We start from the raw sequence: 57475 nt of genomic DNA, 5'->3' as shown, positions 1-57475 counted from the left end.
CGAAGTCCGACTCGACGGACCCGGCGATCCCCGCGTCGGTGTCGCCGGCGGCTCCTACGGTGGCGCACTGGCGTTGAGCCTTGCCGGAACCGACGAGCGGATCGACGCAGTCGCGTCGGCCATCACCTGGAACGACCTGGGGCAAGCACTGTTCCCCAATTACGGCGTCACGAACGACGACGACCGCGCTCGCTTGGATGCATCGAAAACTCCTGCGGCTACGGTCTACGGCGGACAGGGAGTACTCAAACGCGGATGGGCAGGAGTCTTCTTCGGAGCTGGAGCAGCCTCGCGCCCTGGAGGCAGTGAGCCCGGCGCAGCAGCGGGATGCGGGCGGTTCGCATCCGAGTTCTGTTCCGCATACGCGCAATCGGCGGTCACCGGTGAGCCATCGCCGGAATTGTCAGCGCTACTGACGGCGCACTCCCCCGCGGCCGTCGCGTCGAACATCAAGGCACCGACGCTCCTGGTGCAGGGTATGCAGGACACCCTGTTCGGGCTGGATCAGTCCGACACCACGGCGAGGCAGATCTCCGACGCCGGTGGTGATGTCCAAGTTCGCTGGTTCAACGGCGGTCACGACGACGGTGGAACAACCGGCGGCGCCGAGAACACAATGAAGGATTTCCTTCGTACACAACTGATGTCGGATACAACCGAGGATGTTGCAGATCAGCCGCGTCCGTTCGTCTATTCGCTCCAGACCCCTGCGATCGAACAGAATCGAACTCGCGGGCGCAGAATGACAGCGCCGGAATACCCCGGGCTCTCCGGTTCCGACGCCGCAGGCACGCCGAGCGCAACCACAGAAGTGCCCGTCGAGCTGCAACCCTCGGGTCCCACCTCGTCCATCTCGGAGCAGTCGGGAGCCCCGGACGAGCAAACCATCATCAGACCGCCAGGGGCGTCCCCATCCGCGATCTCTTCCGTTCCGGGCCTTGGTTCGGTGCTGGCCACCTTGAGCGCCACCTCAGCTGGTTCGCAGTTGTCCGCGGACCTCCCCGGCCAAGCTGCAACCTTCACAGGCGATCCACTGACCGAACCGCTCACCATCACGGGCGCATCCCGCATCGACCTACGGATCGGAGCATTCGCGCAACCACAGCAGGCGGTCCTGTTCGTCAAGCTGTACGACGTCGGCCCCGACGGCAAGCGCACCCTTCCCGGCGGCGCGGTCGCCCCGGTGCGACTACCGAACACCGTCGATTCGGGTCCCGTTCCGGTGTCGGTCGTTCTGCCCGGCATCAGTTATGTAGTCCCCGAGGGACATCACGTCGAAGTGTCGGTGTCCACTACCGATCAGGCATACGCAGTTCCCCTCGAGCCCGCGCAGTTCGTTGTTGCACTGGACGATTCGGCGCTACGAGTGCCGACCGTGGCGGGGGTGGCGAGCGGCACGAGTACCGTTCCACTCGGCCCGATCGTCGGTATCGGCGTCATCGTCGCCGCACTGGGTGCATTGATCGCGGTCAACATCATTCGATCACGCAGACGCTTGATCGCCGAAGTGGACGAAGATCTCATCGACACCCCACTGGTGATCACCGATTTGGCCAAAACGTACTCCAACGGATTCAAGGCCGTCGACAACGTCAGTTTCGAAGTCCGTCAGGGGCAGGTGCTCGGCCTGCTCGGCCCGAACGGAGCAGGCAAGACAACCACCCTGCGGATGCTCATGGGTCTGATCACCCCGACGAGCGGCGACATCCGGGTCTTCGGGCACAAGGTCTCGCCCGGCGCCCCAGTCTTGTCGAGGCTGGGGTCGTTCGTCGAGGGTTCTGGGTTTCTCCCCCACCTGAGTGGCACCGAAAACCTGCGCCTGTACTGGCAGGCCACCGGCCGTCCACTCGAAGACGCACACCTCGAAGAAGCATTGGAGATCGCCGATCTCGGCACCGCGGTCGAACGGAAGGTCAAGTCGTACAGCCAAGGGATGCGCCAACGCCTGGCGATTGCGCAGGCAATGCTGGGGCTACCGGATCTGATGGTCCTCGACGAACCCACCAACGGTCTCGATCCACCACAGATCCGCACCATGCGTGAGGTTCTGATCAACTACGCCAAGACCGGTCGGACCGTCTTGGTCTCGAGTCACCTGCTGGCCGAGGTGGAGCAGACCTGTACGCACGTCGTAGTGATGAACCGTGGGTCGGTGATCAGCTCGGGCACTGTCCGGGAGCTGACTGCTGCAGGCGGAATGACCGAAGTACGAGTCGACGACGCGGAGAAGGCATCGGCAGTGCTTAGGGTGCTGGGGTGTTCGCCGACTGTCGTCGACGAGTCGGTCGTTCGTGTGGACATCGGAAGCGTCGATCCGGCGATCGTGATCAGGGCTCTCTTCGACGCCGGCCTCGAAGTGCGCGGGCTCTCCCAGTCCACGAGGCTAGAAGATGTCTTCCTCGATCTGGTACATCGCGACACCGAGCACCTGACACAGCTAGCCGAAATCGACGCTGAAGCCAGTGGAACCGCATCGACGAAAGAACACGAATGACTACGACGCACACAGACGGGCGGGCCCCCGGATATCACGCGGGCAAGACACTTCCGTTCCGCACCGAGTTGCGTCGACAGTTCGGTCGGCGCCGCACACAATTCGCAATCGGATTTCTTGCGCTGTTGCCGGTGATCCTGGCAATCGCATTCGCCGTCGGAAGTTCCTCGGGCGATTCCGACACGGGTGGCCTGATAGAACTCGGGACCCGGGGCGGTGTCAACTTCACAGTGTTCGCACTGTTCATGTCGGTCGGGTTTCTGCTCATCGTCGTCGTCTCGTTGTTCTTCGGAGACTCCGTCGCGAGCGAAGCGTCCTGGTCCTCGCTGCGATATCTGCTCGCCATTCCGGTGCCGCGCACCCGGCTTCTCGTGCAGAAAGCTCTGGTGTCGGCGACGTTGTCCATCGCCGCCGTAGTCGTTCTGGTTCTCGTATCGCTGATTCTGGGCACCGCGCTCTACGGCGCAGAACCACTCGTCACCCCATTCGGTGACGGACTGCCCTACGTCGACGCACTCGGTCGACTTGCCATTGCTGTGGCGTATATCGGAGTCAACCTGTTGTGGGTGGCAGGCCTGGCGATGCTTCTTTCGGTTCTGACCGATGCGCCACTCGGCGCGGTCGGCGGAGCAGTGATGACATCGATTCTGTTGCAGATTTTGGACCAGATCACTGCGCTCGGTTCGCTTCGCAACTACCTGCCCGGGCACTACGCAAATTCGTGGACCGATGCGCTGCAACCGACGATCAGCTGGAACGACATGTTCGTCGGATCGTTCTCCGCGCTTGCCTACGCGGCCGTCTTCGGCGTGATCGCCTGGCGGGTGTTCGCCTCCAAGGACATCACCAGCTGACCAGAACGACGCGCTAATTTTTGACGGCCGTCCCGAAGATGCCGTCCGGGAACACGTTCTGAGCGAGAAGTGCGTCTCGCCATGGCGACGCGAGCTCGACCAGACGTGCGGCGCCGTCTTCACCCAACGAAGCCCACGGGGCGAGCGCCAGATCGTCCGTGATGTCCTCGACAAGTGTGCGGATGTCCTGCCCGTGCTCGGTCAACGCACCGTCCGTGTCGAGAATTTCACGGTCGGCAAGTGCCCCCACGGCCTCGTCCCACTGCTCGACGGACCAGCCACGACGCTTACGCGCGAACTCCTTTTCGAAGCCGTACCCCGTTGCGGTGTGGGTGATCAAGGCTTCGATGCCATTCAATTCAGCGGTCTGCAGGGCGGCGATATGGCCATCCCCGCGGTGCTCGCGAAGCAGCGTCAGCGCATGCCATAGAACGAGGTGCGGTGACGTGGGCCATTCGAGTTCGGCGTACGCGGAATACAGCGGTCGTCCATCGTCCCCGGGAATTCCGCGAGCAGCTATCGAAGCAAGTTCGGCAACTTCGCTCATCTCGTGTGAAGAAATAACGTCAGCACCCAGAAGCCGCGTGAAGGCGGCGTCCAACGCGCGATAGCGGATCTCCATGATCTTCTCCGGGCCACATATCGACCACGCAGCGGGAATCAACGGTGCAATCAGCTCACGGTTGAAGTTGTAGAAAGTGGCTGTCACAACCCCAGCCCCCACCGCACCCAACGGCGCAGCACGTCCAGCGAAATAGCAGGCACGGCCAGCCAGGCCCGCCTCCACCAGGCCGTCCTGAGTCTCTGGGACGAAGTACGCCACCGAATGAAGAAGTTCGAGTGCGCGCGCACTCCGGCCGGCAGTGGATGCGTCCATGTCGTAAACCGTAGCGAACGCCCGGACACCGCGGCGCGGCGCGTTACTACGGCGTGGTCGTGGCGCGTTGACTATGGAGTGGCAGGATCCGCGTTACTTCAGACCCGCCGCGTCCATCCCGCGGAGTTCCTTCTTCAGGTCCTGGATTTCATCCCGTAGCCTGCCTGCAAGCTCGAACTGCAACTCGCGAGCTGCATTCATCATCTGGTCGGTGAGGTGCTTCACCAGGGCTGCCAGCTCGGCCCGCGGCATCGACTTGACGTCCTGCCCCTCGTATACGCCGGAACTGACGGCGCGCCCCTTCTCACCTTGGGCACGACGACCCCGACTCGAATTGCGCCCGGACCCACCGACTTCCACCGACTCGTCCGTGTCGTCGGCCTCCTCGTACACCTGATCGAGGATGTCCGCGATCTTCTTTCGAAGTGGTTGCGGATCGACGCCCTTTTCCTTGTTGTATGCCACCTGCTTCTCGCGGCGACGATCGGTTTCCTCGATGGCGTACTTCATCGAATCCGTCATCTTGTCCGCGTACATGTGAACCTCGCCGGACACATTACGAGCCGCGCGGCCAATTGTCTGAATCAAACTGGTTCCGCTACGAAGGAAGCCTTCCTTGTCTGCGTCGAGAATCGAAACGAGTGACACCTCCGGCAGATCGAGCCCCTCACGTAGGAGGTTGATACCGACCAGAACGTCGTACTCCCCGAGCCGCAGTTGGCGTAGCAACTCCACTCTTCGCAGAGTGTCGATGTCGGAGTGAAGATATCTGACTCTGATGCCGAGCTCGAGCAAATAGTCGGTGAGGTCCTCGGACATCTTCTTCGTCAGTGTGGTGACCAAGATGCGCTCGTTCTTGTCTGCACGAATGCGAATCTCGTGAACGAGATCGTCGATCTGACCCTTGGTCGGCTTGACGACCACTGCGGGATCGATGAGTCCGGTGGGACGAATGACCTGTTCGACAAATTCTCCACCGGTCTGCCCCAGTTCGTACTTGCCCGGCGTCGCCGACAGGTACACGGTTTGCCCGATCCGCTGAGTGAATTCTTCCCACGTCAATGGCCGGTTGTCCGTCGCCGACGGTAACCGGAAACCGAATTCGACCAGGTTGCGTTTGCGGGACATATCGCCCTCGTACATCGCACCGATCTGAGGGACGGTCACATGGGATTCGTCGATCACCATGAGGAAATCCTCGGGAAAATAGTCGATGAGCGTCGCGGGCGCTGTGCCTGGGCCTCTGCCGTCGATGTGACGCGAATAGTTCTCGATACCGGAGCAGAAACCAACCTGTTTGATCATCTCGAGGTCGTACTGAGTGCGCATGCGCAGTCGCTGAGCTTCGAGCAGCTTGCCCTTGCCCTCCAACTCGGCAAGCCGATCCTCGAGTTCCGCCTCGATGTTCTTGACTGCCTTCTCCATACGCTCCGGGCCTGCAACGTAGTGCGTGGCGGGGAAGATCCGGACGGAGTCCACCTGACGGACGACGTCACCGGTCAGAGGGTGCAGGTAGTACAGCGCCTCGATCTCGTCTCCGAAGAACTCGATGCGAATCGCCAATTCCTCGTACGAGGGAATGATCTCGACGGTGTCACCTCGAACCCGGAACGAACCACGAGTGAAGGCCATGTCGTTGCGGGTGTACTGCACATCCACCAGAAGCCTCAACAGAGCATCGCGCGGAACCTCGACACCTACCTGCAGCTCGATGGACCGATCTACGTAGGACTGCGGAGTGCCCAGACCGTAAATACAGGAAACCGACGCGACAACCACGACGTCGCGCCGCGAGAGCAAACTGGCCGTGGCAGAGTGCCGTAGCCGCTCGACGTCGTCGTTCACCGAGGAATCCTTCTCGATGTAGGTATCCGTCTGAGCGATGTACGCCTCGGGTTGGTAGTAGTCGTAGTACGACACGAAATACTCGACCGAGTTGTTGGGAAGCATGTCTCGTAGCTCGTTGGCGAGCTGTGCGGCCAAGGTTTTGTTCGGGGCCATCACCAACGTGGGGCGTTGCAGCTTCTCGATGAGCCACGCCGTCGTTGCAGACTTACCGGTACCGGTGGCACCAAGCAACACGATGTCCTTCTCGTCGGCCCTGATCCGGCGCTCGAGCTCGGCAATGGCGGCCGGCTGGTCCCCGGCCGGCTCGTACTCACTGACGACCTCGAATGCGGGCCCCGTGCGTTCGATGTCTCCGACGGGGCGGAAGTCCGAGTGAGCCACCACGGGATGTTCGGATGCAAAGGCCATGCTTTACAGGTTAGACGCGACCACTGACACGTTCGATGCGATGCTGCGTTCGACCGTGCAGATTCGAACCGACCGGGTAACTTGGTCAGTCATGGACGGACACGCCGCAGAGGCTACTCGAGTGCACGTGCACGCTCCCAAAGTCGAATACTTCGACCTCGACGCGTCGACGAACACCGACCCCAAAGGCTTCGTTCGCCCCGTTGACGAGTACCGGGCCGAGCCCTGGGGTCTGTACATGGCCAGGCCGTCCGACCATCCCCAGTTCGACTATCTGCAATCCTGGTTGCTCCCGAGCCTCGGATTACGTGCGTCGATATTTCACTATCTACCGGGTCACCGACGTGATCAAAATTACTATGTCGACATCGGTGAATTCGTAGCTGCGCCGCACGTCTGGACGTCGACCGACCATTACCTCGACATTACGGTGAGAACTGGGCGCGGATTCGACCTCCTCGACGCGGACGAACTCTTGCAGGCACGCGTGGAGCATCACCTCGACGCGGAAACGGCTGAGCTTGCGATGCACCGTGCCGTGACGGCCATCGATGGACTTGCTCGGTTCGACTACGACCTGGACGCGTGGTTGGCATCGATCGGGATGCCGACCACGTGGCGCCCGCAGGCTGCCCGTTAGGCCTGCCAACCGGTTTTTTCGGCCCATTCCCACGCACGAACGTAGGCGCGATCGAACCACGGCGCCTTCGAATCCGTGTACGCGGTGACAGCTTCCTGATCGTCGGCAATCCCCTCGGCGACTGCGGCTGCTCTTCTCTTGATATCGATGTATTCGGCAGCGGCCGCAGAATCAGCGCGGAGCCAATCGCGAAATACGAGCGCGAACTGCTGAGCCGGCCAGCCGACGACCCTGATGTAGATGTTGGCGGTTCGGCCCGGATCGGCAGCTCCATGAAATCGCATGCCCCACAGCGCAGGATCTGCTTCTCCCCCGATGCCGTACGCGGGCTTTGGATCGTCCGATTCGATGTGCTGGATGCGAGGAAAGCCGATCCGGTTCAACGGTTCTGTCAGCGAGTCGGCGACGCCCAGGCTGGTGACCGTGATCTGGATGTCGATGGTGTCGACTGCTTCCATATCGGCAACAGCACTCGATCCGATGTGGTCGATCCGAACGGCTGCACTTCCGCAGGCGACGGCAATACGGGCCGACAACCTTCCTGCCTGGTCCGCCCATGTTGGATCCGGTGCCACGAGGCTCGGATGGGTAGTAACGACGGTGCCCTCACGGATGTTGCGTTCGAACGGTACGAGACGATCGAACCACAGGCTGCGCGCCACATCTTCGACGTCACCGGGCGCACCACTGTTGTCTATCCAGACGTCGGCCGCGGCACGTCGTGCGTCATCGGTCGCCTGGGCCGCGATCCGTGCACGGACGTCCTGCTCGAGCATCTTCCGTTGCCCGACCAAACGATTCACGCGCTCTTCCGAGTCGACGTAGACCACGGTGACGAGATGGAACAGTGCACCCATCTTGCCCTCGACCAACAGCGGAATATCCTGAACGATCACTGCGTCCTCGGGTGCGCCCTCGACGAGTTCCGAGGTTCGCTGCCCGACCAGAGGGTGGACGATCGCATTCAGTTTCCCTCGCGATTCGTCGTCGTGAAATGCTTTGGCCGCGAGTGCAGCACGGTCGAGAGACCCGTCCGGCCCGAGAATGTCCTCGCCGAAGGCGTCGACGAGTTGCGCCAATCCGTCCGTCCCTGGCTCGACTACTTCTCTCGCGATCACGTCGGCGTCTACCAAAACACCACCGAGCTCAGCGAGAATCTTCGACACTGTGGATTTACCTGCTCCGATGCCTCCGGTGAGGCCGAGTCTCAACATGGTGTCCAGTCTGTCATCGAACACGCCGAAGCACACCAGCCCCAAATGCACCAACTTTACCGTCAGGTCCGTTATCTTCGACGTGCGAGATAAATATCTGCCGACCCACTGCTAGCGAAAAGGACCCTTCGATGCGAAGCAATCAGATCCACCAGGGTCGGCACCGTCTCGGCATGGACTTGGGTGTTCACTGCGTGCTTATCCCCGAGATTGCCCTGGCGTTGGCCGACCATCGGCGAAACTGGTTCACCGCGTTGCTGAGCCCGGCTCGGCACAGCTTCGCCACCATGCGCAAGCGGACGTCCACCGTCGGTCAGTGGAGTCCCGCTGTCGCAGGCTGAGCCAGACCCCATCGAATTTGAAATGGGCCCGAATCCACCCGGATCGGGTCTATTTTTGCGTGCGCATACCGGGTCCTGATGTAACTCGACCCGTGCCATCAACAGAAGAAATGCCCCGGCTCTGAAGTACAGAACCGGGGCATCACTCTCACACCCTCACGGGTGGACTACTTCTATCAGGCGTTGCCCGACAGCTTCTCGCGCAGCGCAGCAAGCTGTGCGTCGCTGGCAAGCGATCCACCGGTCGAAGCCGGAGCCGATGCTGCGGGAGCATCGCCTTCTGCTTCGGCAGGGGCCTGGCCCGACTCCGAGGAGTAGTTGGTGTTGGCAGCCTCGGCAGCTTCGTCCTTGGCTGTCTTCTCCATCTGAGCGGTGTGCATCTTGTGACGACGCTCAGCCTCGGCGTAGCGGCCTTCCCACTCTTCACGCTGCTTCTCGTAACCTTCGAGCCATTCGTTGGTCTCGGAGTCGAAGCCTTCGGGGAAGATGTAGTTGCCACCCTCGTCGTACGAGTCGGCCATGCCGTACTTGGACGGATCGAACTCTTCTGCGTAGTCCTCGTTGGCCTGCTTGAGGCTCAACGAAATACGACGACGTTCGAGATCGATGTCGATGACCTTGACGAGTGCGTCGTCGCCGACACCCACGACCTGGTCCGGAACCTCCACGTGGCGCTCGGCCAACTCGGAGATGTGCACGAGGCCCTCGATGCCCTCTTCGACGCGAACGAACGCACCGAACGGAACGAGCTTGGTGACCTTACCGGGAACGATCTGACCGATCGCGTGTGTGCGAGCGAACTGGCGCCACGGATCTTCCTGAGTCGCCTTGAGCGAGAGAGAAACGCGCTCGCGGTCCAGGTCGACGTCGAGAACCTCGACGGTGACCTCGGTGCCGACCTCGACAACCTCGGACGGGTGATCGATGTGCTTCCAGGAAAGTTCGGACACGTGCACGAGTCCGTCGACGCCGCCCAGGTCCACGAATGCACCGAAGTTGACGATCGAGGAGACGACGCCCTTGCGGACCTGCCCCTTCTGGAGCTGGTGCAGGAACTCGCTGCGAACCTCGGACTGAGTCTGCTCGAGCCATGCGCGGCGCGACAGGACCACGTTGTTGCGGTTCTTGTCGAGCTCGATGATCTTGGCCTCGATCTCCTTGCCGACGTACGGCTGGAGGTCGCGGACACGACGCATCTCGACGAGCGAGGCGGGAAGGAAGCCACGGAGACCGATGTCGAGGATGAGTCCACCCTTGACGACCTCGATGACGGTGCCCTTGACGGCCTCGTCCTTCTCCTTGAGCTCTTCGATCGTGCCCCAAGCGCGCTCGTACTGAGCTCGCTTCTTGGACAGGATCAAACGGCCTTCCTTGTCCTCCTTGGTGAGAACGAGTGCTTCGATCGCATCTCCCACGGAGACGACCTCGTTGGGGTCGACGTCGTGCTTGATGGAGAGCTCACGGGAAGGAATGACACCTTCGGTTTTGTAACCGATGTCGAGCAGAACCTCGTCACGATCGACCTTGACGATGGTGCCTTCGACAATGTCACCATCGTTGAAGTACTTGATCGTGGCGTCGATCGCCGCGAGGAAATCCTCTGCGGAGCCGATATCGTTTACGGCCACCTGCGGTGAGGTTGTAGTTGAGGGCATGTGTTGAGTTGCTCCGGACGGGTTGGGTATCGGTTGATGGATGTTCGGTCGGACTGTGAAGCGAGTGTTGGAACAAGTGCTGAACTGTGGATCCAGTCAGTGGAACAAACGGCAGACAAGAATGTTCCCGAAAAGGTTCTGCAGAACCGCTGCACCCGGCATTGTTTTCGAGTCCGAGAATCGGACGCTCGAACAGCGCTGGCCCGCAGCATGTACACACTCGCGTTCAACAGGGTACGCGAGATGATCACACTGCGGCAAACCCGACTAACGTGTCGTCGATGAACGATAGTTCGCTCCCTCCAAACACCCCACCGGCGGAACCACAGTTACCGATTCACCCTGGTCGCGGAAGGCTCAGCTCCCAGGCCAGCGATCGAGCAAGCCGCTCGTGGTGGGATTCGGATGCGGACGAGTATCACCGCACGCACGGCGAGTTTCTCGGTGTCGGATCCGAGCAGGGCGAATTCGTCTGGTGCCCGGAAGGACTACACGAGGGCGACGCCCACCTCCTCGGTGAGATATCCGGCAAGCGCATCCTCGAGGTGGGCTGCGGATCAGCGCCGTGCGCCCGCTGGCTTGCCGCGCACGGCGCACATGCCGTCGGTCTCGACATCTCCGCGGGAATGCTTGCTCGGGGACTCGACGCGATGGCCGCCGGGGGCACAACTGTGCCGCTGATCCAGGCGAGCGCAGAGTCTTTACCCTTCGCGGACGAAAGTTTCGACATCGCCTGCTCTGCATTCGGGGCGGTACCCTTCGTCGCCGACTCGGCGAACGTGATGGCCGAGGTCGCGCGAATCCTCGCACCGGGTGGAATCTGGGTATTCGCCGTCAACCACCCGATGCGATGGATCTTTCCGGATGACCCGGGAGAAGCCGGGTTGACCGCATCCATTCCGTACTTCGACCGAACGCCGTATGTCGAGTTCGACAGCGAGGGCACTCCAACGTACGTCGAGCACCACCGCACGATCGGCGATCGGGTCCGCGAAATCGTTGCGGCAGGCCTAGAGGTGCGCGACATCATCGAACCCGACTGGCCCGAATGGCTCGATCAGGAGTGGGGACAGTGGAGTCCGCTCCGTGGACAACTTTTTCCGGGCACCGCTATCTTCAGCTGCAGGAAGCCCGACTAGAGCAGCTTGGACAGAAAGAGCTTCGTGCGATCGTGTTGCGGGTTCGCGAGCAGAGACCGCGGCTCCCCGGTTTCCACGACTACTCCGGCGTCCATGAACACGAGCTGGTCTGCGACTTCGCGTGCGAAACCCATCTCGTGGGTGACGACGATCATCGTCATACCGTCTTTGGCGAGCTGCTTCATCACACCGAGGACCTCGCCGACCAATTCGGGATCGAGGGCTGAGGTCGGCTCGTCGAACAGCATCAGCTTCGGATCCATAGCGAGGGCCCGCGCAATGGCAACTCGCTGCTGTTGGCCACCGGAGAGCTGAGCCGGATACGCGCCCGACTTCTCACTGAGCCCGACCCGGTCCAAGAGCTCCATTGCCCGTGCGGTCGCGTCCTTCTTCTTGATCTTCTTGACCTGAGTCGGAGCTTCGATGATGTTTTCGAGCGCCGTTCGATGCGGAAACAAATTGAAATGCTGGAAGACCATACCGATGTCGCTGCGCTGTTTGGCAGCCTTCTTCGGATGGAGTTCGTATAGCTTGCCGTTCTTCTCCTCGTACCCGACCAGTTCGTCGTCCACGTAGAGACGCCCTGCATTGACCTGCTCGAGGTGATTGATGCAGCGCAGAAATGTCGACTTTCCTGAACCCGAAGGCCCCACCATGCACAGGACCTGGCCCTTGTCGATTTCGAGCGAGATCCCGTTTAGAACCCGTAGCGCACCGAAGCTCTTGCACACCTGGTCGGCCTTGACCATGGGACTCACATCGCACCCCCCTCGGAGGAACGCGGCGCCATCAGTGGCTTACCGCCCTGTGCATCAGCGAGAGCCTGCAGTTGACGATTCGTCAAGGTTCGCGACACGCCCTTCGAATAGTGACGCTCGAGAAAATACTGACCGACCATCAGCACACTTGTGATGACGAGATACCAGGTCGACGCGACCAGAAGTAACGGAACCGGCTCGAAGTTCGCGCCAGAGATATCCCGTGCGCGGCCGTAGAGGTCACCGCTGAACGGGACGGCTACGACGAGCGAGGTGGTCTTGAGCAGACTGATCAATTCGTTGCCGGTCGGCGGAATGATCACACGCATAGCCTGCGGGAGCACAGTTCGGCGCATCGTCTGCGACCAGGACATCCCGAGCGCCGTCGATGCCTCAACCTGTCCTTCACCAACCGAATTGACACCCGCGCGGACGATCTCGGCCATGTAAGCGGCCTCGTTCAGCGCCAAGCCGATGACTGCGAACACGAATGCGTTACTCAGCGTCTGTAGATCGAACGTGGCGAACTGCACGCTGAACGGTATTCCGAGCGCCACCTCCTTGTAGATCGACGGAAGGAGGCCCCAGAACACGAGCTGGACGTAAATCGGAGTTCCGCGGAAGACCCACAGGTAGACCCATACCGCGCTTCGAAGAACCGGGTTCGGCGACAGCCGCATCACTGCCACCACGACGCCAAGCACAACAGCGATGATCATCGAGTACACGGTGAGTTGCACCGTCAAACCGACACCTGTGCCGATCCTCGAGTCGAACAGGTAGCGGCGGTACGTGTCCCAACCGAAGGCTGGATTTGTCGCTGCTCCGTAGGCGAACAGCGCAAACAAGACAATCACGACCAGTGCCGCTACCCACCTACCCGGATGCCGCAACGGAATAGCCTTGATGGGTACCTGATCGGCTCCCTCACTGTGTTCTGAGGGATTCACCGCAGAGGTGGACACTCGGCGCCCCCTCCCCTACGAACCTGGATCGATATCGATATCGACATCAGCTGACTGCGCCGTTGATCTTTGCTTCCTTGATCACGCCTGCTTCGACGCCCCAATTCTCGGCAATGGTCTGGTACTGGCCGTTGTCGATCAGGTATTGCACAGCTTGCTGCAACGACGCGGCAAGTGGCGATCCCTTGGCAACCGGGTAGCCGTACGGCGCGGAGTCGAAGACCTCACCTGCAGCCTCGAGCTTGTCACCGGTCTGCTTGATTGCATAGGCAGTCACCGGCGAGTCCGCGGACATGGCGTCGACCCGTCCGAGAACGAGAGCGTTGGCCGCGTCGTCCTGGCTGTCGAACTTCAGAATGTCGATGGCGGGCTTCCCCGCAGCTACGCAGGCGGCGCTCTTGGCGGGAACTTCTTCTTGGTCTTGGATCGTGGTCGTCTGAACTGCGACCTTGAGTCCGCACGCGTCGGTGGGGTCGACCTTGCCGCCCGCTTGCTGCGCCCACTGCGTGCCGGCGTTGAAGTAGGTGGTGAAGTCGACCGAGTTTTCACGTTCCTTCGTGTCGGTGAACGACGACATACCCAAGTCGTAGGTTCCGGCCTGCACCGACGGAATGATCCGATCGAAGTCGGCCTCCTCGTACTGGGCGGTGACTCCGAGAACAGCTGCGACGGCATCCATCATGTCGACATCGAATCCGATGATCTTGCCGGAGGCGTCCTTGAACTCGTTGGGCGAGTACGGAACGTTGACGCCGACGACCAATGTGCCGGAGTCCTGGTTCTTCTGTGGGAGCGTCGCGGCAACTTCGGCCACCTCGCTGATCTCCACCGCTGTCTTCTCGTCGGCGGCCGGAGCGCCTCCGTCCTCGGTGTTCTGAGCGCATGCCGTCAGCAGAAGAGCCCCGGCGCCACTGAGCGCCAGAATGATTCGCGCGGGCCTCGAATACGAGCGTGCAAACAAGAGAATGCCTCCAGGAATCGAAACAGCACATCGCGGCGTGCGATGTTGCCAGAGATACGAACTTAGACGACTGCTGTCACCTATGTAGTGCAGGTAATCGAACAGTAACGCGAGGGTCGAGCGTACGGCGTCGTTTCCCTTCGGCCATATCCTCTTGTGCGTCGCTCAGACACGCAACGTTCTGGCGACGACGGTCTCGGCGAACTCGCTCGTCGATGCCCTACCGCCGAGATCTGCCGTAGCTACGCCGGAGCCGAGGGTGCCCTCTACCGCGTGTCGGATGCGATTGGCGGCATGACGAAGCCGATTATCACCGCTGTGATCGCCGAGCCAGTCGAGCAGCATCGCGGACGAGAGAAACAGAGCGGTCGGATTTGCTCGGTTCTTGCCTGCGATGTCCGGAGCCGAGCCGTGGGCCGCTTGCGCCATCGCTTTCGACTCCGAAGAATTGAGTGACGGCGCCATTCCCAGCGACCCGGACAGTTCTCCTGCAAGATCGGACAGAATGTCACCGAACATGTTCTCGGCTACTATCACGTCGAAATCGGCACCCCGCCTGACGAGATGAGCGGCCAGGGCGTCGATGTGCTCCTCGTCTACTACGACATCCGGGAAGTCATCGGCGACGGTTCGGCAGGCATCGCGAAACAGACCCGTCGTCATCGACAAGACATTCGACTTATGAACGATGGTGACGTGCTTGCGGCGCCCGCGCGCCAACGTGAAGGCCTCACGCGCGATCCGTTCGCAGGCGGCACGGGTGAATACCCCGACCGCAAGTGCGACGTCGGGTGTCGGCATGAACTCCCCACTGCCGAGAAACATGTTTCGGTCGGCGTAGAAGCCTTCCGTGTTTTCGCGGACAATGACGAGGTCCATCTCTGGTGACATTGCCCGGACATCCGGGTACGCACGCGCAGGACGGATATTGGCGAACAGATCGAACTTTTTGCGCACCACACCACCGGGCGTGAGCTGCGAACGAAAGGGCTCCGGGTAGGACGCACTGTCGTGAGGCCCGAGAATCCACGAGTCCAGTGTCGCCAACTCTTCGAGTGTCGAGTCCGGGATCGGTGTGCCGTGCGAGTCGATCGCGTCACGGCCGAGAGGTAGTTCGACCCACTCGACCCGCAGCGAAGTCTCCGCGCCTACTGCGGCGTCGAAGACGCGCATCGCGGCAGGCACGATCTCGTGGCCGATCCCGTCGCCGAGCATCGACCCGATTCGCAGTGTCCGAGCCTCTTCGTGCGCCATGTGGGACATCATGACTCACTATGGTCCAGTCATTGGAATTGCTCCTCGACGACACGCTCGACGCCGCCGTCAGACGGGAATGGCAACTACTACTCGAGGCAGACCTCCCCAGCCAAGGTAGGCACAAGGGCATCTCGAATCGTCCGCACATCACGTTGTCTGTCGCCGACGAGATGAACGAGTTCGACACCCGGGTGCACGACGAATACCTTCTGGTCGACATGCCCGTCAGACTTGGTGCATTCGTGGTCTTCCGTGGCAGACACGCGACGTTGGCTCGGTTGGTCGTGCCGTCGAGGAGACTCATCGATCTTCACGCGCGCGCATCAGAGGTGGTTGGCGATGCGGACGGTTCTCGTTCGCATACCGCACCCGGAAAATGGACTCCGCACGTCACGCTCGCACGACGCATGACTCGCGTCGAACTGGCCGAGGCTCTGCTCCGCCTCGATTCTACGCAGCCAGATCTCGTCGGCACCACCTCGGCGTTGAGACGATGGGACGGCGAAGAGAAGCGCGAATGGATCGTCCGTCAGAACCGATAGTCACCGAATTGGCTCTCCTCCCGGTGTGTGTCGGGAGAGTATCCGAAGGATATCGCCCCGTGGATCACCGCCAGAACAGCCAGGATGAGCAGTGCAATGGTCATGCGGCAAGCCTGCTGCCACGCGATCTCGTACAACAGTGGCGGTTATGACACGTTACCTCGGTTTTCTGCCATACTTGGTTTCGTGCTGAAACGAGTAGTCGTACCACTCCTGCCGCTGACCGAGCAGTTCGAACTCGGAGTGGCATGCGAGGTCTTCGGCTTCGACAGATCCGACGAGGGTCTACCTACTTACGACTTCTCGATCATTGCCGGTGTAGCCGAACCCATCCGGACCCGTTTCGGCTTCACCATCGATGTTCCCCACGACCTGTCACAGCTCGACGAGGCCGATCTGATCGTCGTTCCGGCTGGGGGCACCTACCCGTCGGAGGACGGCAGCTACCTGTGCACCAGCGAGTACGATGCCTCGATCGAGCCGCTGCTCGTCAAATTGCGTGCCGCGGTTGCACGCGGCGCCAACGTCGCCAGCCTGTGCAACGGCGCATTCGTGCTCGGCAAGGCTGGGCTTCTCGACGGACGAAGATGTACGACGCATTGGCGCACCTCGGCCAGGCTTGCCGCCGAGTATCCGCTTGCCGAGGTCGACCGGGACGTTCTCTATGTGGGCGACGGCAATGTTTTCACCAGCGCAGGCACCGCAGCCGGAATCGACCTGTGCCTGCACATCGTTCGCAAAGAGCAGGGCAGCAAGGTTGCCAACGGGATAGCTCGACGCATGGTCGTGCCACCGCACCGCGACGGTGGGCAGGCCCAGTTCGTCACCGCTCCGCTGCCCACTACTGAGATCGAAACGCTTGCTCCGCTGCTGGACTGGATGACGGAGAACCTCGGCGACGACCTACCGGTGCAGACACTGTCTGCACGGGTCAACATGTCCGCCCGGACTTTCGCGCGCCGGTTTCAAGCCGAGACCGGGACCACTCCCGCCCGGTGGCTCAACGACCAACGTGTTCTGGCGGCTCAGCACCTACTCGAAGATTCGGATCTGTCGATGGACGTCATCTCCGAACGCGTCGGGTTCGGCAACGCAGCGGTGATGCGTCAGCATTTCGTGCGTGTGCGGTGCACGACACCCAATTCGTATCGGCGAACGTTCCGCGCGTCACCGCAACCGGCTTGACTGCGGGGCCAGCCTGCAGGTTCGGGAAGCTTTCGGCCCAGCGATGCGTTGAGGGACCCTAGAGAACGAAAACACCGATGAAAGGGCAGGCGTGGCTACACAGACTTTGACTCAGCAGAACTTCGACGACATCGTCGGAGGAAATGACGTCGTGCTCGTCGATTTCTGGGCGTCCTGGTGCGGCCCGTGTCGCCAGTTCGCCCCGACTTTCGAGAAGTCCTCCGAGGAGCATCCAGACGTGGTGCATGCCAAGGTGGATACCGAAGCAGAGCAGGGACTCGCCGCTGCTGCCAACATCAAGTCGATTCCCACGATCATGGCGTTCCGCGAGGGAATTCTGGTGTTCGCGCAGCCGGGTGCACTGCCTGCAGCAGCCCTGGAAGATCTGGTGGTACAGATCAAGGCACTCGACATGGACGTGGTGAAAGCACAGGTAGAAGAGCAGAAAGCCGACGCTCCTGCCGAATAGCTCAAACCTGGAAGAACAAAAAAAGCCGGTCGCTTACGCGACCGGCTTTTTTGTTCCTGCATGCAGTCGACTATTCAGTGCGCAGCCTGGTCCCAGCTCGCTCCGGTGCCGACAGACACCTCGAGCGGAACGGAAAGCTCGATGGCCGAGGACATTTTGTCGCGAACCAAGTGCTCGATCTGTTCACGCTCGGACTCGACGACCTCGAGGACCAGTTCGTCGTGAACCTGCAACAACATTCGCGATCGCAGACCCGATTCCGCCAAAGAGTTGTGAACGTCGATCATCGCCACCTTGATGATGTCAGCTGCAGTTCCCTGAATCGGCGCATTGAGCGCAGCGCGCTCGGCAACCTCACGACGTTGACGGTTGTCACTGTTGAGGTCGGGTAGGTAACGCCTGCGGCCGTAGAGCGTCGATGTGTACCCGACCTTTCGTGCCTCTTCGACGGCGTTTCGCAGATAGTCCCGAACCCCACCGAATCTCGAGAAGTAGGCCTCCATCTGCGCTTTGGCCTCCTCGGTCGAAATCTTCAACTGCGCGGCCAAGCCGAAAGCGCTGAGGCCGTAGGCAAGTCCGTAAGACATGGCCTTCACACGGCGACGCAGTTCGGGGGTGACGTCCTCGATGGGCACACCGAACGCGCGCGAGCCAACGAAACTGTGCAGGTCTTCGCCGGTATTGAACGCCTCGATCAGGCCGGCATCGCCGGATACGTGGGCCATGATTCGCATCTCGATCTGACTGTAATCAGCTGTCAGCAGCGTGCTGTACCCCTCGCCCACGACGAAACCGTTTCGAATGTGGCGTCCAGCCTCGTTTCGAACCGGAATGTTCTGCAGGTTCGGGTCGGTGGACGACAACCGGCCGGTGGCTGCAACGGTCTGATTGAACGTGGTGTGGATTCGACCGTCGTCGGCGATGGACTTGAGCAACCCGTCCACGGTGACCTTCATGCGTGTCGCATCACGGTGATCGAGCAGGAACTTCAAGAAGGGATGCTCGGTTTTCTCGAACAGCCCTTGCAGCGCATCGGCATCGGTGGTGTAACCGGTCTTGGTCTTTTTGGTCTTCGGCATTTCGAGCTCGTCGAACAGCACCACTTGCAGCTGTTTCGGGGAACCGAGATTAATTTGCTTGCCGATGACTTCGTAGGCCGCATTGGCGGCTTCACTCACCTTGTCCGCGAACTGGCTCTGCAGCTCACCGAGATGCGCGTCGTCGACAGCGATGCCGGTCGCCTCGAGGTCCGCGAGCAAGGACAGAAGCGGTAATTCCATCTCCGAGAGCAATGAACTCGATTCGATCGCCGCCAACTCGTCGTCCAATGCGGCAGCAAGATCCAGAATTGCTTGCGCCCGCAGTATCTCGCCCTCTGCGACAGCCGCTTCCGCGACGTCCTCGGTATCGAGCAGTGAAAGCTGGCCTTCGACGGAATCCTCGACGCGCAGTTCGCGCTTGAGATACCGCAGCGACAGGTCGTCGAGGTTGAACGTCCGTTGACCCGGGCGAACCAGATACGCGGCAAGTGCAGTGTCGCTGGTCAAGCCGCCCAAGGTCCAACCGCGACCACGCAACGCGTGGATTGCCCACTTTGCTTCGTGAAGCGCTTTCGGTTGACCGGCATCGGCCAACCATGCCGCCAGTGCCTGCTCGTCCGATGGATCCAGCGAACTGGTGTCGACGAAGCCACCTTCGCCGTCGGATGCGGCAATCGCGATCGATAGCGCATCGCTGCCGAACGGTCGTCGCGGGCCGACGACCGAGAGGCCGTGACGCTCCCCCGTGGAGGCGTGAACCGCGAGCCACTGGGCGAGCTCGCCGACCGGCACGGTGCCACCACGGACGTCGAAGCCTTCCTCTGCTTCGGGTTCTGTGGAGGACAGGGTGTCGAACAACCGGTCGCGCAACACTCGAAACTCGAGATCGTCGAACAGTGCATGGATCTTCTCGCGATCCCACGGCGCCAGCTCCAACTGATCCGGCGTGTACGGAAGTGGAACGTCACGCACCATCTCGGTGAGTTCGCGGTTGAGCACCACACCGGACAGGTTGGCCCGCAGCGCGTCACCCACCTTGCCCTTGACCTTGTCTACGTTGTTGACGAGCTCTTCCAGCGAGCCGTACTCGACGATCCACTTGGTAGCCGTCTTCTCGCCGACACCGGGGATACCGGGCAGGTTGTCGCTCGGGTCTCCCCGCAGTGCAGCGAAATCCGGATACTGCGCCGGAGTAAGGCCGTATTTGTTGGTGACCTCTTCCGGGGTGAACCGAGTGAGCTCGGAGACACCCTTCTTCGGATACAGCACAGTGACGTTGTCGGTGACGAGCTGCAGCGCGTCTCGGTCACCTGTCACCACGAGGATCCGATAGCCCAGTGCTTCGGCTTGAGTCACCAATGTCGCGATGATGTCGTCTGCTTCGAACCCGGCTTCGGCCATCACTGGGATACCCATGGCGCCGAGGACGTCCTTGGTGATGTCCACCTGACCGGCGAACTCGTCGGGCGTCTTACTTCGGTTCGCCTTGTAGGCCGGGAACCGCTCAGCCCGGAACGTTTGCCGAGACACATCGAACGCGGCCGCGATATGCGTCGGCTTCTCGTCTCGAAGGAGGTTGATCAGCATGGAGGTGAACCCGTACACCGCGTTCGTGGTCTGGCCGCTGGTGGTCTTGAAATTATCCACGGGCAGGGCGAAGAACGCGCGAAAGGCGATGGAGTGACCGTCGATCAGCAACAGCGTCGGCTGCTCACCGTCGGCGGAACTGCCGGTCGAGGGTTTCGATGCTGCGCTGTGCTCGGTTATGGGGCTCACGGTTGACCAGTCTAAGTAGAAGCTCCGACACCGCGTCAGTGGATGCGACTCCCGGCCCGAACCACCGACCGGGTAGTTCGAAACACAAACGATACTTTCCGGAAATTCAAGACTCCGATTTCGTGCGCTTTCAACAGTTAAAGTCCCACAATTGCAGCAGCCGAGGTCTCGAGGCTCAACCGACAACCGTCCGGAGGACGTGCGTGGCCCCAATTGTTCGATGGACCCGTAGGAAGATTCGACTTCGGCATCGCAGCCGAACCCCGCTTCGCTTCATCAAACAAGCCCTCCTCCTGGCGATCCTCGGATCCATAGCCGCCGTGACGTTCGGCGGCACCGCGCTGGCCCAGGAACCGACGCCGACTCCCCCACCGTCGTCGGTATCTCAACCAACTGCAGCCGACGCCGTTCCCGTCAGTGGCAGCCTCAACAACGGTGGCGAACGCCTGACCGACGTCGACGTACTGGCGCGCGATTCGACCGGCGACGAGGTCGCTCGAACGACATCCGAGAAAGGTGGCCGCTGGACCCTCGAATTAACCCCAGGGTCATACACTTTCGAGGTCGACTCCGAGACGCTTCCCGACGGGGTCAGCGTTCAGGGCGAAGTGCAGCGCGAAATTGCGGCCGGACGCACGAACACCGTGATCTTTTCGTTCGGTGAAGCCCGCACCTCCAATGAGCTTCCCTTCTACGAGAAATTCATCAGGACTACGGTCGACGGCTTCCGTTTCGGTCTCGTCATCGCCCTCGCCGCAGTCGGTCTGAGTCTGATCTTCGGCACCACCGGCCTGACCAACTTCGCGCACGGTGAACTGGTCACTCTCGGCGCCGTAGCTGCCTGGGTGTTCAACGTCAGCATGGGTATTCAACTGATCTATGCCACGATCCTGGCCGTCATCGTCGGCGTCGCCATCGGATGGCTCAACAACGCGGCCATCTGGAGACCACTGCGAAAACGCAAGACCGGTCTGATCGCACAACTGGTGGTGTCCATCGGCCTTGCGATCGCGCTGCGGTACCTGATCCTCATCTTCTTCTCCGACCGCGCCGAGCCCTTCGACGACTACCAGGCTCAGACCCAGAACGAATGGGGTCCGTTCGCCATCACCAACGTCAACCTGGCGTGCATCATCATCAGCATCGTCGTGCTCGTCGGCGTCGCGCTCATGTTGCAACGCACTCGGATCGGCAAAGCGATGCGAGCCGTCGCGGACAACCGCGACCTCGCGGCGTCGTCGGGCATCAATGTCGAACGCGTCGTGACATTCGTCTGGTGCATGGGCGGCGGGCTCGCTGCTCTCGGTGGCGTCCTGTTCGGATTGTCCGAACTCGGCGGTCGCGTGCAATGGGAGATGGGCTTCAAACTGCTCCTCCTCATGTTCGCCGGCATCACCCTCGGCGGGCTCGGAACCGCATACGGGGCGCTCCTCGGCTGCGTGATCGTGGGGCTGCTCGTGCAGTGGTCGACGATGTTCATCAATCCCGATCTCAAATACATCGGAGGCCTGCTCGTCTTGATCCTCATCCTCGTCGTCAGACCTCAGGGCATACTCGGCTCGCGGCAAAGGATCGGGTGAACTGATGGATATTCTTGCGGCTCTTCAAGTTTCACTAGCGCAGCTGATCGGTCCGTCCGCAATCTTCTACGCATTGCTCGCCATCGGCTTGAACCTGCACTTCGGTTATGCGGGACTACTCAACTTCGGCCAGATCGGGTTCGCCCTGCTCGGCGGCTACGGCGTCGGCATCATGACGGTCACCTATCAGCAGCCGTTGTGGGTCGGTATCCTCGTCGGTCTCGGTGCGGCCGGACTTCTCGCTCTCGTCCTCGGTATCCCGACGCTCCGGCTGCGGGCTGACTATCTCGCTATCGTCACGATCGCGGCCTCGGAGATACTCAGACTCGTCTTCCGCTCGACCGCAACGGATTCGGTGACGGCATCGACCAACGGACTGTTCGGTTTCGCTGATCCGTTCACATCGCTGAGCCCCTTCGACTCGGGGAAGCAGTACTCGTTCCTGGGCGTCAAATTCTATGGCGACGACCTGTGGTCGATGGTGGTGGGTTGGACGCTCGTACTCGTTCTGTGCGGCTTCGTATACCTGCTGACACACAGCCCGTGGGGCCGCGTCCTCAAGGCCGTGCGCGAAGACGAGGACGCTGCGCGTTCATTGGGTAAGAACGTGTTCGTCTACAAGATGCAGGCCCTCGTCATGGGCGGTGTCATCGGCGGCATGGGTGGTGTGTTCAACGCATTGCAGACCAAATCCATCAACCCGGACTTCTACTCCACCGCGCAGACATTCTTCGCATTCGGAGCTCTGATTCTCGGCGGTGCCGCGACGGTGTTCGGACCGGTGCTCGGTGCCATGCTGTTCTGGTTCCTACTATCGATCCCCGACGCCATCCTTCGCCAGGCGATCACCGGCCCCGATCCTCTGCTCGACCTCAGCGAGCAGCAGGTCGGTGCGACTAGATTCGTGCTGTTGGGGATCCTGATCGCCGTACTGATGGTCTTCAGACCCCAGGGTATTCTCGGGAACAAGCGAGAGGTCCAACTCAATGCCTGACACCTCATCGACTTTGGCCGCACGCGCTGCCAAAGCTCTCAGTTCCGAAGAACGAACGGCACTGTTCGCAGGCGTACCGAGCACTCCCGGCGCACAGAAGCCCGACCCAACCCTGGTCGTCGACGGCGTCTCACGGACGTTCGGCGGGCTCAAGGCGGTCGATGTCGCCCACCTCGAGATTCAGCGCGGCTGCATCACCGGACTCATCGGTCCGAACGGCGCAGGTAAAACCACCCTGTTCAATCTGCTGACCGGTTTCGATCGACCCGACACCGGCACCTGGTCGATGGATGGCCAGTCGCTCGGGAAGATGCATCCGCATCAGGTTGCCCGCAAAGGCGTCGTGCGCACATTTCAGCTGACGAAAGCACTCTCGAAGCTCACTGTCCTGGACAATGTCCGCCTCGGCGCTACCGGTCAGAAGGGGGAACGCATTCTCAACACGTTGATGCCATGGACGTGGAAAGCCCAGGAACGGGAGATCACCGAACGCGCCCAGGATCTCTTGGCTCGATTCAAGCTCGACGCCAAGGCAGACGATCTCGCCGGCTCATTGTCGGGCGGGCAGCGCAAACTGCTCGAGATGGCCCGCGCGCTCATGACCGACCCGGCTGTGGTGATGCTCGACGAGCCGATGGCAGGTGTCAATCCTGCTCTCACACAAAGCCTGTTGGGGCATATCAAATCACTGCGCGACGACGGAATGACCGTGGTGTTCGTAGAACACGATATGGACGTCATCCGAGATATCAGCGACTGGGTCGTCGTCATGGCACAGGGCAGCGTCATCGCCGAATCGACGCCCGAGGAGCTGTCGAACAATGGCGCGGTCGTCGACGCGTATCTGGGAAGTCACCACGACCAGGCGCTGGAATTCGACGAGAACGGCAACCCCGTCGGTGCGACCGCCGAACTGGCCGACGCACTCGCGCAGGCCGAGGCCGAAGAGCTCGAGGCCGGCGGTGACCTGTCGGAACCCGAATTTTTTGCTCCGGACGTCGTTCCGGGCTCTGCTGCCGCTGGCAAGAATGGCAAGGAAGAAGACGACAAATGAGCGAACCCGGTACGCAAAAGTTGACCGCCGCAGAATTTGCCGCAACCCCGGCAGAGCATGCTCGGCTGGCCGAAGGCGCGCTTCTGCGAGCCGACAATCTGGTTGCGGGATACATTCCCGGCGTCAACATCCTCAGCGACTGCAACTTCTTCCTTCGGGACGGCGAGATCGTCGGCATCATCGGGCCCAACGGGGCAGGTAAGTCGACACTTCTGAAGACTCTGTTCGGGCTGATTCCCGTTCGCGAAGGTTCGGTCAGGCTACGCGGTGACAACATCACTTCGGCCGAAGCGCACGTCCTGGTGACGAAAGGCGTCGGATACGTCCCGCAGACGCAGAACGTATTCCCGTCGCTGACCATCGAAGAGAATCTCGAAATGGGAATCTATTTGCGTCCCAAAAAGTTCGCGGAACGTTTCGAGTTCGTCAGCGAACTCTTCCCACTCCTGGGTGAGCGCAAAAGGGTCAAGGCAGGCGCACTGTCCGGCGGTGAACGCCAGATGGTCGCGATGGGTCGCGCGCTCATGATGGAACCATCGGTACTGCTGCTCGACGAGCCGTCGGCGGGCCTGTCGCCGATGTTCCAGGACGAAGTGTTCATCCGCTGCAAGAAGATCAATGCGGCAGGCGTCTCGATCATCATGGTCGAGCAGAACGCGCGACGGTGTCTTCAGATCTGCGACCGCGGCTATGTCCTCGATCAGGGCCGAAATGCCTACACCGACACCGGGACCAATCTGATGAACGACCCGAAGGTGATCGAGCTCTACCTCGGAACGTTGGCAGGAAGCAAGGAGAAGTAACCACACACACCCGCGTTCGACTGCACCCCCGTACTCGAAGTTCTGGTACGGGGGTGCAGTGCTCGCCATGCCGACGCCGAGCAAAGAGCGACCAGGCGGCGAGTTGAAACTCGTTGCCTGGTCGCTCTTTTCGAAAGTACTACCGATCACTCACCAACGACGATGAATCCATCGGTGGTCAGTGTGTTGTCCGGCCCGAAGACCAGGTTGCCGTAGGAACCGGTGGCGGGTTCGCCACCATCGGTGAAGTTCAGCGCACCGGTAATTCCGTCATAGTCGAGGTCGGTTCCGGCCTTTGCCAGCGGAAGACACTGTGCAAAGGTCGTGCACTTCTCGCCACCCTTGGTGACTGCGTTGATATTCGCCGCGATATCTGTACCTGCGGTCGACTTGGCGGCCTCGGCTGCCAGCGCCGAGATCACCACCGCGTCGTAGGACTCGCCTGCGTAGTTGAAGTCCACCAGGGCCGGGTTGATGGCCTTGAGTCGGTCCTGGAATGCAGAGCCGACGTCGGTGAGCGGCGTCGTGCCTCTCATCGTCTCCAGCAACGGCTTTGCCACGGATTCGCCGAGTGCGTTACCCATGTTGCCGTCGACGCCGAAGACAGCCATTCCGTCGGACGGTCCGATGCCGACTTCGTGCATACGGGTGATGATCTTCGCTGACTCCTCGAAGCCGATGATGGCCACGGCATCGGGTGCGAAGGTCTTGACGTCGTCGACCTCGGCGTTGAAGGACTGTGCGTTGGGATCGTAGATGATCTTCTGAATCTGATCCGACGGAATACCTGCAGCCTCGAGATTATCGACGGTGTTGCTGGCGAGACCCGTTCCGTAGGGATCGTTCAGCGCGAGAATGGACACGCGCTGCGCGCCGTCCTCGGCGATGAGCTTCGAGAGCGCCTGTGCCTGCAGCACGTCGGTCGGTGCGGTACGGAAGTACTGCCCCTTGTCGGGGTAGCAGACGAACTGATCGGAAGTGTTGGCCGGTGAGAACTGGACCACGCCTGCACTGGCGATCTTGTCGATGACCTTGAGGGACACCGAGGACGACGCTGCACCGATAATGACGTCGGAGCCACCGGCGAGCAGACGGTCGACGGTCGTCGTCGCAGTATCTGTGGTCGTGTCACCAGAGTCGCCGGGGATGAGCTGGACGGGCTGGGCGAGCACGCCACCGGCCTCGTTCACGTCGTTGATGGCGAGTTGGACACCTGCAACCTCAGGCGGCCCGAGGAACGCGAGAGTTCCGGTCTCGGGGAGCAGAGTTCCCACGACAAGCGGAGTGGTGACAGGCGTTGCGCCCGCAGTGGCCACTTCAGGCGTGCAGTCGGTCGAGACTGTCTCTTCTGCTGCCGAGCTTCCGCCACCGGCAGCGCTGGTGCTGTCACTCGAACTCGAATCGTCGTTCGAGGAACATCCGAACAGTGCCAATGATGCAGCGCCCAACACCGCAGCCGTGCGGACGTAGGTCCGTTTTGCCATCTAGGGTCTCCTTGGTTTGCTCATCGCTATGAAGCACACCTGAGTCATATGAGGCTCTTGTGTGGATCAGACGCTAGCTGTCCGAAGCGATCTGCGATCAGCGAGAACGAGGCTCGTGACCTGACTGTGACCTGAGGGGCAAAAGTTTTACGTCGCCGTAGCCTGAGCACTCCATCGAAGCCGAAAACCGTCGCTCACTCCGTGTTGTCCAGAGTCTCGATGATGATGAGCGCCACGGCTTTCATCGTCGTACGACGGTCCATCGCTGCATGCTGAATCCACTTGAACGCCGCAGGCTCGGTCAGCGACTGAGACTCCATCAACTTGCCTTTTGCGCGCTCGATCAGCTTCCGCGTCTCGAGTCGCTCCTGCAGATCGACGATCTCGCTCTCCAGCGACGAGATCTCCGTGTATCGACTGGCCGCAAGTTCGACGGCCGGTATCAGATCGGCCTTCGAGAACGGCTTCACCAGATATGCCATGGCACCCGCATCCCGCGCCTTCTCGACGAGTTCTCGCTGACTGAATGCAGTCAGGATCACTACAGGTGCGATGCGCTTCTCGGCAATCTCCGAGGCAGCGTCGATGCCGTCGCGACGAGGCATCTTCACATCCATGATCACCAGATCGGGTCGAAGTTCGATGGCCAGATCCACTGCCCGTTGACCGTCGGCCGCCTCACCCACCACCTCGTATCCTTCCTCGCGAAGCATTTCCACGAGGTCGAGGCGAATCAGAGATTCGTCCTCGGCAACTACGACACGAAGTGCGGGCTTGCCACTACCTTGCGCAACAGGAGCATTCATACGTACCAGTCTCCTTCGACAGTCATCGCCCGTCAGTGCTCGAGCCCTTGAAGGGTACCGGTGTAACACCCCCGCGGCGCATCTTCTACACTCGTCAATCGTTGCTTGAAGATGCCAGCCCTCGTATCCCAATTGGCAGAGGAAACGGATTCAAAACCCGTCCAGTGTGAGTTCGAGTCTCACCGAGGGCACCACGTAGTACAGGTCGAAGATCGATTGTGAACCGACATCCGCCCGGGTGTCGTGTTTCGCCCAGTGCCTTTCCCCGCACCGGGTGCCATCCCGATTACCAGGATTCCATCGCGGCATGAGCGGGTTCGGCAGACGCCGTTGCGGCCCGAGCGTGACTCAGAGCCACTCCGATCGGGATGCTCACCATCAGTACGAGTAGCAACAAGCGATAGCCGACCGCAGGTATCCGCCGAAGAGCGTGCCGGGTCGACCGAAGAGTGAGTACCAACGCGATCACCAACGGGACCGCCCCGATGTCGACGAGGATCGGAACCCGCAGCAGCGCACCGACAATCACCAGCAGATTACCCAGATTCCAGCCGGCCAGCCGAATCCATGACAGCTGCGATGTCGGAGCGGGGGCGCCGGTTACCGTGTGGCCGACCGCTAGCGCGCATTGTGCGACACCGCACACCAATACCGAATATGCTGCGAGCCAACTTCCTCGCTCGAGGCCCAGTGGGCCAGTCACCGCAGCGACGAGCCCACCGGCGATGACGAAGCACACGCCCAGAACGTAAGTGACGCGTAGGGCGTCTACCTTCATCCGTCGTGTGTGGCGGTGTTGGACAGCTGTAGTCGCCACGCTTGCGGGCCGCGCTCGAGGTAACTGACCTCGAACCGCCCGGGCGTCCGTTGCTCGATCTGAGCCAGCAACGGCAGCGGATCATGTGGCGCGATCAGAATCATCCCTGCCCCGGCATGCACGGCATCGAGGGCGCCGAAAACGGTGGCGTGACGAATGGCATGCGGAACGGTGCGCACATCGAGTTCGGGCAACTCCGGCTCGTCCACGACCCCGCATTCACAGACATGATCGGCCGGCGGATGAGCCTCTCCTGCAGCGACAGTCGACGTCTTGGCTTCGACATCTGCCCACAGCGTAGCCAAAGATGCCGCTTTCGACTGAGCGAGAGCAGGCAGCACGCGACTTTCATAGGTACACAGGTACTGGCCGAGGTGTACCCGCAGACCCGCGACCTCGGCGGCGCCCTCCGCGGCGGACTGCGCGTCCGCTACTCGGAGGCTCGATGCAACGACCGCGTCGCGCTCATGGACGACTCGGTCTGCCAATGCCTCGTCGATCTCGCGCAAAGCCCGACCGAAATCTGCCGCCTCGGCGTCGAGGAGATCGGCCAACGGACCGCTGCACCACGCGAGGAGTTCGATAGAAGTCCCGACGGCCAAGCCCTCATCCCCCGCACTCGCGGCGTCGATCACACGCGTCGCGTAGCCGGAAAGCGCGCCGGATACTTCAGCGTGCCGATTCAGGACTGCCTCGATAGCGGCGGCATCGGCGCCGGTGCTGGCGAGGACCACATCGGATCGCGCTGGCTGCTGGATGGCTTCTGGTGTCTTCGCCTTCTCGGACGGAGCCCGTTCGAGCAATAAGAGCAGTAGGTGAGCTGGGGTGATCGCTTCGACAGAGTGTGGTACGTGTGCATCGACATGAACTATCGCCCCGGCCGACAAATCGATCCGTTCGCCGCCGATCTCGATGACGGCAGTACCTGAAATAGACTGCAACACAATGGGTACTGCCGCAGTGTGCTCGGTCATCACGGCACCGGAATCGATGGTCAAACGAATCATCGTCACCCCCGGCCCCTTGAAGACACGGCGAGTCTTGACCTTGCCCTTCTCGACCGGACGCACTTGCTGCGCGTCATCGGTATTTCTGGTTACCAACGTGTAAGTTGCCGCTTCCATGAATAGAAAGTATCACAATGCTTTTTAATCACCTAGGATCGACAGCATGATGCGAGACCTGAGAGACCGGCACGACGTCGAGACCATGGTCGGCGAGTTCTACGAACGAGCATTCGTCGATCCGTTGATCGGTCCGATATTCACCGAGATCGCGGTCATGGATCTAAGCCATCACCTGCCGATCATGTGCGACTTCTGGGAAACAGTGCTGTTTCGCGCAGGCAAGTACAAGCGCAACGCGTTCCAACTCCACGTCGCACTGAACGACAAGTTCCCACTGGAGCAGGAACACTTCGACCGGTGGCTCGAAATCTGGGTCGCCAACGTAGACGAGAGCTTCGCCGGACAGAAGGCCGAGGCAGCCAAGACCCAGGCACGCCGGATCGCCTACTCGATTCATCGACGGCTTCACGCGAGTTCACGTCGCGAGAACGAATCCGTGAGTACGCGCAGCGGCCGAGCGGGTCTGTGATGTCTGAATTCACCGGATAGTGATACTTTCAAACAATGGCTGATCGGAGCGACAACGCCCATCACGCCGCGCTCGCATCCGAAACGCGGCGGCAGATACTCGACATGCTCGTCGAGTCTCGCGATCCTCTCGACGCGCTGAGCATAGCCACCAGAATCGACCTGCATCTCACCACTGTTCGGTTTCATCTCGACCATCTCGAAGGCTCTGGAATGGTTCGGCGCCAGCCGGTCTCGGAGAAGCGTCGCGGACGACCCCGAACTTTCTACACTGCCACGCCAGTGGTGCGGAGCGAGAGTTCGCAAGTACAACTCATCGACGTACTGGCCGAAGCGTTGGCGACCCACGACGACGGTGGCCGCGCGAGTGCGGAAGATGCAGGGAGACACTGGGCGGACGACCTCGTAGCTCAGAACACGGTGCCCGGAACGAACAGCGCCGATCTGCTGACGGTCCTCGATCAACTCGGCTTCGACCCTCACACCGATGGCGAGGGAACGATCGAATTGCGAGCCTGTCCGTTTCGTGATTCGGCTACGGCGCATCCACAAGTGGTGTGTTCGGTGCACCGCGGCCTGATCGAACGAATCCTCGAGATCGAAGAAGTCAGCAGCCCGAACGTAGCGCTGCTCCCCTTCGTGCAACCCGACTTATGCGTGATCACAGGGACGAGACGAATAAGCCATACCTAAAAACGCCTGGTAAACGGCCTTGCGGATAGGGCCTATGGTGGGGCCATGTACATACCTAGCAATCTTCGTTGCCATGACAGAGGCGCAGGCACATTATGTGCGGAGCGTGTCACTCACCGGTTCGATGATCCCGCCGGTACCTCGGACGCCAAGTGGGTCTACTACCAGTGCAGTGCGGACACACAACACACCACCGGATATGTCGACCGCCCGGTGACCGACTGACCGAGCTCAGGTTCGTCGAGCACGCCTGTGTTCGCCGGGATCAGACTCAGGACAGGCATTTCGTGACTTTCATCCGTCGAATCGGTCACGGCACCAGCGAGACGTCGACACGGCGTCCAACGCTTCCCGGCGAGACGCCGAGCATTCGTTTGAATGCTCTCGAAAATGCTGCTTCGGATTGGTAGCCGCTACGTTTGGCCAGTTCCGCCACGGAGACATCATGGGACCGAAGGGCATCATGAGCGCTCCGCATTCGCCACTCCGCAAGATAATGCATAGGCGATTCGCCGACTATCGACGTAAATCTCGCTGAGAAAGCCGACCTCGACATCGACACTCTTGTAGCCAGAGACGCGACCGTCCATCGATGGTCGGGTTCTCGATGAATCAAAGCCAATGCGGGCCCGATGCTTACATCCTGCAGTGCACCGAGCCAACCGACCTTCGCCGCTGAATCATGTTCGATCCATGACCGAAGTGCCTGTATGACAAGGATGTCCGACAACCGAGTAATGACTGCCTCTCCCCCGGGCCGACATTGCCGTGCCTCATCAGCGACCAAACCGAGCGTGCTGTGCATCCAGGACAGGTGTGACGACGGCGCGGATTCGACGACGACCAGCGGTGGAAGCGATCGGATCAATCGAGCCGCCGACGGGTGGTCGAGACGTACTGCACCACAGACCAATGTTGTTGCCGCGCCCCCACTCCCGTGTTGAATGACCGCGTACCGATCGCTGAGGTAGTCGTGCGGTAGGTCGTGGACCATGGGCGCACCCTCCGCCGCATCGACGTCACTGGACAGCATGTGCCCGAGACCGTGTGGTATCAGAGCGAACTCACCTGGAACCAAATAACGTGGCTGAGTACCTTCGACGCTGAGCAGGCATCTTCCGCTGGTGACGACATGGAACCACAGACAGTCCTCCATCACCGGCATCTCGAGGCCCCAAGGCTCGGACAGCTCGGATCGGCAATAGAACGTGCCCGTCATCCGGAGAAAATGCAACGCCTCACCCAACGGGTCCGACGATCTCCACGGATCTTCTCCTCGCATACACCAACCGTAACCCAACTTGGACGATCGAGCATGAAACAGCGATCCTGAGTCATAGAAAGTCTTGGACCGGCAGATCAAACTGGATTCCATCCACTAATAGCAACGGAAGGAAACCTCATGATCACGGTGATGGGTGCACGCGGACACGTCGGCAACAAGATCGCACACTTCCTACTCGATGACGGCCTACCTGTTCGAGTGCTGGGAAGAAGCGCGAGGACGCTGGATGATCTCGCGGAGCGCGGAGCGGAAGTGCAGGAATGCGATCTCTTGGACACCACTCGGCTCGCTGAGCTGCTACGCGAGTGCTCCGCGCTGTTCGCGATGGTCCCGAGCAATCCGTTCACCGAGAACTATTCGGCCGAACAGGACCGATTCGGGGTGTCGTTTACATCGGCCATATCCGTGAGCAAAGTACCCACAGTCGTAACGTTGAGCAGCCTGGGCGCCGACCGACTAGACGCACCGGGAGTGATCGGCGCGCTGCATCGCCAGGAGGCTCGACTTCGTGCCCTCACCGGCGTTCGCGTGACGGCCCTGCGTCCGGTGTCCTTCTTCGAGAATCTGCTGGCAGCCGTCGACCAGCTTGTCCAGCAAGGCAGCCACGTCGATTCGATCGTGTCGGATCTACCTATCCCGATGATCTCGACCAGTGATATCGCGGCCGCCGCAGCAGATGCGCTCGTCGACCCCGATTGGGACGGTTATGCCGTCCGCGAGCTTCTGGGTGAACGTGACGTGAGCTACATCGAAGCCACCACCATTCTGGGTAGACACCTCGGCATCGCCGATCCGCGGTATGTCCAACTGTCGTACGCCGACATGGCATCGGTTCTGACAACCATCGGATTCTCGCTCGAGTACTCCCACCACTACGTGGACATGACCCGGGCGTTCAACAGCGGTGAACTGACCGAGCCGGTACCTCGCACATCCGCGAACACCACGGCCACGAGCATCGAATCGTTCGCTGCGTCGTTGTCCGTAGCGGGGAGCCCCTCGTGATCGAACGAACGACCGCCGTCGCAACCATGGTTGCTGCTATCGGCTGCGGCCTCATTGCTGGAGTCATGCTCGCATTCTCGATCTGCGTCATGCCTGCACTGAAGAATCAACCACCGTCGGCGGCAATCGCGACGATGCAGCAGATCAACGTATCGATCGTGTCACCGAGCTTCCTGACCTTGTTTATCGGCAGTGCCGTTGCCGCGATCGTCGCGGCCGCCGGATCCATCTGGTTCGGCATCGGATCGCAGAGCCTCGTAGTGGTCGGCGCAATTCTGTATGTTCTCGGTTGCGTCGTGGTCACGATGGTCGTCAACGTCCCGCTCAATGACACGTTGGCGACAGCAAGTGTAGACTCCCCGGCCGGCGCTCAAGTCTGGTCGGACTACCTGGACAGCTGGACCGTGTGGAACCACGCACGCACAGGCGCAGCCGGAGCCGCCTGCGTCGCATTGACGATCGCCGTCAGATGTCAGCGCTCCCTCTAGTCCTGCAGGCTGGAATCCTGGTGTCGTGCCTTTATCTCCGCTTCGAACCTCTCGATCAGCCGATCCGCCTCGGCCAACGTGTCGTCTCCGGCTCCTTCGTCCATCGAGGCGTCACGCCCCCGCCGGAGTGCAGCCAGTTCTGCGTCGAGCTCATGGTTGTCGAGTACTCGTGGGTCCAACATGATGACCATTGTCCGTCAGCCACTGCTACCCGTGCAGCGCTTTCGCAACGTGAGACTGTTTCGATCATGACCACCATCCACAGCTTTGCGCCGATAGTCTCGGACAATGCGCACACGCTGATACTCGGATCGATGCCGGGAATCGCGTCACTGACTGCCCAGGCCTACTACGCACATCCACGAAATGCGTTCTGGCAGATCATGGGAGAACTGTTCGAGGCCGGACCGAACCTGGACTACGAAGATCGAGTTGCCGCGCTACGACGCCACGGTATCGCCGTCTGGGACGTGATGAAGCTGTGCACGCGAACAGGAAGCCTCGACTCCGCGATCGTCGAATCCTCCATCGAAATAAACGACATCGCCGCGCTCCTCGAATCTCACCCGTCGATCAACCGCATCTTCTTCAACGGCGCCAAGGCCGAAGCCAGCTATCTCCGGTACGCGCCGACGACGGTGCGCACCGCCGAAGTCACGACGGCCCTGCTCCCGTCGACGAGTCCGGCGCACGCATCCATGAGTTTCGACGCCAAGCTCACTGCGTGGGCGGTCGCCGGCCGATGACGAACGCAGCGGCCACCACTGTCCACCAGAATCAACGCTATTTCGCATCGTGTTTCCCACAGCGCTGAACTCGATTGCGTTGGGTCGTCGTTGGTATTCTGGGTCGGTTGTGCGGCTGCTTCTTCGGTGAGGCAACAATGATCGTGCGCCCGGCCGACGCCGAGAGCCAGATCGCACACCCACCAACGGAGCATGCAATGAATGAGAACTACCAGGAGATCGTCGAGCAGCTCACCGAAATCGCCTGGATCCTCGACCACAAGGAGTGGCATCGCCTCGGCGAGATCTTCAGCGAGGACGCCGAAGGCTACGGCCAGCAGGGTCTGCCTGCGGTCACCGCCAACACCATCCGCTACCTCGGCCGCTGCGGGCCCACCCAGCACCTGACCGGCAACTACCGCGTCCGTATCGATGGAGACCGGGCAACCTCGACGAGCTACATCCGGGCCATACACTTTTCCGCGCCTGGGCGCCCGGTGCAGCACTGGGACTTCGTGGGGATATACGACGACAGATGGTTGCGCACGGAGGAGGGTTGGCGGATCACCTACCGTTCGTGTCAGCCCTTGGGCACCCTCGGAGACCTTGTCCTGCCCGTAGAGGACCACGCCTGACGCGATCACGGTGTCCGGCACGGAGACCCCGGCTCTCGGCACAGCCTGACGATCTACGTAGGTAGGCGTTCTTTCTTGGGAAAGTGTCGAATCAGGCCCTCTTGGACGACAGTGGCCAACAACAGCCCGTCCATCGAGAAGAACCTACCGGTGGCCAAACCCCGCGAACCAGCAGCTACCGGTGATTCGGTGGCATAGAGCGCCCATTCGTCGAATCGGAACGGCCGGTGGAACCAGATCGAGTGATTGACGGTCGCCGCAACGATCCGATCGAACCCCCATGAAAGCCCGTGAGTGGTGATGATGGAGTCGAGCACTGTCGTGTCCGACGCATACGCCATCGTGGCCGCATGGTAGATCGACGCATCGGGAAGTTCGCCGTCGGCTTTCATCCACACACGATTGTGCGTGAGCCTCTCACCGGTTCCCTGCATGATCCAGGTCGGGTCGTTGGCGTAACGCATGTCGATCGGCTTGAGTGCGTTGACGAACATCTGCAGGCGATCTTCGTATCCGATGAAGTGATCGCCGAGCGGAGGCAATGCATCCGGGTACGGCACGTCGGGTAGCTCGACGCTGTGCTCGAGCCCCTTACCGAAGTCCTGGAACGCGGCCAACATCACGAACAACTCGTTGCCGTCCTGAACCGCGGTGACCTGCCGGTTGGCGAAGGCGCGTCCGTCGCGCTGGATGGACACGTGATAGTCGATGGGCTTTTTGACGTCTCCGCCACGGATGAAGTGTGCGTTGACAGCGTGCACATCGCGGGTGGTGCCCTCGACCGTCTTACCGGCCGCGATCAAAGCTTGCGCGACCAGTTGGCCGCCGAAAGTGCGGCTGCCCACCTGGCGCGGATGCACCCCCCGGTATACACCGTCACCGATCTGCTCGAGGTCGAGCAACTCGAGAAGCGTCTGCAGATCCGTCTTCACATCGGTCCCAGGTAACGCTGCGGCACCGGATCCCCCCACATCTGCCACTTACCGGTCCTCTTCCCCAATTCGGTGCACATGGATCAAGTTGGTCGAGCCTACTGTGCCGGGGGGCGCACCGGCGACGATAACGACCTGATCGCCCTTGTTGTACCGGCCGAGTTCGAGCAAGGCCTTGTCGACTTCGAGCACCATTGCATCGGTGGTTTCGACTTCCGGAACCAGGAACGTCTCGGTCCCCCAACTCAACGCAAGCTGACTACGCACCTCCGGAATCGAGGTGAACGCGAGTAGCGGAAGCGAGGTGTGCAGACGAGACAAGCGTCGTACGGTGTCGCCGGACTGAGTGAAGGCCACAAGAGCCTTGGCATCGAGACGCTCGCCGATGTCCCGGGCGGCGTAGGAAATGACCCCACGCTTGGTGCGTGGCGTGTGTGTCAACGGTGGAACGCCGTCACCCTCGGTCTCGACTGTTTCGACGATCCGAGCCATCGTGCGCACGGTCTCCATGACGTATTTACCGACGGAGGTCTCACCGGAGAGCATGACTGCATCGGTTCCGTCGAGAACCGCGTTCGCCACGTCGGACGCTTCTGCTCTCGTAGGCCGCGAATTCTCGATCATCGACTCGAGCATCTGAGTCGCGACGATGACGGGCTTGGCGTTGGCGCGAGCGATTTGAATGGCACGCTTCTGCACCAGCGGTACCTGTTCGAGCGGCAACTCGACGCCGAGGTCGCCGCGGGCGACCATCACAGCGTCGAATGCAAGAACGATGGCTTCGAGATTGTCGACTGCTTCGGGCTTTTCGATTTTGGCGATGACCGGCACTCGGCGGCCGACTCGGTCCATGATGGAGTGGACGAGTTCTACGTCGGCAGGCGAACGGACGAACGACAGTGCGATGAAATCGACGCCGAGGTCCAGGGCGAATTCGAGGTCCGCGATGTCCTTTTCCGACAGCGCCGGAACCGATACGTCCATACCAGGCAGGGACACGCCCTTGTTGTTGCTGACCGGTCCGCCCTCGGTGACCCGACAGAGAACGTCGTTGCCTTCGACACCGGTGACGACGAGCCCGACCTTGCCGTCGTCGACCAGCAGGCGGTCGCCTTCCTTGGCGTCCTGTGCCAACTCCTTGTAGGTCGTCGACACCCGATCATGAGTGCCTTCGACCTCGTCGACAGTGATGCGCACCAATTCGCCGGCGGCCCAGGTGGTTTTACCCTCGGCGAATCGACCGAGGCGTATTTTCGGGCCCTGGAGATCGGCAAGAATTCCCACGGCCTTGCCGGTGAGATTCGATGCCTCTCGAACCCTCTCGTAGTTCGCCTGATGATCAGGGTGATCACCGTGGCTGAAATTCAGTCTGGCGACATCCATTCCACTCTCTACGAGTTCACGGATTCGCTCACTGGTAGCGGTCGCAGGTCCAAGGGTGCAAACGATCTTCGTACGTCGGCTCACGAAGAAGAGTTTAGTCGGTGCGTCGTTTCGACTCGTCGGCAGAGGCGGCCAACGAAATTCTACCGATGAGTAATAAGACTGAGGAAGTGGTCAGAACACCTGCATCGGTTCAGATAATGGCGAGCTGGAGCGCCGCGGCGCGCCGCGCCAGCGATGCAAAACGACGGTCGTCGGTGGTGTGCGAACCTGCGCCGCGCGATGCCCGGCCTGACCGGTAGTCACGGCAGAGGCACGGCGAGTTTGTCGGCGTTGCCGAAGCCCTGCGAGATCGCCGACGTTGATGGCGAGGAATTCAGCTCCCAGACGGGCCCCACGCAGATGGGTGCTGAGTCCGACGGCGCCGGCGGCACGGATGGCTGCCGGGTGCAGTAACGGTTGAGCAGGGCCAGGCAGGTGCGGGTGGTGTCGCGATCGTTGACAGGTCGCGGCGCAGACGCGCGGTTTCGGCGATGACGCGTCTTTGGCATCGTTGCCTTCACCGGGGAAGGCTGCGGTCATGCGGTCGACGACCCGGCCGGGGACATAGGTGACCGTCTTCGTTTAGACTCGCGGCCATGTGCGCATCACCTTCGAGTCGCGCGATTGGTTGGACCTGAGCACGAACTACATGCAGGTATATTTCCGTCTCGATAGTTCCTCTTCGCAGCGTCGGCGCGCGTGGTCCGTGAGCTTCTTCGGGCCTGCCCATTACCCACGCGGAGCTGAGGAATCGTGACCGGTCAACCAACTCTCCCCCGCACACTCGGCCTCACCGACGCCGTTATGATCGGTCTCGGGTCGATGATCGGCGCAGGAATCTTCGTCTCGTTTACACCGGCCGCAGCTACGGCTGGTGCCGGTCTGCTCATCGGGTTGGCGATCGCAGCAGTCGTCGCCGTCTGCAATGCCACATCATCTGCGCAACTCGCCGCCCAATACCCAACCTCGGGTGGCAGCTACATCTACGGCCGTCAACAGCTCAGCCATTGGGCGGGTTTCCTGGCCGGGTGGAGCTTCGTGATCGGCAAGACCGCTAGTTGCGCTGCGATGGCACTGACATTCGCCACGTACGCCGCGCCGCTCGGGTACGCCAAACCCGTTGCAGTTGCTGCGATCCTGGCACTGGCAGCGGTCAACTACTTCGGGGTCACCCGCACTGCCGGATTGACGAAGATCATCGTGATCATCGTACTGGTCGTGCTTTCGGTGACCGTCATCATCGGACTCACAGGACCACAGTCTGCGTCGACATCGTTCGGCGACAATCTTTTTGGGCAGGGTCTGTACGGAATTCTGCAGTCGGCCGGGCTGCTGTTCTTCGCGTTTGCCGGTTACGCTCGCATCGCTACCATGGGCGAAGAAGTGACCGAACCGAAACGCACCATTCCTCGAGCCATCTTGACCGCGCTCTCCATCACACTGGCTATCTACGCGGTAGTAGCCGTCGCTGTCCTTGTGGTCATCGGACCGGAGAAGCTGGCTACATCGACAGCACCTCTGGTCGAATTAGTGACCGCCAGCGGACAATCGTGGGCAATTCCGCTGGTGCGAGTCGGTGCCGCCACAGCCGCGCTGGGCGCACTCTTGGCTCTGATCGCCGGGGTGGGTCGCACCTCGCTGGCGATGGCTCGCCATCGAGACTTGCCCAGATTCTTTGCCGCGGTGCACCCTAAGTACGGGGTTCCCCATCACGCCGAGATCGCCCTCGCGGTAGTGGTCAGCATCCTGGTCGTGACAGTCGACCTGCGCAGTGCCATCGGTTTTTCATCGTTCGGTGTGCTGCTGTACTACTTGATTGCCAACCTCAGCGCCTTGACACAAAAACCAGAGAATCGACGCTATCCAAGGATCGTGCAGCTTCTCGGGATCGCCGGATGTTTTGTCCTGGTTGTCACTCTTCCCATCTCCGCGATAGCTACCGGAGTGTTGGTCCTCATCGTCGGGATCATCTACCGCACCGTGCTGACGCGCAGGTTCGACATCAGCACCCCCCATCCGAGTGACTGACCGCGCCGATGTCGCAGTCAGCACACCAGTCTCTACAACGTTGAGCTTGTCTTGGTCCCCACAAGTGCCTCCCCGTCACCGCGAACCGAACGCGCCATCGTGCGAAGCATCAGTCCCGCAGTGGCCGACCGTGCTGATCTCGCACGCTTCCGGTCAGCATCATGATCCCGTCGATCAGCGGCCAGATCCCGCCGATTCCGCACGTCAACCACGTAACTGCGATCTGCGCGACCGCCATGCCCGGCTGATTGAGGTAGAAGCGTCCGGCGCCGAAAGCACCCAGAAGAATTCCGAGCAAACCGGCCGTCAGTTTGGACCTGTCCGAGAACGGCTCACCGGTGACAGGATGCCTACCGTACGGCGCCATGGGATCGACTCCGTACGGTGCTCCGGGATAACCCCCGTACGCAGGTTGCGGCTGATAACCGGGCAGTGGTGGATATCCCGGCTGCGGCTGATACCCGGGCGGTGGTGGAAATCCTCCCGGTGGCGGGCCCGAAGGCGGTGGACCGTAGCCGCCGCCCTGGTACTGGTCGTAATACTGATCGTTGGGGTTCGGCTGCGGGTAGCCAGGGTCCGGAGCCCCGTACACCGGGCCCGGCTGACCGTAAGGAGATGCGCCGAAGCTCTGTTCGGGCGAAGTGTCGCCGTACGACGGTGCCGTGTTCGGCTTGTCGAAGCTGACACCGGAACCTGGCCCGTTGTCGGAGGCGGGGTCGGGGGCGGTGGGAGGTGGGTAGCTCGGCGACTCGCCCCATCCCGGACCGTTGCCGATACCCGAATGTACGGCCCATCCAGGGCCCGAACCCGATCCCGATCCGATTGCGCCGGTCATCGGTCCCGTCTCCGAGGTTGCAGGCTGCTCGGACAACGACGCTTCGGCCGTCGCGTCATAGTCGAACGGCGTGCCGAAATCGGGGGGCGTCTCGATTCGTTCCGTCTCGATTCGTTCCGTCTCGATTCGTTCCGTCTCGATTCGTTCCGTCTCATTGTTGGATCCCTCATCGGAGGATCCACTCTCGGGCTTCTTGTCGGGCTCGCTCACCGGCTACTCCTTGCTCGAAATCGATGGCAGCCAGCACAGCCTGCCACGTCCATACCGTAGGGTCCTTCAGCTCTCGGCGCCCGCCGAGTTTTGCGGTTCGCGGGCCTCACTTGCCCGGGAAATCCTTCTCCTGCCCCGACGTCGGGGCAGAGTCCTTCTCGGGTTCGACCGCCGAATCCGTCTTCTGATCCGATGCCAGCTCGGACTCTTCCGTCTCGGTCTCTTCAGTATCTGCGGAGGCGCTCGTGTGGTCCTTGGACGCGAGGCTTGCCGGATCTTCGCGGCCCTTCTTAGCCAGTACGAAGTAGAGGACCGCCAGTACGAACACGATGGCCGAGGTGAAGGTATTGACCCGAATTCCCGCGATATGCGTGGCGTAGTCGTCGCGTAGCAGTTCGACCCAGAACCTTCCGGCGCAGTATCCGGCGACGTACAGAGCGAACAAGCGCCCGTGTCCGATGGCGTATCTACGGTCGACGACCACCAACAGCACAACGATGACGAGGCTCCACAGAAGCTCGTACAGGAACGTCGGGTGAACGACTTTTTCGATCACACCGTTCGATACCCCTGTCAGAGGATCGAGGCGGCCGGCGGAGTTGACGCGCTCGAAGATCTCGAGACCCCATGCTCGCGTGGTCTCTCGCCCGTACAGTTCCTGGTTGAAGTAGTTACCGATACGACCGATCGCCTGGGCGAGCAGGATCGGCGGTCCGACTGCATCGCCGAACGCGGGCAACGGGATTCCGCGACGACGACAGGCGATCCAGGCGCCGACCCCTCCGAGAAGAACCGCACCCCAGATTCCCAGCCCGCCTTCCCACACCTTGAGCGCGCGAACCGGATCACCACCCGGCCCGAAGTAGGTGCTCCAATCCGTGATGACGTGATAGATGCGGCCACCGAGCAGGCCGAACGGGACTGCCCACACTGCGACGTCGAGCACGGTGCCCTTGGTTCCGCCTCTGGCCACCCACCGGCGATCACCCCATACGACGGCAACGACGATCCCGATGATGATGAAGAGAGCGTATGCACGCAGCGCTATCGGCCCGATGTACCAAACACCTTGCGGCGGACTGGGAATATACGCGAGAACTGCAGTCGAGGGTCCTACGACGGAATTCACAGGGCTACGTTAGCCGAACGGACACCCTCGGCGAGTTCGCTGGTCAAAGCCGCGACGGCATCCAGACCCTTGTCCACTGCGGACACCAGAGCCGAACCGACGATGACTGCATCGGCGTATCGTGCGATCTCGGCGGCCTGCGCACCCGATCGCACACCGAGACCGACACCCACCGGAATGTCGGAATGCTTACGGATCCGGGCAGTAAGTTCAGGTGCGGACGAGCTGACAACATCACGAGCACCGGTGACACCCATGGTCGACGCCGCGTAGACGAACCCGCGGCTGGCCTTCAGCGTGCTGGCCAGTCGCTCTTCGGTCGAAGACGGTGCAACGAGAAAGATGCGATCGAGATCGTGTGCATCCGAGGCAGCGATCCACTGGTCGGCTTCGTCAGGGATCAAATCGGGAGTGATGATGCCGAGTCCGCCTGCACTCGCGAGATCCCGGGCGAAAGCGTCGATGCCGTAGCGCATCACGAGATTCCAATAGGTCATCACGATGGCCTTACCGCCGCTCGCGGAGACTCTCTCGACGACCGTGAACACGTCACGTACCCGGGCACCAGCACGAAGTGCGGTATCTGCCGCTGCTTGGATAGTGGGCCCGTCCATGACGGGGTCGGAGTACGGAATACCGACCTCGACGATGTCACAGCCTGAGGACACCATGGTCTCGAAGACCTCGATCGACTTCTCGACCGTCGGGAATCCCGCCGGGAGATAGCCGATCAGTGCGGCCCGATTCTCGTCTTTGCACGCTCTGAACGTGGCGCCGAGCCTGGAAGGTCGTTCGGTCATGCGGGGTCACCTTTTTCGCCGTCTACGTGCGCTTCACCGTCTGCATCCACCAGACCGAACCATTCGGCCGCGGTATCGACGTCCTTGTCGCCGCGCCCGGAGAGGTTGACCAGCACGATCTTGTCCTTGCCAAGTTCTCGTCCCAGCTTCAAAGCGCCGGCGATCGCATGCGCAGATTCGATCGCCGGAATGATGCCCTCGGTCCTGCACAGCAGCCGAAACGCATCCATGGCCTCGGTATCGGTGATACCCCGATACTCCGCACGCCCGATGTCGTGCAGGTAGGAATGCTCCGGGCCGACGCCCGGGTAGTCCAATCCCGCTGAAATCGAGTGTGATTCGGTGGTCTGGCCGTCTTCGTCCTGCAAAAGGTATGAGTACGTCCCGTGCAAAGTGCCCGGGGAGCCGCCGCTGATGGTGGCAGCGTGCCTGCCGGTGTCGACGCCATCCCCTGCAGCTTCGAATCCGACGAGACGAACAGACGGGTCGTCGATGAACGCGTGAAAAATGCCGATAGCGTTCGAACCGCCGCCGACGCAGGCAGCAATGGCGTCGGGAAGGCGTCCGGTCGACGCTTGAACCTGCTGGCGCGCTTCGAGTCCGATGATCCGCTGAAAGTCGCGGACCATGGATGGAAACGGGTGCGGTCCGGCCACTGTTCCGAAGCAGTAATACGTATCGTCCGCATGCGCGACCCAGTCGCGCAAGGCCTCGTTGATTGCGTCCTTCAGCGTCCGCGACCCCGAGGTGACAGCCACGACGGAAGATCCGAGCAACCGCATTCGTGCAACGTTGAGAGCCTGACGTTCGGTGTCGACTTCACCCATGTACACGACGCAGTCCAAGCCCAGCAGTGCACACGCCGTGGCCGTCGCGACACCGTGTTGCCCGGCCCCGGTCTCCGCGATGACCCGCGTCTTGCCCATTCGCTTGGCAAGTAGCACCTGTCCGAGGACATTGTTGATCTTGTGAGAACCAGTGTGATTCAGGTCTTCTCGCTTGAGCAGAATTCTTGCGCCGCCAGCATGCTCGGACAACCGAGTGGCCTCGAACACCGGGGAAGGTCGCCCGGTGTAATCGCGCTGGAGTCGATCCAGCTCTGCCAAGAATTTCTCGTCACTGCGCACCTTGTCGTATTCGACAGTGACTTCTTCGATGACGCCCATGAGCGCCTCCGGAACGTACCGCCCGCCGTATACACCGAAGTGCCCGCCGATATCGGGATCGTGTTTGCTGCGGTCGGTCAACCCGAGGCTGCTCTCGGGTAGATCTCCGCCCTTGAAACGGGGGCTCTGAAGGTGGCTGGTCACCCGTCCAGTCTGCCCCAGCGACCGCTACGACCGAAATTCGGGGTTTTACTTACCCGCCTTACACGACGAACCGGCGTAAACAAGCGCCGGTCGGTCGTGATTCAGCGCGCAGGCTTAGGGCAGGACGGATGCGTTCCTGCGGTCACCAGATCGGATACGGCAGTACGCGGATCACCGCTGGTGACGAGTCCCTCGCCCACTAGCACAGCGTCGGCACCTGCGCCTGCGTAGGCGAGAAGATCTGCAGTTCCGCGGACGCCGGACTCGGCGACTCGAATGATTTCGCTGGGCAGTCCGGGAGCGATTCGGCCGAAACTGTCTCGGTCGATCTCCAGGGTCTTGAGGTTGCGGGCGTTGATCCCGATGATGGTGGCGCCCGCCTCGAGAGCCCGATCGGCCTCGGCTTCGGTGTGCACCTCGACGAGAGCTGTCATACCGAGCGACTCGGTCCTATCCAGCAGAGACGCGAGCGCCTGCTGCTCCAACGCTGCGACGATCAGCAGAATGACATCGGCTCCGTGGGCACGCGCCTCGTGAATTTGATAGGGCCCCACAATGAAGTCCTTGCGCAGCACCGGAATGCTCACTGCTTTGCGCACGGCGTCGAGGTCGGCCAGCGAACCGTTGAACCTGCGTTCCTCGGTGAGAACGCTGATGATTCTTGCCCCACCAAGCTCGTACGCCTGAGCCAGCACGGCTGGGTCCCCTATGTCGGCCAATGCACCCTTCGACGGGCTCGCGCGCTTGACCTCGGCGATGACGCCGATTCCGTCCTCGTGCAGTGCTGCGGTCGCATCGAGCGGTGTAGGCGCTTTCAAAGCGGCAGCCTTCACAGCAGCGAAATCGACGACCGATTCACGTGCTGCGACATCGGCGCGAACACCGTCCAGAATCGAATCGAGAACAGTCATGGTGACCCGAGTCCTTTCCATCCGTGACCTGATGTGAGGAAACTCATCGAGGTCTTCTCTAGCGTAGAGGGCGGTTTCTGTGTCACGAACTCCGGGTGCCGGACTCGTCGGTAGGGTCCTCGCCCGCGTCGAGGGCATCCCACAGCATTCGTTCGGTCAAGTCTTCTCCCTCCCCGTTCGCCCCAGTGCCGTCTGCCGCCGACTTGGCTCGACGTGCAACTTCCTGGCGGCGACTGGCTGGGGCGTCGTACTTCGAGGACAACCCCTTCCGCGTGGTTGGTTTCCGAAACAGCGCAACGGCTGCGAACAGGGCACTCACGGCGCCGATCAAAGCAATGACAGCGGGCAAAGCGAACGCAACCGTCGAGGTCACTTCCGCACGTGCCGGGAGTTCGGCGATACTGGCCGCCTTGGAATCGGAGACTTCGCCCAGCAGAGATTCCAGTGCCGGCAGGCCCGCGCCGACGGCAACGAGCAGAACGAGAATTGCGAGGACTCTCGACGCAATCCCCTTGACCGCGAAGGACGCTGCGACGGCCGCCAGAAGCGCAAGTGCGAGCGGTGTGGATGCCGCAGCCCACGCACTACCGAGCAGATCCGTCGATCGTTCCTCCCCTAGCCCATCGAACGAAGTGACGTGCACCCACGTCATCCTCGAACTTCCCCACAGGCAAGCTGCACCGACGAGCAGGAAAACGACGGCCACCGCTGCAGAGCGGGACCGACCGCCCTTGGGCGATGTAGCGTCCGAATCGATGGGATTCACGCTCGACGAGTCCGAGCTCGCCTTGCCGGGTGTCGCGTCCTCACTCAACGGTCTGTACCTCCGACCGGGCGGAGCGACTGCGCGGCCGCAATGGCACCGAGTACCGCCATCGCCTTGTTCTTGGCTTCGGTGTCCTCGTACTCGGCGACCGAATCTGCCACGACACCAGCACCAGCCTGCACGTAGGCCGTCCCATCCTTGATGAGCGCGGTACGAATGGCGATGGCAGTGTCGGCGTCACCGGAAAAGTCGAGATACCCCACGATGCCCCCGTAGACGCCGCGTCTGGTCGGCTCCAATTCGTCGATCAATTCCATGGCTCGAACTTTGGGAGCACCTGACAACGTGCCCGCCGGGAAGCATGCCTTGACCGCGTCCAGTGCCTGCTTGCCTTCCGCGAGGCGCCCGGCAACAGTCGACACCAGGTGCATGACGTGGCTGTACCGCTCGATATGCCGATACTCGCTGACCCGGACGGTGCCGGGCGTGCAGACGCGGCCGAGGTCGTTGCGTCCCAGATCGACGAGCATCAGGTGCTCGGCGTTCTCCTTCTCGTCCGCCAGCAGGTCCTTCTCGAGAAGAACGTCCTCTTCCTCGGAGTCGCCGCGCCACCTGGTTCCCGCGATCGGATGTGTCGTCGCCAGACCATCGACGACGGTCACGAGCGCCTCGGGGCTCGAACCCACGATCGAGAACGCCGTCTCACCGTCGGCACCGGGTACGTGCATCAAATACATGTAAGGACTCGGGTTCGAGGCACGCAACATCCGATAGACGTCGATGGGGGCCGCGTCGGTATCTATTTCGAAGCGCTGTGACAACACCACTTGAAAAGCTTCACCGGCCTCGATCTCCTCGACGAGCCGATGCACATCTTTGCCGAAGCCCTCGGACGTGCGCTGCCGCCGATACTCGGGTTTCGGGCGTTCCATGGTCGACACCGTGGACGAGGCGGGCGCTGCCAGATCCGCACACATCCGATCGAGCCGGGCGATCGCGTCGTCGTACGCCTCGTCCACGCGGTCGACGGTGCCGTCCCAGTTGACCGCGTTGGCGATGAGCGTGATCGCACCCTCGTGATGATCGACCGCGGCGATATCGGTCGCCAGCAGCATGACCATCTCGGGTACGTGCAGATCGTCCTGGGCATGTTCGGGGAGTCGTTCGATCCGGCGGACCGCGTCGTACCCGAGGTACCCCACCATTCCACCGGTAAGCGGCGGTAGATCCGGCAAGCGTTCGGAACGGAGCAGCTCGAGCGTCCTACCGAGGACCTCCAGAGGGTCACCACCCGACGGGACGCCGGCGGGGACGTTGCCACGCCATACTGCTTCTCCGTCTTCGACGGTCAAAGCCGCGGGCGTGCCGGCACCGATGAACGACCAGCGCGACCACGAACGACCGTTCTCCGCCGACTCCAACAGAAAGGTGCCCGGACGATCTCCGCCGAGCTTGCGGTAGGCGGACAGAGGAGTTTCGGAATCGGCGAGAACCTTCCGAACTACCGGAACGACGCGATGTTCGGCTGCAAGCGCTCGGAATTCCGCTCGACTGGTCGTCGCCCCCCTGTCGACGCCGTCGTGAGCACCGGGCAGTGTCGTGGTCTCGCCATGCATACCCCCATCTTCTCAGGTGCTGCACTCGACTCTCGCCGCACGGTAGCCTCCGTGCATGAAACCAGGCGACAAAGTCCTCGACTTCACACTTCCGGACCAGAGCGGCACGCCCCGTTCGCTCGATACCCTGCTGAAGGACGGTCCTCTGGTGCTGTTCTTCTACCCGGGCGCAATGACTCCCGGATGCACAGCGGAGGCATGCCATTTTCGCGATCTCGCAGCCGAATTTGCCGAAGTCGGGGCTTCACGAGCCGGAATCAGCAACGACACCGTTGCCAAGCAGGCCGAATTCGCTGATGTGAAATCCTTCGACTACCCACTTCTGTCCGACGAGGACGGTTCCATCGCAACGCATTTCGGCGTGAAGCGCGGACTTCTCGGCAAGCTGTCTCCGGTAAAGCGGTCCACTTTCATCATCGACACCGACCGCACCCTGCTCGAGGTCTTCTCGAGCGAATTCCGGTTCGGAGCGCACGCAGACCATGCCCTCGAATTCCTACGAACTCGAGCGAAGAAGTAGGCCGCCGACACCGAAGAGCCGTGGCGGACACGTTCTGTTTTCACGAAGAGTGACAGACTTGTCTCGACGAGTGATCGTGTTCGAAGGAAGGGCTCACCGCGATGGACAGGTCGATGAACGTGCGGGCAGAGGACGCCGAACCTCGTTGGCTCACCGACGATCAGCAAACTGCGTGGCGATCGCTGGTAGCGCTCCTGACACGGCTCCCTGCCGCCCTCGATACTCAGCTGCAACGAGATTCGGGACTCACCCACTTCGACTACTTCGTACTGTCCGTACTCTCCGAAAATCCGGATCGGCGTATCCAGCTACGAGATCTGGCCAAGTTCGCCAACGCTTCCCTGTCCCGCCTCTCGCACGTGGTCACCAAACTCGAAAAGGTGGGCTGGGTGCGCCGCGAGAGCATCCCAGGCAGCAGAGGTTCGTACGCAGTACTCACCGACAGCGGGATGGACAAGGTCGTCGAATCCGCGCCCGCTCACGTGGCCACAGTTCAAGCATTGCTGTTCGAAGGACTCGGGGACTCCGAAGTCGCTCGACTAGCCGCACTCAGCGAAGTCATGCTTCGGCAACTCGACAAAGGAATTGCCGAAGGAACAGGCAAAGCCTGAGACGCCAGCCCAGCAGGTCGCCAGCTCAGCAAGTCGCTAGCCCAGCAGCAGTCAGCTCAGTAACACGTCCGAGTCGAAGCACGTGTGATCGCCGGCATGGCAGGCTGCGCCTTCCTGATCGACGACCAGCAGGACGGTATCCCCGTCGCAATCGAGGCGCACCTCATGCACGTACTGCGTATGTCCCGACGTCTCTCCCTTGACCCAGTACTGCTCACGTGAGCGGGAGTAGTACGTGCCTTTGCGGGTCTCGAGGGTGCGTGCGAGCGCCTCGTCATCCATCCACGCCACCATGAGCACGCTGCCCGTGCTGCGTTCCTGGGCGACAGCGCTGAACAGGCCCGCCTCGTTTCGCTTGAGACGGGCTGCGATTGTCGGGTCGAGAGTCATCTTCTCCGTTATACCTTTCAGCGAACAACGATGCCGTCGCCGCGCATTGCGGCTTTGACCTGACCGATCGTCAGATCACCGAAGTGAAATACGCTGGCCGCGAGAACTGCGTCTGCACCTGCAGTGACCGCCGGTGAAAAATGCTCCACCGCGCCCGCTCCCCCGCTCGCGATGACCGGGACGTGTACAGCTGCGCGAACAGCCGCGATCATCGGCAGGTCGAAGCCGGCCTTCGTGCCGTCGGCATCCATCGAATTGAGCAGAATCTCACCGACCCCGAGTTCTGCACCGCGCGTTGCCCATTCGATCGCATCGATCCCGGTCCCACGCTTTCCACCATGCGTGGTCACCTCCCAGCCCGAGGGAGTATCCGGTTGCCCGTCGGGAACGGTTCGTGCGTCCACCGAGAGCACGATGCACTGCGATCCGAATCGCTCGCTCAACTCGCGTAGCAATTCCGGACGAGCAAGAGCTGCGGTGTTGACACTGACCTTGTCCGCTCCTGCACGCAGCAAACGATCCACGTCGTCCACGGTCCGCACACCGCCACCGACGGTGAGCGGGATGAACACCTGCTCGGCTGTTCGACTGACGACATCGAGCATCGTGCCCCGATCGGAGGTGGATGCCGTCACATCCAGGAATGTGAGTTCGTCGGCTCCCTGTGCGTCGTATGCCGCGGCGAGTGCCACCGGATCACCGGCATCGCGAAGATTCTCGAAGTTCACACCTTTGACGACGCGTCCGGCGTCGACGTCCAGACACGGAATCACACGCACGGCCACGGTCATCGAACTCGCCCTTCGAGAAAGTCAGCTGGATCTCCCAATGCACTGATCACGTTCAACAATTCTTCGTGCGCACCCGGCGACGCCGCCACGACCGACTTCGACTCGATGGTCCACGGTTCGCCGGCCAGGTCGGTGACCACGCCCCCGGCCGCCTTGACGAGTAGCGCGCCCGCGGCGTTGTCCCATGCCTGATGGCCGAACACGACGCACCCGCCGAGCACCCCGCTGGCGGTGTAGGCCAAGTCGATTCCGGTGGCCCCGTGCATTCGAATGCGAGAGGACACCCGGGAGAGCTCTTCGAGAATCCGGACCCGGTACAGCCCAGGCGTCCGCCCCCGGCTCGCGATGTTGAACGCGCCGAAGCCGATCATCGAGTCCCCGAGCGATCGCTCCTCCAGGCGCGGTAAAGCTATGCCGTTGAGGTGAATCGGCCCATCGACGGTAGCGGTGAAACGCTGCTGAGTCAGCGGCAACCAAGTCAAACCGATCACCGGCACACCGTCGTCGAGAAGCGCCAACAATGTTCCGGCAGAGGGAAGCCCGGCAGAGTAATTGAACGTACCGTCGATCGGATCGAGGACCCAGACCGGGCCATCATCGAGGACTGGGCCGCCGAACTCTTCGCCGTGAACCGGAATCCCGGTCTGCTCGAACAGCTCTGCACTCAGCCGTCGTTCCAGCTCGAGATCGACGGCCGTGGCAAAATCATCGGGCCCCTTCTGGATGGCGCTGGGGGCACCGACACCGGCGACGAACCGATCGTGTGTGCCGTCGAGCAATCCGCTTGCGATCCTCAGCAGTCGCTGCGGGTCCAGAGGGAGGCTCATGCTGCTATCCGGATACTGCCGCGAGGGCGTCCGGCAAGGTGAAACGTCCTGCATACAAAGCTTTTCCGACAATCGAACCCTCGACACCGATGCCGACCAAATCCGCGATAGCGCGAAGATCATCGATGGTCGACACGCCGCCGGAGGCTATGACGGGTGCGTCGGTCTTTGCGCACACCTGGCTCAAGAGTTCGAGGTTCGGTCCGGTGAGCGTTCCGTCTTTGGTCACGTCGGTAACGACGTACCGCGAACATCCGTCTCGCTCGAGCCGCTCGAGAACCTCCCACAGGTCACCGCCGTCGCTGACCCAACCGCGGCCTCGCAACCGGTTCGAACCGTCGACGACGAGCACATCGAGGCCGACTGCAACACGATCACCGAACTCGCCGATGGCACGCGAACACCACTCGGGATCCTCGAGCGCCGCAGTGCCGAGGTTCACCCGTGCACAGCCAGTGGCGAGCGCGGCTCTCAGTGACTCGTCGTCGCGGATGCCTCCGGACAATTCCACCTTGACGTCCAGCTCACCGACGACGTCCGCGAGCAACTCGCGGTTGGAACCACGACCGAAGGCTGCATCGAGATCGACGAGATGCACCCACTCGGCACCGTCCCTCTGCCACGCAAGTGCGGCATCCCGCGGGGATCCATACTTGGTTTCGCTCCCCGCCTCTCCCTGAACGAGACGGACAGCTTCGCCGCCTGCGACATCTACAGCAGGCAATAGGACCAGGCTCACGTGCGGTTATACTACTGGTTCGTCAGGCTCGCCCGAACGTCGGGGCGGACCAGAGCCGCGTCGAGCCCGCGACTCTCATTCGTCGGGGCCGAGCCATTTCCGCGTCATCCGTGTCGAGACGACGCCCATCGCCGTGATGGCTGCCGCAATACCGATCGCCACGATGAGCAGACCCCACCCCGGGCCCGGACGAAGCAGCGCGACGACCACTGTCGTGATCACCAACATCAGAGTGGCGCTGCCGAGAGACGCGATCGCGAGACGTCCGAACGAGAACTCGCGATCGCGCTTGCTCACAGCGAATCGACCCAGTTCTTCAGCAGTGCAGCCCCTGCGTCCCCAGACTTCTCCGGATGGAACTGAGTGGCCGACAACGGCCCGTTCTCGACCGCGGCGAGGAAGTCGCCACCATGGTCGGCCCAGGTCAGCAGCGGCGCTGCCAAGACCTCCGACGGCTCGAGTTCCCAACGCTGCGCCGCATACGAGTGAACGAAGTAGAAGCGAGTCTCGGCATCGATACCGTCGAACAGGACACTCTTCTCGGGAGCGCGGACGGTATTCCATCCCATGTGGGGCAAAACCGGCGCCGCAAGCCGGTCGACGGTGCCGGGCCACTCCCCGCAGCCTGCCGCCTCGATCCCGAATTCGACACCCCGTTCGAACATGATCTGCATCCCGACGCAGATGCCGAGCACCGGGCGCCCACCGGCCAACCGCTGACCGACGATCCGATCACCTTTCACCGCCAGTAGGCCTTCCATGCACGCCGCAAACGCGCCGACCCCGGGAACGACGAGGCCATCGCAAGCGAGCGCGGCCTTCGGGTCTGCAGTGACGGTGACGTCCGCACCGACTCGATCCAGCGCTCGCTTTGCGGAGTGCAAATTGCCCGAGCCGTAGTCGAGCAACACCACAGATTTCATGCCGCGAGTCTATCGGTCGCTCTTCGAGCCGATATCGCCACCGCTACCGCCATGATCGCAGCCACGGCTGCGGCCATCCCGAAACCGGCGGAGTAACCGGCTGTTCCGACGATGAGCCCCAGCGCCAATGCCCCCGCCCCGGTACCGGCATCGAAACCGATGTTCCAGGCTGCGCTGGCTTGGCTGTAACGCTCCGGTCCGGCAGCGCGGAACACCATCACCAAACTGTCGTTCTGAGTGGCTCCGTATCCGATACCGAAAACGACGGCGGCGATCAGAAACGCCGCCGCTGGCGTACTGCCCGACACCGCGAAGGCGAAGACCGCCACGCCCAGCGCAACTGCCACCAATGCGGGCGCAAGCGACCGGCCGATTCCGATCCGATCGGCTACCCAGCCTGCCCCGTAACGACCGACGAGCATCGCCCCACTGATAACCGAGAGCGCGATGCCGATCAACGAAGCGCGCTCGGATTCGGCGATCGGCAACAGAGTCGTCAGTCCCCCGAACGACGCCGACGCCGCTGCGATGGCGAGGCACGGGATGACGAACTGCACTGTGCTGGTTCGAACCTCGGCATGGAACCCTCTCGACGGAGGTACCGGACGAATTCGAGGCAGAAATGCGATCCCGATCAATCCCAGCATCGGTACCAGTGCCCCAAGGACGTACACGAGCGTCGGGGCAACGGAGAAGACAGCAAGACCCACGGGGAGAGTAACCATCTGAGAGAACGCAATAGCAATTCCCTGAGCACCCGTTGCTCGACCCAACTGCGCCGCCGGAGCAAGCTCGGCGACCAAGGCTGCACCCGCAACCGTCAACATTCCGAAGCCGATACCGCGCACGGCAGAAATAGCCAACGCAGGTCCAGCAGCGACGGACACGGCGAACACGATCGCCGGCAAACCCAGCAGTGCGCAACCGGCAGCGAGGACGAGTCGATGACCGAAGCGCCGCAGAAGCCGAGGAACCAATAACTGCGTAGCCACGGTGGTGGCCATGAAGATCGCAGTGCTAGCGCCGGCCAACGCATCCGAACCGCCGTTTTCCGAAATCGCCAGTGGAACTACGGGCAGAAGAAGACCGAATCCACCGAACGCCGCTGCGCCCATCACCATCGCTGCGGGAAGCCCGCGGATCGCGAACAACGAACTCAAACCGACATCACAAAGTGCCCTTGGTGGATGGAATTCCGGTCATCCTCGGGTCGTACTCGACTGCTTCACGCAACGCTCGAGCCACGGCCTTGAACTCGGCCTCGGTGATGTGATGCTGATCGCGTCCGTACAACACACGCACGTGCAGCGCGATGCGCGCGTTCATCGCCAGCGACTCGAAGACGTGACGATTGATCACCGTCGCATAGGGAACTCCGGGATAGCCGCCGATGATCGAATGGACCATGTAGTCGGGCTCGCCGGTGTGCACGCAATACGGCCGGCCGGAAACATCCACGGACGCATGTGCGAGCGTCTCATCCATCGGAATGAACGCATCACCGAATCTGGTGATCCCCGCTTTGTCACCCAACGCCTGACCGAGTGCCTGACCGAGCACTATCGCGGTGTCCTCGACGGTGTGGTGGGCTTCGATCTCGACGTCACCTTTGGCGTGCACCGTGAGGTCGAACCGGGCGTGTGTGCCGAGTGCGGTGAGCATGTGATCGAAGAACGGCACTCCAGTGGAGATGTCGACGACACCGGTGCCGTCGAGATTCAGTTCGACCGAAATATCGGACTCTTTCGTCGCGCGTTCGATACGCGCAATCCTGGGCGCCGTGGTCATCTGGTGGACTCCACTTCTTCTTCGGTCTGCAGTTCGGCGCGTGCGAGTCTCGCACTCACCTCGAGGAATCGATCGTTTTCGGCGTCGAGGCCGATCGTGGTGCGCAGAAAGCCGGCGATGCCGACGTCCCTGATAAGCACCCCGTCGTCGAGATAGCGGTGCCACGTCGCCGCTGCGTCGGCAAACCGGCCGAAGAGAACGAAATTGGCGTCGCTCGGAATGACGTCGTATCCCATATCGGTCAGCTCAGCCATGACCCGATCGCGTTCGGCCGACAGACGCGCAACACTGCCGAGGGTTTCCGCTGCATGCCGAAGAGCCGCCAACGCCGCGGCCTGGGTGATGACAGAAAGGTGATAAGGCAAGCGCACCAACAACATTGCCTCCACCACGGCCGGCGCTGCAGCAAGATAACCGAGTCTGCCACCGGCGAAAGCGAAGGCCTTACTCATGGTCCGACTGACCACGAGCTTGCTCGGATAGTCCCCGATCAGACCCAGCGCACTCGGCAATGCCGAGAACTCCGCATACGCCTCGTCGACGATGACGATGCCATTCGCAGCGTCGAGTATCCGTCGTAGATCCGCTTCGCCGATGCTGTGCCCGGTCGGATTGTTGGGGCTCGTCACGAAGACGACATCGGGGTTACGGTCGCCGATTACACTGACGGCGTAGTCGATATCGAGCGAGAAGTCGTCTCGCCGATTCGCCTCGACCCAATCGGTCTGAGTTCCGGACGCGAGGATCGGGTGCATCGAATACGACGGCACGAAGCCGAGCGATGTTCGCCCCGGCCCGCCGAATGCCTGCAGTAGCTGTTGAAGTATCTCGTTGGACCCGTTCGCAGCCCAGACATTGGCAGTGTCCACCGCAATGCCGGTTTGCGAGGTCAGGTACTCGGCAAGGGCGGTACGCAGGGCGACCGCGTCGCGATCCGGGTACCGGTGCAGCTGAGCAGCTGCAGCACGGACCGACTCGGCTACATCGTCCACCAGGGCCTGAGTAGGCGGATACGGATTCTCGTTGGTATTGAGCTGCACCGGTACGTTCAGCTGCGGCGCGCCGTACGCCGACTGTCCGCGCAAGCTTGCCCGTAACGGCAGATCGTCGACGGTGATCGACTGCCCAGCGACAGCGTTCACGAGGACAACCCTTCGAAACGAAGCCGGACTGCCTCACCGTGCGCTGGAAGATCCTCGGCATTGGCAAGCGCAATCACATGACCCGCCACATCCTTCAACGCAGCTTCCGAGTAGTCGACGACGTGGACTCCACGCAGAAACGTCTGAACACTGAGTCCGGACGAGTGACGGGCACAACCCGCCGTCGGGAGAACGTGATTCGAGCCCGCGCAGTAGTCACCCAGACTGACCGGAGACCAGGCGCCGACGAATACAGCGCCCGCACTGCGCACCTTCGCAGCGACAGCAGCGGCATCGTTCGTCTGAATCTCCAGGTGCTCGGCCGCATACGCATTCACGACGGCAAGGCCCTGCTCGATGTCGTCGACGAGGATCGTTCCGGACTGCTGGCCGGACAGTGCTGTCGCCACGCGCTCGGCGTGCTTGGTGAACGCGAGCTGTGCCTCCAGAGCTTCATCGACGGCGTCGGCGAGCTCCGGACTCGTGGTGACGAGAACACTCGCTGCCATGACGTCGTGCTCGGCTTGGCTGATCATGTCGGCGGCGACGTGTTTCGGGTCAGCGGAACCGTCGGCCAGAATTGCGATTTCGGTGGGGCCGGCCTCGGCATCGATTCCGACGAGTCCGCGACACAGCCGCTTGGCCGCAGTGACGTAGATGTTGCCGGGTCCGGTGATCAAGTCCACCGGTGCCAGTTCCGTTCCGTCGGTGTCGGTACCGCCATAGGTGAGCAACGCGATACCTTGCCCGCCGCCGACTGCCCATACTTCCTCGACGCCGAGCAGTTGCGCGGCGGCCAGAATGGTCGGGTGCGGCAAACCGCCGAACCCGGCCTGGGGTGGGGACGCCACGACCAGGGAACCGACACCCGCGGTCTGAGCGGGAACGACGTTCATGACGACCGAGGAAGGATAGACGGCATTGCCGCCGGGAACATAGAGGCCGACACGGTCGACCGGGATCCACCGCTCGGTGACCGTTCCACCGGGGACCACAGTGGTGGTGGTGTCGGTGCGCCGTTGTTCGGCATGCACCAATCGTGTGCGCGCGATGGCGACTTCGAGTGCCTCGCGCACTGCGGGGTCCAACTCGGCAAGAGCGTCGACGATTGCCTGAGCAGGGACGCGAACCCGGTCCGGGCGGACGCCGTCGAACTGCTCGGAGTAGTCGAGTGCGGCGTCGGCGCCACGATCGCGAACTGCCTCCACGACAGGGCGCACCTGATGCAGAACAGCATCGACATCCACTCCACCTCGTGGGAGAGCGCCGCGTAGTTCGGCGGTGGATGGAGTTCGACCGCGTAGATCCACGCGAGCGAGCTCGATGCGGGCAGACATAGTGTTTCCCTTCGAGGGTCGAAAGATTTCGGTTGCGAACCTCCAGGATAGTTCCCCCGGATTCGGCTACTACTTCACGTCCGGCGCTCGACTACAGCTTCGTGTCGAGCACCCTCGGATAAGTCCGACCCTAGAGCGTGGAGAACCTGTGCCGCGAGTTGATTTCTGTCGAACACCTCGATGGCGGACGGCAGCACCGAGTAATAGAAGTCGTGTCTTCAGGTGCCGAGCTCAGATGCCGAGCGAATGCGCCAGCATCGGCCACGACGCGTGGAGGTCGTCCTGCCAGTAACCCCAGGAGTGAGTTCCGACGGGACGGAAATTCACCTCGGCAGGAATTCCGAGTCGATACAGCTCCTTGGCCATGTTCGATGTGCAGAAATTCACGACGGCCTCGATGCCGCCGCCGACCAGTAGCTGGTCCGGGAACAGTGTGGCCTTGTCTTCCGCGAATCGAGGATTCAGCGGAGTGTCGTTGGGGATACCGGGTAGCCCGGTACCGGTGCTCATGTAGATCTCGGTGCCACGCAGCTTTTCAGCGTTGAGCAGTGGGTCGTTTTCACGCCATACCGGTCCGTCGAGCGGTCCCCACATGTTCTCGACGTTTCCGCCGCCATACAACTCGACAACCAACTTCACGAACTGTTGCCCGAGCGGGTCCGATGTCTGCGCGCATCCGCTGTAGGCAGCCACACCCTTGTAGAGACCTGGATAGGCAATGGCCAAGTTCAGAACCGAGGTGCCGGACATGGAAAGGGCGGCTATCGACTGGGTTCCGTTGGTATCGAACTGTCCATCGATCAACGGTGGTAGTTCCTCGCCGATGAAGGTCTGCCACTTGTTTCGACCGAGGACTGGATCATCGCTTATCCAATCGGTGTAGTAGGACCATTTCCCGGCCTGCGGCGTGACTACGAAGGCGTTCTTGTCGGCAAAGAATGCGGTCGCGTCTGTCTGGGACTGCCACGTTGCGGAGTCCTCGCCCCCTCCCGCGCCGTTCAACAGATAAAGGACGGGCCGTGGGACGGAGCCGTCGGCGGGGGTCATCACCTGAACTGGGATGTTCTTGTCCATGGCCGCCGAGTAGATCTCCAACCTCGACTGCCGATCATCGATACGGGTGGCCGACACGATGCGCGAACCGTCGCCGGAAATCGCCGATGTCACGGGCAAATCCTCGGCGGACGCGACGCTCACGCCTACTGCGGACGGTGTCAACACACACAACATCACTGCTGTGCATGTCACGATTGTGTTCTTGATCTTCACGCGTCCGCCCTCCGGCGATGTCTTTGACGTTAGTTCGGCGAACAGTATCACTACGACTTCGCGCGATACCGACAATCAACGACCCGGAACCGCTGCGGGTTCAGTCCTCACATACATGCCACCCGACGAGCAGGTCAGGAGTACTGACGTGCCAGATTGTTCAGAGTCGCGCTGATGCCGTCCGCATTCTTCCGCGGCATCCCGAACATCTCCAGCATCTTCGGCGCCATGGCGGTTGCGTAGCGGAACGATTCCGTGACCGTGGTCGTACCCGGTGTCTTCTCCTCGAACTCCCACCGCCACGTGTGCCCCAGGGGGTGCCGCCATTCGATTGCCTTGCTGCTACCGGAATCAGCGAAGTCTGTCACCGTGCTGGTAATGCGGTACGGAACGCCGTACTGCTTCATCCCGACCGAGAATTTGGCACCCTGTTTCAACCGCACCGGTCCCTTGACCGTATCTTTCACCGTGCCCGAGCCGTCGAGTTCACCGTGTCGATGTGGGTCCGCGACAATCGCGAAGAGATCGGCGGCGGGCGCTCTTACCTCGATCCGACGAGCAACGATGCGATGTCCTTGGTCGACGTTCTGTGTGGAAACCATGTCGTGCTCATACCCGTATTCGGCCCATCCATGCGAGCCGCGACGGATCGAGGATGTTCAATGGACCGATGACCGCAGCGAAGACCATCGATCAGGGCGAAATCAACGTAGTGTCGACATACATCGAGGCTTTCGAAATATGAGTCGCAGTTGCCCATGTCTGCGCGGTGAGCCCTTCGACCGCTGT

58 protein-coding genes, 1 tRNA gene and 1 pseudogene (2 of these 60 running past the window's edge) are annotated in these 57475 nt (G+C 61.6%); 23 read left to right on the top strand and 37 right to left on the bottom strand.

The genetic code is table 11. The features are described from left to right. A protein-coding gene (locus tag QMK32_RS12855; protein WP_283475304.1) for an alpha/beta fold hydrolase crosses the window boundary here: on the top strand, positions 1 to 2494 show its 3' portion. 398 nt of this gene lie to the left of the window's left edge; only the last 2494 of its 2892 coding nucleotides appear in the window; its start codon lies off the left edge, out of view; the stop codon is at positions 2492 to 2494. Then, positions 2491 to 3348, top strand: a complete 858-nt coding sequence (locus QMK32_RS12850; protein WP_283475303.1) for an ABC transporter permease — start codon at positions 2491 to 2493, stop codon at positions 3346 to 3348. The genes QMK32_RS12855 and QMK32_RS12850 overlap by 4 nt, the downstream gene beginning before the upstream one ends. Before the next feature lie 13 nt (positions 3349 to 3361). Here the strand turns inward: QMK32_RS12850 and QMK32_RS12845 are convergent, their stop codons facing one another. Both QMK32_RS12845 and uvrB read right to left on the bottom strand, forming a co-directional pair. Further along, a complete protein-coding gene (locus QMK32_RS12845) occupies positions 3362 to 4225 on the bottom strand; it encodes an SCO6745 family protein (RefSeq protein ID WP_283475302.1) in 864 nt (287 codons plus the stop codon). A gap of 93 nt (positions 4226 to 4318) precedes the next feature. Beyond that, positions 4319 to 6481, bottom strand: coding sequence for an excinuclease ABC subunit UvrB (gene uvrB / locus QMK32_RS12840; protein ID WP_283475301.1), 2163 nt, complete (start codon positions 6479 to 6481; stop codon positions 4319 to 4321). A 127-nt stretch (positions 6482 to 6608) separates the two neighbouring features. On the opposite strand from uvrB, the gene QMK32_RS12835 reads away from it, so the two are divergent. Further along, a complete protein-coding gene (locus tag QMK32_RS12835; RefSeq protein WP_283475371.1) occupies positions 6609 to 7121 on the top strand; it encodes a ribonuclease FAU-1 family protein in 513 nt (170 codons plus the stop codon). On the opposite strand, the gene coaE is transcribed toward QMK32_RS12835, so the two are convergent. Next, entirely contained in the window at positions 7118 to 8335 is a 1218-nt protein-coding gene (gene coaE / locus QMK32_RS12830) for a dephospho-CoA kinase (protein WP_283475300.1), read from the bottom strand. The two genes, QMK32_RS12835 and coaE, sit on opposite strands and share 4 nt — an antisense overlap. 131 nt (positions 8336 to 8466) lie before the next feature. Here coaE and QMK32_RS12825 point away from each other — a divergent pair, with 131 nt between their 5' ends. Then, positions 8467 to 8676 (top strand): hypothetical protein, encoded by a 210-nt coding sequence (locus QMK32_RS12825; RefSeq protein ID WP_088945546.1) that lies wholly within the window; start codon positions 8467 to 8469, stop codon positions 8674 to 8676. A 176-nt stretch (positions 8677 to 8852) separates the two neighbouring features. Here the strand turns inward: QMK32_RS12825 and rpsA are convergent, their stop codons facing one another. Beyond that, the gene (rpsA, locus tag QMK32_RS12820) at positions 8853 to 10331 is read right to left on the bottom strand and encodes a 30S ribosomal protein S1 (RefSeq protein WP_084346524.1); all 1479 of its coding nucleotides are present in this window, start codon (positions 10329 to 10331) and stop codon (positions 8853 to 8855) included. 281 nt (positions 10332 to 10612) lie between these two features. Here rpsA and QMK32_RS12815 point away from each other — a divergent pair, with 281 nt between their 5' ends. Beyond that, positions 10613 to 11470, top strand: coding sequence for a class I SAM-dependent methyltransferase (locus QMK32_RS12815; protein ID WP_283475299.1), 858 nt, complete (start codon positions 10613 to 10615; stop codon positions 11468 to 11470). On the opposite strand, the gene QMK32_RS12810 is transcribed toward QMK32_RS12815, so the two are convergent. The 4 genes from QMK32_RS12810 to QMK32_RS12795 all read right to left on the bottom strand — a co-directional run bounded on the left by QMK32_RS12810 (position 11467) and on the right by QMK32_RS12795 (position 15408). Continuing rightward, a complete protein-coding gene (locus QMK32_RS12810) occupies positions 11467 to 12219 on the bottom strand; it encodes an amino acid ABC transporter ATP-binding protein (protein ID WP_084346526.1) in 753 nt (250 codons plus the stop codon). The genes QMK32_RS12815 and QMK32_RS12810 overlap by 4 nt on opposite strands. 5 nt (positions 12220 to 12224) lie before the next feature. After that, positions 12225 to 13193, bottom strand: a complete 969-nt coding sequence (locus QMK32_RS12805; RefSeq protein WP_283475298.1) for an amino acid ABC transporter permease — start codon at positions 13191 to 13193, stop codon at positions 12225 to 12227. A gap of 46 nt (positions 13194 to 13239) precedes the next feature. After that, positions 13240 to 14154, bottom strand: coding sequence for an ABC transporter substrate-binding protein (locus QMK32_RS12800; protein ID WP_283475297.1), 915 nt, complete (start codon positions 14152 to 14154; stop codon positions 13240 to 13242). A 165-nt stretch (positions 14155 to 14319) separates the two neighbouring features. Continuing rightward, positions 14320 to 15408, bottom strand: coding sequence for an isocitrate/isopropylmalate dehydrogenase family protein (locus tag QMK32_RS12795; protein WP_283475296.1), 1089 nt, complete (start codon positions 15406 to 15408; stop codon positions 14320 to 14322). Positions 15409 to 15428: 20 nt separating this feature from the next. On the opposite strand from QMK32_RS12795, the gene QMK32_RS12790 reads away from it, so the two are divergent. The 3 genes from QMK32_RS12790 (at position 15429) to trxA (ending at position 17607) form a co-directional block, all read left to right on the top strand. Beyond that, complete coding sequence (locus QMK32_RS12790) at positions 15429 to 15953, top strand: 2'-5' RNA ligase family protein (protein ID WP_283475295.1); 525 nt, start codon at positions 15429 to 15431, stop codon at positions 15951 to 15953. 186 nt (positions 15954 to 16139) lie between these two features. Beyond that, complete coding sequence (locus QMK32_RS12785) at positions 16140 to 17138, top strand: helix-turn-helix domain-containing protein (RefSeq protein ID WP_283475294.1); 999 nt, start codon at positions 16140 to 16142, stop codon at positions 17136 to 17138. A 91-nt stretch (positions 17139 to 17229) separates the two neighbouring features. Further along, positions 17230 to 17607 carry a thioredoxin gene (trxA, locus tag QMK32_RS12780; RefSeq protein WP_269303849.1) on the top strand — a complete coding sequence of 126 codons (378 nt, stop codon included), beginning with the start codon at positions 17230 to 17232 and terminating at the stop codon, positions 17605 to 17607. 74 nt (positions 17608 to 17681) lie between these two features. Here trxA and polA read toward each other — a convergent pair whose 3' ends face one another. Next, the gene (gene polA, locus QMK32_RS12775; RefSeq protein ID WP_502943591.1) at positions 17682 to 20414 is read right to left on the bottom strand and encodes a DNA polymerase I; all 2733 of its coding nucleotides are present in this window, start codon (positions 20412 to 20414) and stop codon (positions 17682 to 17684) included. A gap of 284 nt (positions 20415 to 20698) precedes the next feature. Here polA and QMK32_RS12770 point away from each other — a divergent pair, with 284 nt between their 5' ends. The 4 genes from QMK32_RS12770 to QMK32_RS12755 are packed head-to-tail and all read left to right on the top strand — an operon-like array spanning position 20699 to position 24854. Beyond that, complete coding sequence (locus QMK32_RS12770) at positions 20699 to 22003, top strand: branched-chain amino acid ABC transporter permease (protein WP_502943590.1); 1305 nt, start codon at positions 20699 to 20701, stop codon at positions 22001 to 22003. 4 nt (positions 22004 to 22007) lie between these two features. Next, entirely contained in the window at positions 22008 to 22997 is a 990-nt protein-coding gene (locus QMK32_RS12765) for a branched-chain amino acid ABC transporter permease (RefSeq protein ID WP_084346533.1), read from the top strand. Continuing rightward, the gene (locus QMK32_RS12760) at positions 22990 to 24051 is read left to right on the top strand and encodes an ABC transporter ATP-binding protein (RefSeq protein WP_283475292.1); all 1062 of its coding nucleotides are present in this window, start codon (positions 22990 to 22992) and stop codon (positions 24049 to 24051) included. The genes QMK32_RS12765 and QMK32_RS12760 overlap by 8 nt, the downstream gene beginning before the upstream one ends. Continuing rightward, positions 24048 to 24854 carry an ABC transporter ATP-binding protein gene (locus QMK32_RS12755; protein ID WP_283475291.1) on the top strand — a complete coding sequence of 269 codons (807 nt, stop codon included), beginning with the start codon at positions 24048 to 24050 and terminating at the stop codon, positions 24852 to 24854. Before QMK32_RS12760 ends, QMK32_RS12755 begins: the two co-directional genes overlap by 4 nt. A 146-nt stretch (positions 24855 to 25000) precedes the next feature. Here QMK32_RS12755 and QMK32_RS12750 read toward each other — a convergent pair whose 3' ends face one another. Further along, positions 25001 to 26338 (bottom strand): ABC transporter substrate-binding protein, encoded by a 1338-nt coding sequence (locus QMK32_RS12750; RefSeq protein WP_283475290.1) that lies wholly within the window; start codon positions 26336 to 26338, stop codon positions 25001 to 25003. A 194-nt stretch (positions 26339 to 26532) separates the two neighbouring features. After that, the gene (locus QMK32_RS12745) at positions 26533 to 27144 is read right to left on the bottom strand and encodes an ANTAR domain-containing response regulator (RefSeq protein WP_283475289.1); all 612 of its coding nucleotides are present in this window, start codon (positions 27142 to 27144) and stop codon (positions 26533 to 26535) included. A gap of 117 nt (positions 27145 to 27261) precedes the next feature. On the opposite strand from QMK32_RS12745, the gene QMK32_RS12740 reads away from it, so the two are divergent. Then, positions 27262 to 27338, top strand: a tRNA-Leu gene (locus QMK32_RS12740). A 92-nt stretch (positions 27339 to 27430) separates the two neighbouring features. Here QMK32_RS12740 and QMK32_RS12735 read toward each other — a convergent pair. Then, entirely contained in the window at positions 27431 to 27922 is a 492-nt protein-coding gene (locus QMK32_RS12735) for a hypothetical protein (RefSeq protein ID WP_283475288.1), read from the bottom strand. After that, the gene (locus QMK32_RS12730; RefSeq protein ID WP_283475287.1) at positions 27919 to 29085 is read right to left on the bottom strand and encodes a DUF2249 domain-containing protein; all 1167 of its coding nucleotides are present in this window, start codon (positions 29083 to 29085) and stop codon (positions 27919 to 27921) included. Before QMK32_RS12730 ends, QMK32_RS12735 begins: the two co-directional genes overlap by 4 nt. 46 nt (positions 29086 to 29131) lie before the next feature. Between QMK32_RS12730 and QMK32_RS12725 the strand changes: the two genes are divergently transcribed. Continuing rightward, positions 29132 to 29557, top strand: coding sequence for a group III truncated hemoglobin (locus QMK32_RS12725; protein ID WP_283475286.1), 426 nt, complete (start codon positions 29132 to 29134; stop codon positions 29555 to 29557). A 35-nt stretch (positions 29558 to 29592) separates the two neighbouring features. Further along, positions 29593 to 30249: a helix-turn-helix transcriptional regulator gene (locus QMK32_RS12720; protein WP_283475285.1), complete on the top strand. Its 657-nt coding sequence runs from the start codon at positions 29593 to 29595 to the stop codon at positions 30247 to 30249. A gap of 310 nt (positions 30250 to 30559) precedes the next feature. Here the strand turns inward: QMK32_RS12720 and QMK32_RS12715 are convergent, their stop codons facing one another. Next, on the bottom strand, positions 30560 to 31531 hold the full coding sequence (locus QMK32_RS12715) for an AraC family transcriptional regulator (RefSeq protein WP_283475284.1): 972 nt from the start codon (positions 31529 to 31531) through the stop codon (positions 30560 to 30562). 120 nt (positions 31532 to 31651) lie between these two features. Here QMK32_RS12715 and QMK32_RS12710 point away from each other — a divergent pair, with 120 nt between their 5' ends. Beyond that, the gene (locus QMK32_RS12710; protein WP_283475283.1) at positions 31652 to 32539 is read left to right on the top strand and encodes an NmrA family NAD(P)-binding protein; all 888 of its coding nucleotides are present in this window, start codon (positions 31652 to 31654) and stop codon (positions 32537 to 32539) included. After that, positions 32536 to 33027, top strand: coding sequence for an anthrone oxygenase family protein (locus QMK32_RS12705; RefSeq protein WP_283475282.1), 492 nt, complete (start codon positions 32536 to 32538; stop codon positions 33025 to 33027). The genes QMK32_RS12710 and QMK32_RS12705 overlap by 4 nt, the downstream gene beginning before the upstream one ends. Here QMK32_RS12705 and QMK32_RS12700 read toward each other — a convergent pair. Continuing rightward, positions 33024 to 33209 (bottom strand): hypothetical protein, encoded by a 186-nt coding sequence (locus QMK32_RS12700; protein ID WP_136172107.1) that lies wholly within the window; start codon positions 33207 to 33209, stop codon positions 33024 to 33026. The genes QMK32_RS12705 and QMK32_RS12700 overlap by 4 nt on opposite strands. A 66-nt stretch (positions 33210 to 33275) precedes the next feature. Here QMK32_RS12700 and QMK32_RS12695 point away from each other — a divergent pair, with 66 nt between their 5' ends. Beyond that, positions 33276 to 33773, top strand: a complete 498-nt coding sequence (locus QMK32_RS12695; protein WP_283475281.1) for a DNA-deoxyinosine glycosylase — start codon at positions 33276 to 33278, stop codon at positions 33771 to 33773. A gap of 197 nt (positions 33774 to 33970) precedes the next feature. Continuing rightward, complete coding sequence (locus QMK32_RS12690) at positions 33971 to 34387, top strand: nuclear transport factor 2 family protein (RefSeq protein WP_283475280.1); 417 nt, start codon at positions 33971 to 33973, stop codon at positions 34385 to 34387. A 53-nt stretch (positions 34388 to 34440) separates the two neighbouring features. Here the strand turns inward: QMK32_RS12690 and QMK32_RS12685 are convergent, their stop codons facing one another. The 3 genes and pseudogenes from QMK32_RS12685 to QMK32_RS25375 all read right to left on the bottom strand — a co-directional run. Next, complete coding sequence (locus tag QMK32_RS12685) at positions 34441 to 35367, bottom strand: acyl-CoA thioesterase (RefSeq protein ID WP_283475279.1); 927 nt, start codon at positions 35365 to 35367, stop codon at positions 34441 to 34443. Further along, complete coding sequence (pyk, locus tag QMK32_RS12680; RefSeq protein WP_084346743.1) at positions 35368 to 36786, bottom strand: pyruvate kinase; 1419 nt, start codon at positions 36784 to 36786, stop codon at positions 35368 to 35370. Positions 36787 to 37195: 409 nt separating this feature from the next. Beyond that, positions 37196 to 37320: pseudogene (locus tag QMK32_RS25375) on the bottom strand (IS110 family transposase); the annotation flags it as partial. Between the two features lie 177 nt (positions 37321 to 37497). Here QMK32_RS25375 and QMK32_RS12675 point away from each other — a divergent pair. Further along, the gene (locus QMK32_RS12675; protein WP_283475278.1) at positions 37498 to 38772 is read left to right on the top strand and encodes an APC family permease; all 1275 of its coding nucleotides are present in this window, start codon (positions 37498 to 37500) and stop codon (positions 38770 to 38772) included. 109 nt (positions 38773 to 38881) lie between these two features. On the opposite strand, the gene QMK32_RS12670 is transcribed toward QMK32_RS12675, so the two are convergent. The 7 genes from QMK32_RS12670 to QMK32_RS12640 form a co-directional block, all read right to left on the bottom strand. Then, positions 38882 to 39817, bottom strand: a complete 936-nt coding sequence (locus QMK32_RS12670; RefSeq protein ID WP_502943579.1) for a TM2 domain-containing protein — start codon at positions 39815 to 39817, stop codon at positions 38882 to 38884. Positions 39818 to 39923: 106 nt separating this feature from the next. Next, entirely contained in the window at positions 39924 to 40946 is a 1023-nt protein-coding gene (gene lgt, locus QMK32_RS12665) for a prolipoprotein diacylglyceryl transferase (RefSeq protein WP_283475277.1), read from the bottom strand. Beyond that, on the bottom strand, positions 40943 to 41746 hold the full coding sequence (gene trpA, locus QMK32_RS12660; RefSeq protein ID WP_136172100.1) for a tryptophan synthase subunit alpha: 804 nt from the start codon (positions 41744 to 41746) through the stop codon (positions 40943 to 40945). The genes lgt and trpA overlap by 4 nt, the downstream gene beginning before the upstream one ends. Further along, positions 41743 to 43056: a tryptophan synthase subunit beta gene (gene trpB, locus QMK32_RS12655; protein WP_283475276.1), complete on the bottom strand. Its 1314-nt coding sequence runs from the start codon at positions 43054 to 43056 to the stop codon at positions 41743 to 41745. Before trpB ends, trpA begins: the two co-directional genes overlap by 4 nt. A gap of 101 nt (positions 43057 to 43157) precedes the next feature. Beyond that, on the bottom strand, positions 43158 to 43967 hold the full coding sequence (trpC, locus tag QMK32_RS12650) for an indole-3-glycerol phosphate synthase TrpC (RefSeq protein ID WP_283475275.1): 810 nt from the start codon (positions 43965 to 43967) through the stop codon (positions 43158 to 43160). 82 nt (positions 43968 to 44049) lie between these two features. After that, complete coding sequence (locus QMK32_RS12645; protein WP_502943589.1) at positions 44050 to 44733, bottom strand: TIGR02234 family membrane protein; 684 nt, start codon at positions 44731 to 44733, stop codon at positions 44050 to 44052. Positions 44734 to 44777: 44 nt separating this feature from the next. Next, entirely contained in the window at positions 44778 to 46349 is a 1572-nt protein-coding gene (locus QMK32_RS12640; protein WP_283475274.1) for an anthranilate synthase component I, read from the bottom strand. Between the two features lie 55 nt (positions 46350 to 46404). Here QMK32_RS12640 and QMK32_RS12635 point away from each other — a divergent pair, with 55 nt between their 5' ends. Together QMK32_RS12635 and QMK32_RS12630 are read left to right on the top strand one after the other, a co-directional pair. Next, positions 46405 to 46869 carry a peroxiredoxin gene (locus QMK32_RS12635; RefSeq protein WP_283475273.1) on the top strand — a complete coding sequence of 155 codons (465 nt, stop codon included), beginning with the start codon at positions 46405 to 46407 and terminating at the stop codon, positions 46867 to 46869. Positions 46870 to 46982: 113 nt separating this feature from the next. After that, positions 46983 to 47480, top strand: a complete 498-nt coding sequence (locus QMK32_RS12630) for a MarR family winged helix-turn-helix transcriptional regulator (protein WP_269303885.1) — start codon at positions 46983 to 46985, stop codon at positions 47478 to 47480. 51 nt (positions 47481 to 47531) lie between these two features. Here QMK32_RS12630 and hisI read toward each other — a convergent pair whose 3' ends face one another. The 12 genes from hisI to QMK32_RS12570 all read right to left on the bottom strand — a co-directional run bounded on the left by hisI (position 47532) and on the right by QMK32_RS12570 (position 57288). Next, positions 47532 to 47870: a phosphoribosyl-AMP cyclohydrolase gene (gene hisI, locus QMK32_RS12625; protein ID WP_283475272.1), complete on the bottom strand. Its 339-nt coding sequence runs from the start codon at positions 47868 to 47870 to the stop codon at positions 47532 to 47534. 17 nt (positions 47871 to 47887) lie between these two features. Then, on the bottom strand, positions 47888 to 48661 hold the full coding sequence (gene hisF, locus QMK32_RS12620; RefSeq protein ID WP_283475271.1) for an imidazole glycerol phosphate synthase subunit HisF: 774 nt from the start codon (positions 48659 to 48661) through the stop codon (positions 47888 to 47890). Beyond that, a complete protein-coding gene (locus tag QMK32_RS12615) occupies positions 48658 to 49488 on the bottom strand; it encodes an inositol monophosphatase family protein (protein ID WP_283475270.1) in 831 nt (276 codons plus the stop codon). Before QMK32_RS12615 ends, hisF begins: the two co-directional genes overlap by 4 nt. A 4-nt stretch (positions 49489 to 49492) precedes the next feature. Beyond that, the gene (priA, locus tag QMK32_RS12610; protein ID WP_283475269.1) at positions 49493 to 50227 is read right to left on the bottom strand and encodes a bifunctional 1-(5-phosphoribosyl)-5-((5-phosphoribosylamino)methylideneamino)imidazole-4-carboxamide isomerase/phosphoribosylanthranilate isomerase PriA; all 735 of its coding nucleotides are present in this window, start codon (positions 50225 to 50227) and stop codon (positions 49493 to 49495) included. Between the two features lie 75 nt (positions 50228 to 50302). Continuing rightward, positions 50303 to 50524: a hypothetical protein gene (locus tag QMK32_RS12605; RefSeq protein WP_283475268.1), complete on the bottom strand. Its 222-nt coding sequence runs from the start codon at positions 50522 to 50524 to the stop codon at positions 50303 to 50305. Further along, positions 50521 to 51150, bottom strand: a complete 630-nt coding sequence (gene hisH, locus QMK32_RS12600) for an imidazole glycerol phosphate synthase subunit HisH (RefSeq protein WP_283475267.1) — start codon at positions 51148 to 51150, stop codon at positions 50521 to 50523. The genes QMK32_RS12605 and hisH overlap by 4 nt, the downstream gene beginning before the upstream one ends. Then, on the bottom strand, positions 51147 to 52271 hold the full coding sequence (locus QMK32_RS12595) for an MFS transporter (protein ID WP_283475367.1): 1125 nt from the start codon (positions 52269 to 52271) through the stop codon (positions 51147 to 51149). Before QMK32_RS12595 ends, hisH begins: the two co-directional genes overlap by 4 nt. Before the next feature lie 46 nt (positions 52272 to 52317). Beyond that, entirely contained in the window at positions 52318 to 52938 is a 621-nt protein-coding gene (gene hisB, locus QMK32_RS12590; RefSeq protein ID WP_283475266.1) for an imidazoleglycerol-phosphate dehydratase HisB, read from the bottom strand. Further along, the gene (locus tag QMK32_RS12585) at positions 52935 to 54080 is read right to left on the bottom strand and encodes a histidinol-phosphate transaminase (RefSeq protein ID WP_283475265.1); all 1146 of its coding nucleotides are present in this window, start codon (positions 54078 to 54080) and stop codon (positions 52935 to 52937) included. Before QMK32_RS12585 ends, hisB begins: the two co-directional genes overlap by 4 nt. After that, on the bottom strand, positions 54077 to 55417 hold the full coding sequence (gene hisD / locus QMK32_RS12580; RefSeq protein ID WP_283475264.1) for a histidinol dehydrogenase: 1341 nt from the start codon (positions 55415 to 55417) through the stop codon (positions 54077 to 54079). Before hisD ends, QMK32_RS12585 begins: the two co-directional genes overlap by 4 nt. 231 nt (positions 55418 to 55648) lie before the next feature. Next, positions 55649 to 56647: an alpha/beta hydrolase gene (locus QMK32_RS12575; RefSeq protein WP_283475366.1), complete on the bottom strand. Its 999-nt coding sequence runs from the start codon at positions 56645 to 56647 to the stop codon at positions 55649 to 55651. 173 nt (positions 56648 to 56820) lie between these two features. After that, on the bottom strand, positions 56821 to 57288 hold the full coding sequence (locus tag QMK32_RS12570) for an SRPBCC family protein (protein ID WP_283475263.1): 468 nt from the start codon (positions 57286 to 57288) through the stop codon (positions 56821 to 56823). A gap of 139 nt (positions 57289 to 57427) precedes the next feature. On the opposite strand from QMK32_RS12570, the gene QMK32_RS12565 reads away from it, so the two are divergent. After that, positions 57428 to 57475, top strand: the start of a protein-coding gene (locus tag QMK32_RS12565; RefSeq protein WP_283475262.1) for a YchJ family protein. 336 nt of this gene lie beyond the right edge of the window; 48 of the gene's 384 nt are visible here — the first part of the coding sequence; the start codon lies at positions 57428 to 57430; its stop codon lies beyond the right edge, outside the window.

This window comes from Rhodococcus sp. H29-C3 (assembly GCF_030063405.1).
In the GTDB taxonomy this organism is placed as follows: domain Bacteria; phylum Actinomycetota; class Actinomycetes; order Mycobacteriales; family Mycobacteriaceae; genus Rhodococcoides.
Note: the sequence above shows the minus strand (reverse complement) of the source record. Positions and strands in the feature narration are given on the sequence as shown.

Coding starts and splice junctions, on each gene's coding strand:
- QMK32_RS12850 (WP_283475303.1), top strand. CDS start 2,491: ATGACTACGACGCACACAGACGGGCGGGCCCCCGGATATCACGCGGGC.
- QMK32_RS12845 (WP_283475302.1), bottom strand. CDS start 4,225: ATGGACGCATCCACTGCCGGCCGGAGTGCGCGCGCACTCGAACTTCTT.
- uvrB (WP_283475301.1), bottom strand. CDS start 6,481: ATGGCCTTTGCATCCGAACATCCCGTGGTGGCTCACTCGGACTTCCGC.
- coaE (WP_283475300.1), bottom strand. CDS start 8,335: ATGTTGAGACTCGGCCTCACCGGAGGCATCGGAGCAGGTAAATCCACA.
- QMK32_RS12825 (WP_088945546.1), top strand. CDS start 8,467: ATGCGAAGCAATCAGATCCACCAGGGTCGGCACCGTCTCGGCATGGAC.
- rpsA (WP_084346524.1), bottom strand. CDS start 10,331: ATGCCCTCAACTACAACCTCACCGCAGGTGGCCGTAAACGATATCGGC.
- QMK32_RS12815 (WP_283475299.1), top strand. CDS start 10,613: ATGAACGATAGTTCGCTCCCTCCAAACACCCCACCGGCGGAACCACAG.
- QMK32_RS12810 (WP_084346526.1), bottom strand. CDS start 12,219: ATGGTCAAGGCCGACCAGGTGTGCAAGAGCTTCGGTGCGCTACGGGTT.
- QMK32_RS12795 (WP_283475296.1), bottom strand. CDS start 15,408: ATGGCGCACGAAGAGGCTCGGACACTGCGAATCGGGTCGATGCTCGGC.
- QMK32_RS12790 (WP_283475295.1), top strand. CDS start 15,429: ATGGTCCAGTCATTGGAATTGCTCCTCGACGACACGCTCGACGCCGCC.
- QMK32_RS12765 (WP_084346533.1), top strand. CDS start 22,008: ATGGATATTCTTGCGGCTCTTCAAGTTTCACTAGCGCAGCTGATCGGT.
- QMK32_RS12760 (WP_283475292.1), top strand. CDS start 22,990: ATGCCTGACACCTCATCGACTTTGGCCGCACGCGCTGCCAAAGCTCTC.
- QMK32_RS12755 (WP_283475291.1), top strand. CDS start 24,048: ATGAGCGAACCCGGTACGCAAAAGTTGACCGCCGCAGAATTTGCCGCA.
- QMK32_RS12750 (WP_283475290.1), bottom strand. CDS start 26,338: ATGGCAAAACGGACCTACGTCCGCACGGCTGCGGTGTTGGGCGCTGCA.
- QMK32_RS12745 (WP_283475289.1), bottom strand. CDS start 27,144: ATGAATGCTCCTGTTGCGCAAGGTAGTGGCAAGCCCGCACTTCGTGTC.
- QMK32_RS12735 (WP_283475288.1), bottom strand. CDS start 27,922: ATGAAGGTAGACGCCCTACGCGTCACTTACGTTCTGGGCGTGTGCTTC.
- QMK32_RS12730 (WP_283475287.1), bottom strand. CDS start 29,085: ATGGAAGCGGCAACTTACACGTTGGTAACCAGAAATACCGATGACGCG.
- QMK32_RS12725 (WP_283475286.1), top strand. CDS start 29,132: ATGATGCGAGACCTGAGAGACCGGCACGACGTCGAGACCATGGTCGGC.
- QMK32_RS12720 (WP_283475285.1), top strand. CDS start 29,593: ATGGCTGATCGGAGCGACAACGCCCATCACGCCGCGCTCGCATCCGAA.
- QMK32_RS12715 (WP_283475284.1), bottom strand. CDS start 31,531: ATGCGAGGAGAAGATCCGTGGAGATCGTCGGACCCGTTGGGTGAGGCG.
- QMK32_RS12710 (WP_283475283.1), top strand. CDS start 31,652: ATGATCACGGTGATGGGTGCACGCGGACACGTCGGCAACAAGATCGCA.
- QMK32_RS12700 (WP_136172107.1), bottom strand. CDS start 33,209: ATGTTGGACCCACGAGTACTCGACAACCATGAGCTCGACGCAGAACTG.
- QMK32_RS12695 (WP_283475281.1), top strand. CDS start 33,276: ATGACCACCATCCACAGCTTTGCGCCGATAGTCTCGGACAATGCGCAC.
- QMK32_RS12690 (WP_283475280.1), top strand. CDS start 33,971: ATGAATGAGAACTACCAGGAGATCGTCGAGCAGCTCACCGAAATCGCC.
- trpA (WP_136172100.1), bottom strand. CDS start 41,746: ATGACCGAACGACCTTCCAGGCTCGGCGCCACGTTCAGAGCGTGCAAA.
- trpC (WP_283475275.1), bottom strand. CDS start 43,967: ATGACTGTTCTCGATTCGATTCTGGACGGTGTTCGCGCCGATGTCGCA.
- QMK32_RS12640 (WP_283475274.1), bottom strand. CDS start 46,349: ATGCATGGCGAGACCACGACACTGCCCGGTGCTCACGACGGCGTCGAC.
- QMK32_RS12635 (WP_283475273.1), top strand. CDS start 46,405: ATGAAACCAGGCGACAAAGTCCTCGACTTCACACTTCCGGACCAGAGC.
- QMK32_RS12630 (WP_269303885.1), top strand. CDS start 46,983: ATGAACGTGCGGGCAGAGGACGCCGAACCTCGTTGGCTCACCGACGAT.
- hisI (WP_283475272.1), bottom strand. CDS start 47,870: ATGACTCTCGACCCGACAATCGCAGCCCGTCTCAAGCGAAACGAGGCG.
- hisF (WP_283475271.1), bottom strand. CDS start 48,661: ATGACCGTGGCCGTGCGTGTGATTCCGTGTCTGGACGTCGACGCCGGA.
- QMK32_RS12615 (WP_283475270.1), bottom strand. CDS start 49,488: ATGAGCCTCCCTCTGGACCCGCAGCGACTGCTGAGGATCGCAAGCGGA.
- hisH (WP_283475267.1), bottom strand. CDS start 51,150: ATGAAATCTGTGGTGTTGCTCGACTACGGCTCGGGCAATTTGCACTCC.
- QMK32_RS12595 (WP_283475367.1), bottom strand. CDS start 52,271: ATGGTGATGGGCGCAGCGGCGTTCGGTGGATTCGGTCTTCTTCTGCCC.
- hisB (WP_283475266.1), bottom strand. CDS start 52,938: ATGACCACGGCGCCCAGGATTGCGCGTATCGAACGCGCGACGAAAGAG.
- hisD (WP_283475264.1), bottom strand. CDS start 55,417: ATGTCTGCCCGCATCGAGCTCGCTCGCGTGGATCTACGCGGTCGAACT.
- QMK32_RS12575 (WP_283475366.1), bottom strand. CDS start 56,647: ATGTTGTGTGTGTTGACACCGTCCGCAGTAGGCGTGAGCGTCGCGTCC.
- QMK32_RS12570 (WP_283475263.1), bottom strand. CDS start 57,288: ATGGTTTCCACACAGAACGTCGACCAAGGACATCGCATCGTTGCTCGT.